Here is a 57671-nt window from a genome sequence, read left to right on the forward strand (position 1 = left end):
GTCGTGAGCGCCAGCCGGTGCGCCCCCGCCTCGGCGAGCCGTCCGGTGAAGCCGGGGAGGAGGTCCTCGATCGCCCGCGCGCCGCCGGACCACAGTCCGTGCGGATGCTGGGCCTGGGGAAGGTTCTTGCGGCGCTCGGGCCCTTCGGGCAGCGCGTCGCGCTCGACGATCGTGACGACGTCCGCGGACTCGGTGAGCGCGCGGGCCGCGAGCATGCCGGCGAGGCTGCCGCCGAGGACGACGGCGGACCTCACGGGCCGTGCGCCGGACGGCCGTTCGCTCAGGGGACCGGCACTCGGGGGACTCGAACTCATGTGGCTGGCACGCTCTCTGCAGCGGCGGCCGCGCGCTCGCGGACCGCCCGGATGTCTTCGGTGTGGCGGAGGGCCCGGGACACGTCCTCGATCCCCTCCAGCAGTCTTTCCATGTCGGTGCTGTCGAGCGGGAAGCCGGCCTCGCTCTCCCGGGACCGCCGCCTGGACTCGATGGCGTCCTGGATCACCACGACACGGGCCAGCGTTCGCGCCCGGCCGATGTCCCGGCCGAGGGCGAGGGCCGCGCCGTACGCCCGCCGTCCCAGGTCCTCGTCGACGTACCTGCCGAGGCGCAGCAGAGCGTCCCTGATGAACGTCTCGCGGCGCGTCAGCCGCAGTTCGGGGGTGGACCGCAGCTTGAAGGGCACGCTTTCGCCGGTGCCGGCGCGCATCAGCTCGTACAGGGGCCGCAGCCGCCGGTGGCTGCGCCGGGTGCGCCTGCGGCGGTGCAGGTACTGGCCCGCGTACGGGAAGACGAAGCCCGCCGCGATCAGGACGGCGGACACGCAGACGACCGGCGGCGCCAGCTGGGTGCTGAGCCAGTCCAGGTCGTGGCCGGTCCAGCGGGCGACGACCGCCGTGAGTTTCGTGGCGGCGAAGAGCAGGTTCGTGGCGTAGCCGGCGCCCAGGAGTTTGAGGCCGCCGCGCAGCCACACGTCGAGGTTCCCGGTGCGGATCCAGCTCCAGATGAGTCTGGAGGTGATCAGGCAGGCGACGGTGTGCGCGAGCAGGTAGAGGACGATCTCCTCGCGCATGAAGAGCGTGGTGGCATAGTACGTGTCGAGGTCCCGGGGCCTCTCGGTCTCGACGTCGGCGAGCGCGAAGAGCACCCACAGCGCGACGATGACGGCCGAGTAGCCGGTGATCACCCAGCGCATGGCGCGGCGGGTGGCGGGCGAGCGGTCGGAGACGCCGTTGCGCCAGGCGATGATCAGCAGCAGGCAGGCCCCGGAGAACGCGGTGATGAGGCTGTAGACCAGCGGCGCCGAGATGTTCCGTACGCCGGTGACGCGGTTGGTCCAGGCGATGGTCGGCGGCGCCGCGAAGACGAAGATGGCGCAGGCCAGGGCGAGGAGGCCGCCGACGGCCCGGAGGAAGGGGTCTCTCCAGAGTTTGACGATGCTGGGCAGCTTGACCGCCAGGGCGGCGGCGAGGACCGCCACCGGCAGCCAGAAGGCGATGTAGTGCCCGGCGAGGAAATGGAAGGGGGTCATCGCCGGTCAGTCCCGGGGGCCGCGATAGCCCAGCGACGCCTGGATGGCCCGCCCGACCGGGTCGGCGGGACCCTGCCGGCCGGCGCCGGGACCGGTGACCCAGGAGCGGAAGACGCTCGCCAGGTGCAGTCCGAAGTCCTCCGCCTCGGCCTCGTGGGTCGCGTGGGATCCGTTGCGGGCGGCGACGGTGAGGGCTATCTCCTGCCAGGCGGTGCCGTTCGACAGGGCGCTCGCGGCGGCCGTGGCGTCGACGTGCCGGTTGTGGTGCCCCTGCCGCATGTGCCACAACTCGTGCCCCAGTATGACCAGTTGCTGCACGGTCTCGGCACGTTCCTCGATGATGACGAGGTCGAAGTCGTGGAACTCCATCCACAGCCCGGTGACCTCGAACTCGTCGGGGAAGCGTTCGAAGCGGAGCTGCACGGGACGGCCGTCGCGGCGTGCGCTCACCTCCTCGCACAGGGCGCGGGCCAACTCCCGTACGTCGAGCGGGGTGTCGATCCTCTTGCGCAGCGCGCGGCCGAGGTCCACCGCGTGACGGCGCATCTCGGAGTCCGCTCCGGCCGGCCGCAGTGCCACCGCGAGCGCGCGCATCCTGCGGGCGAGACTCATCGCCGCTCGCTGTTCTCGGCACGGTCCGGGCTCTGCCGGCCGGTCCGCGCGCGGGGACGCGTGAGGGTCTCGGCAGGAGGCGGGGACTCACTCACCAAGGGGCTCCCGGCAGTTGACTCGTCAAGTTCTCACGCTGGCGCCGAGACTACGTGGCCGGGTCGGGTGGCGCTACGATTTTCGTACGATACTTCCTGGCCAGGGGTGTTCGGTCGCTAGCCCCTGTTCAGGGTCCGGCTCACGCCCGCGAGCACGGCCGTGGTGAGCACCCAGCCGGCGGCGATCAGCGCGTACGCCAGCCACTGCGGACCGCTGTCCGCCCAGTACCAGTTCATCCGCTGACCCAGGCCGCCGATGGGAATCAGCAGGTCGAGCGTGTAGACGAGCGGCTGGAACGGGGCTCCCTCGTTCCCCTCGACCTGGATCGGGTCGTGAGCCGTGAAGACCAGCGTGCCGAGCAGGATCAGCGACAGGAGCCAGACGCCGGCCAGCCACGGCCGGTATCCGTATCCGACGGTGGCGTCCAGGACGTGTCCCCAGGCGCGTCCGGCCGGGGACAGCGTGCGGCGCCGGTGCCGCTGCTTCGCCAGGAGCACCCGGCGGGCGTCGTCGTCGTGACCGACCCTGCGGTAGCAGTCGGCGAGTTGCTCGTAGGGCTGGGGGCTGTAGCCGGGGCTCCGGCCGATCCAGTCCACCCGGCGGGTCACGCCTTCCCTGCGGCCCACCGCCTCGCGCCGTCGCCCCGCCCCGGTCATCTCGATGGAGCCGTAGACGAAGCCGTCCAGTTCCACCGCGTCGGGCCAGCTGTGTTCGTTCTCGTGGAGGAAGGAGACCTGGGCGCCCCGCAGGTCGACGGCGCCGGTGGGTGGTTCGGCGAGTCCGAGGTCGAGGTCGGTGGCCTGCGTCTGGAGGCAGACCAGGGCCGGTCCGGCGCCGTCGCGCGCGCCCTTCAGCCGCGCTCCCCCGAAGCTCAGGCTGTCGGAGATCCGGGCACCCCGCAGCCGTACGGTGCCCTCCGCGGTGAACCCCTCCGACAGGTCCAGCGTCGACGCCGTCACGCTGTCAGCGGCCAGCGCCACCCCGTCGGGACTGCTGATCCGCGCCCCCTTCATGAACAGACCGCCGGGCAACTGCGCGCCCGGCAGCCGCACTCCGCCCCGCGTGGTGAGGTTCTTGCAGAAGACACCGCCCTCCATGACCAGGCCGCCCGCGAACACGGCCCACTCCCCGGCGGTGGATATCCGCGCCCCGTTCAGGTTCAACTCCCCCGCCACATGGGCGTTGATGAGCGACAGACGCCCGCCTTCCAGCACCGAGCGCTTCAGGTCGAGACCCCCCTGGATCCGGGCGAGGCCGGCCTCCATGCCGGGCAGCAGGCTGTCCTTGATCCGGATCGTTCGCGTGGACGCCCCGTGCAGGCTCAACGCCTCCTCGAACCGGCAGTGTTCGAGCCAGAGGACATGGTTGATCTCCGCGCCGTCGAGGTCGAGGCGGCCGGTGATCCGCGCGCCGGTGAGACGCAGGGACGCGACGGCGCCGGACGGCTCGGCGTTGCCGCCCAGCAGCAGCGCGGCCAGCACGGCGGCCCGGACCGTGCGGTCCGGGCCCCACTGGTCACCGCGCGCCGGATCGTCGGCCTCGGGCTCACCGGCACGCAGATCCACCCGCCGCCCTTCGGGAAAGGCGTCCCATACCCGGCGCTCCGGCGGCGTCAACTCGATGTCAGGCAGCACACCGGCACAGTAACGACCGACTCCACGGGGCGGTGGGCCCGTACGGCGACTCGTGCGGACGGTTTCCGCCGCCCTGGTGTAGGAACAGTTCAGACGGTGCCCGCAGACAGTCCCCGCGGCTTCCCCGCGAAGTCGCCTACGGCTAGGAGTACGCGTGTCCTTCCTCTTTCCGGCCCTGATGGGCGGCTCGGTCGCGGAGCGGCCCGCGCTGCGGTTCGGCGACCGGTCCCTGACGTACGCGGAGCTCGCCGACGTGGCAGGGGGCCTGGCGGAGCGGCTCGGCGGAGCCGGGAGGGTCGCCGTGTGGGCGACCCCGAGCCTGGAGACCGCCGTCGCCGTGGTGGCCGCGCTGCTCGCCGGCGTACCGGCCGTGCCGCTCAACCCGAAGTCGGGGGAGAGCGAGCTGGGGCACATCCTGGCCGACAGCCGGCCGTCGGTGGTGCTCGCCGAGGCGGGGGCGAAACTCCCGTACTCCATGCGGGAGTTGGAGCGGATCGATGTGCATGTGCGCTCGGGGGGCGGCGCCGGGGAGCGCCCGGGAGAAGGTGTCGGCGGACGCCCGGGAGATGACGGTGCGGACGTCCCGGAGGACGCCGCCGCCCTCGTCGTCTACACCTCCGGCACCACCGGCCCGCCCAAGGGCGCCGTCATCCCGCGCCGGGCGATCGCCGCGACCCTCGACGCGCTGGCCGACGCCTGGCGGTGGACCGGCGACGACGTCCTGGTGCACGGGCTGCCGCTGTTCCATGTGCACGGGCTGATCCTGGGCGTGCTGGGACCCCTGCGGCGCGGCGGGTCGCTGCGGCATCTGGGCCGGTTCAGCGCGGAGGGCGTGACCCGGGAGCTGAAGGACGGCGCCACGATGCTGTTCGGGGTGCCGACGATGTACCACCGGCTCGCCGAGACCCTGGACGAGGACAGGGAACTGGCCGAGGCGCTCGGCCGGGCGCGGCTCCTGGTGTCCGGGTCCGCCGCACTGCCCGTGCACGACCACCGGCGGATCACGGCCGCGACCGGGCGGCCGGTCATCGAGCGGTACGGCATGACGGAGACCCTCATGCTGTGCTCATCCCGGTGGACACCCCCGGACCCCCGGCCGGGTGTCCGCGTGGACGGTGAGCCCCGGCCCGGGACGGTGGGCGTGCCGCTGCCCGGCGTCGGCCTGCGGCTCGTCGAGGAGGACGGATCGACGATCGCCGGGTACGACACCGACGGCGCCCCCACCGGCGCGCACGACGGAGTCAGTGTGGGCGAGATCCAGGTCCGCGGGCCGAACCTCTTCACCGAGTACCTGAACCGGCCCGACGCCACCGCCGGCGCCTTCACCGAGGACGGCTGGTTCCGCACCGGCGACATGGCGATCCTCGACGCCGACGGCTGCGTACGCATCGTCGGGCGCAGGGCCACCGACCTGATCAAGAGCGGCGGTTACAAGATCGGCGCGGGTGAGATCGAGAACGCGCTCCTTGAGCACCCCGCCGTGAGGGAGGCGGCGGTCACCGGTGAACCCGACGACGATCTCGGCGAGCGGGTCGTGGCCTGGGTGGTACCCGAAAGCGCGCCCGGGCCGGCCCTCGGCGACGAGCTCTCCGACCACGTGGCCCGCCGCCTCGCCCCGCACAAGCGCCCGCGTGCGGTGCGCTTCCTGGACGCCCTGCCCCGCAACGACATGGGCAAGATCCTCAAGCGGGCGCTGACGACGAATGACTGAGCGCCGCGCCGCCCGCGAGGCCGTCGCCCTCGTCACGGACGGCGAGTTCGACGAACTGAGCGTCCCGGTGAGGGACTTCAAGCCCGACGGCCCACTGTCCTGGCAGGGGTACGACGACTCCCGCGCCCGCGCCGCCGCCCGCACCGGCGAGGAGGAGTCCGTCGTCTGTGGCCGCGCCTCCATCGGCGGCACCCCCGCCGTACTGATCGCCTTCGAGTTCGGCTTCCTCGGCGGTTCGCTCGGCGAGCGCACCGGCGACCGGCTGGAGGCGGCGTACAGCTACGCGCGCGAGCACCGGCTCCCTCTCGTCTCGCTCGTCGCGACCGGCGGCAGCCGGATGCAGGAGGGCATGCTCGCCCTCACCCAACTCCAGCGCGTGGCACGGCAGTCGGCGCTCACCCGGGAAGCCGGTCTGGCGCAGATCGCCGTACTGCGGGACCCGACGACGGGCGGCGGCTGGGCCACGCTGGGCGCGGGCGCCGACGTGACCCTGGCGCTGCCCGGCGCCCAGGTGGGCTTCGCGGGCTCCCGGGTCCGCCCGCCGGGGGCAGACCCGGCCGCGTACACGGCCGAGGCCCAGGTGTCGGCGGGGGCGGTGGACGCCGTCGTACCGCCGGAGGCGCTGCGGGAGACGCTCGCGCTGTGGCTGAAGCTGCTCACCGGCCCCTCGACGCGGGCCGCGCCCCCTCCACCCGCCCTCGGCACGCCCGACCTCCCCGCCACCGGCCGGAACGCCCACGTGGAACTGCCCACCAGCCCTCCGACACCGGCCGCGCCCCCTCCACCCGCCCTCGGCACGCCCGACCTCCCCGCCACCGGCCGGGACGCCGTCCAGAACGCCCGCTCGCCTCACCGCCCGCATGCCCTGGCCTACTTGGACGTCTACTTCACCCGGAGGGTGGAGATCAGCGGCGACCGCTGCGGCGGCACGGACCCCGGCATGCTGTGCGGGTTCGGCTCGCACGACGGGCGGACCGTCGCGTACGCCGCCCAGTGCGGGACGGCCACCCGCCCCGCCGGTTACCGCACCGCCGCGCGCCTGATCCGCCTCGCGGGACGGCTCGGCATCCCGGTGCTGACGCTGGTGGACACCCCGGGCGCCGCGAACGACGCCGAGGCGGAGCGGCAGGGCGCGGGCTCGGCGATCGCGGACCTGTTCGCCGCCGTGGCCACCGCCCGTACGCCGGTCACCACGCTGGTGATCGGCGAGGGCGGCTCGGGCGGCGCCCTGGCCCTCGCCGCGCCCGGCAACACCTGGGTCACGCCGGACAGTTACTTCTCCGTCATCGCACCGGAGCTCGCGGCCGCGATCCTCAAACGCCCGGCCGGTGAGGTGCGGGCCACGGCGGACCAACTCCGCATCCGGCCGCAGGACCTGCTGGACCTCGGGGTCGTCCGGGGCATCGTGGGCATCGTGGGCGAATAGGGCTGCGTCGGCTCCCCCTGCCGAGAGGAGCCGACGCAGCCGGCCGGAAGGGCCCGTCGGTCCGAAGAACCCGTCGGACCGCGGAGCCGGCTACCGCACGCCCACCGCCCGGATGATCTCCTGACTGACCGAGCCGCCCCGGTCGTCCTTGGCGGACGCCCGCAGCGACACGAACTCAGCACCGCGCGGCACGGTCAGCACGCCCTTCCAGGAGGAGCCGCGTCCGGACAGCGGGACCACACGCCAGGTCTTCCCGTCGTCGTAGGACACTTCGAGCCGTCCGCCCCCGATGGTTCCGGTGTCCGGCGCGCCCTTCACGTACTCGGCGTGGATGCCCACCGGCACCCGGCCGCCGCCGCGTATCCCGCCCGCGAGGTCGGTGTCGACGTCGTAGCCGAGGTTGATGAGCGGCAGGAAGGTCCAGCGGTCCCCGGGCGTGGCCGCCGACCTGAAGGTCCACTCGGTGTGTCCCTCGGTGGAAAGCCGCCAGCGGTCCGCGTCCAGCGTCGTGTCGGTGACGACCTTGTAGGTGTGCTCGTCGGCGGGCGCGTCCCAGACGTAGGCGGCCGAACCGATGTTCCGGTCGACCAGCGAACCGTCCTGGTACACCTCCGTGAACTGGGTCATCCCCTTGTCCCCGCTCCACACGTCGCCGAAGCCGGTGTGGTCGGGCCCCGAGTCGCCCCAGCCGGGAGTGTTCAACTGGATCTGGTTGCCCTGGCGTTGTTGTCCCCAGCCGAGTCCGGTGCCGAGCCAGGGATGCCAGACGGGCTTGAACCAGTCGAGGTCGGGACGGGTGCCCCCGCGGTACGAGATCACCCCGCTGCGCTCCTCCAGCGCGCTCTCCCCGAGGTCCACGGACTCGTGCCAGAGCTGCCCGGCACCGGTGGAGACGTAGTCGGTCCGCTCGGCCGGGTAGTCGATCCGCTCCTTGAAGCCGACCCCGATGGGGAAGGTGTCGGTGATCGAGTAACGGAACTCGCCGCCCGAGTCCGCCTCGGCGCCCTTCGCCGCGTGGAACCTGGTTCCGATGGCGGCGAGTTGGCGGGAGCCCGGCTCGTACGTCAGATCCCCGCGCGGGATCGCGCCCGCGTGTCCCTCCGAAAGGTCGTACACATAGGGCGTGTTGAGCGTGCCCGTCATGTCGACGCTCCGGGCCGCCCGCAGTCTGACCGCGTCCGCCGTGTTGACCGTGGCGACCTGCAACGGCCGGTCGGCGTAGTCACCGGTCCCGAACCAGGCGTTGAGGCGTCCCGCCGTGCCGTCGGTGACGAACAGCGCCTCGGCGCCCGCGTCCTGGGCGGCCTGGGCGAGCGCGGCGGGGTCGGCGCCGTCGGCGAGCCGCGCGAGGACGGCCTTGCCCCGGACCCTCGTGAAGGGACCGTCCCCTACGTCGACCAGCGGCAGTCTGCTACGCCCCTCGGCCAGTGTCGTGCCCGGCTGGAGGACCGCCTCTCGGACGCCCTTGACCTCCAGGAGCGGCTTCCCGAGCCGCCACACGGTCCGGTACTCGAAGCTGCCCCGCGTGACCTTCGGGGTGGGGGCGGCGAAGATGCTGTCGTACTTCACCGGCACCTGGACCGCGCCGAAGAGGTCGGCGCCGCCCGCGTTGCGGTCGTACTCCATCAGCAACTGCCGGGTCTCGGTGCGCCGCTCGACCTTCGCGCTGATCTCCGTCAGCTTCCGTCCGTCGAGGGTGATCTCGCGGTCCCGGTCGAGGGTGACCTCGGGTGCCGTGAGGAAGCCGAGCCCGAGCGAGTCGGCGCCGTGGCTGCCGCGGACGCCGAGGAAGGTGTCGACGCTGTACGTCCCCGGCCGCAGCCGGAGTTCGAGCGTGCCGGAGTCGCCGACCGCCGCCGGGGACGGGTAGGCGTCCTGGGTGAGCTGCTGGACCACGAGGTCGGCGGCGGTTCCGGCCCCGTCACGGTCCAGGACGTGCACGGTGAGCGTGTACCGCTCCTCCTCCTTGACCAGCCCGAACACGGTGTGCGCGACGGGGGTGCCGGCCACCGAGGCGACGATCTGCCCGGAGGTGTTGCCGACGGCCGCCTTCGCCCCGTCGCCCGTCACCGTGGTGGCCGCGGTCCCGTGCGCGGGCACGGTGAGCGTGGAGTCGGCGAGGGTCGCCACACCGTCCGGTGCGCCCTGCACGGCGAGGCTCAACTCGACCGCCGAGTCGGATGAGTTGGTGTACGTCACCGTCTTCGTGACGGGCTCGTTCGCCTCGTGGGGCCAGCCGTAGAAGCCGAGGTCCGCGCTGCCGGTGGCGGTGACCGCCGCGCCGATCGCGTCCGGCACGCTCACACGTCCGGAGCCCAGGACATAGGCGGACGCGTCGAGTTGCTCCGACGTGGACATCAGCGCGTCCTTGAGCCGCGCGCCGGTCCAGTCGGGGTGCTTCTCGGCGAGCAGGGCCGCCACTCCCGCGACATGCGGTGTCGCCATCGACGTACCGCTCATGCTCGTGTAGTAGCCGTCTCCGGAGACGAGTTGGGAGCGCGCGGCGAGGATGTCGACGCCCGGCGCGGACAGGTCGGGCTTCAGCGCGTTGTCGCCGAGTCGCGGGCCGGCGCTGGTGAAGTAGGCCGCCTCGTCGGCCGAGTCCACCGCGCCGATGGCCAGGGAGGAGTCGGCGGCGGCGGGTGAGCCGATGGAGGAGGGGGCGCCGGTGTTGCCCGCGGCGACGACGAAGAGCGCGCCGGTCTCCGCGGACAGGGTGTCGACCGCCTCGGCCATGGGGTCGGTGCCGTCGCTGGCCTCGGACGAGCCGAGGCTCATGGAGATCACCCGGGCGCCCACGTCACGCGCGGCCCACTCCATGCCGGCGATGATCTGCGACTCGCTGCCCGATCCCTGGTCGCTGAGCACCTTGCCGACGGCGAGCGTGGCCCCGGGCGCGACGCCCTTCTCCAGCCCCTCCGAGGCCGCACCGCTGCCGCCCACCGTCGAAGTGACGTGCGTGCCATGCCCGTTGCGGTCGGCGACCTCCTCGCCCTCGATGAAGCTCTTCGTCGCCGAGACGCGTCCGGCGAGGTCGGGATGTCCGGCGTCGACGCCCGTGTCGAGGACGGCGACCGTGACCCCCTTCCCGGTGAGTCCGGCCTCCCATGCCCGCGCCGTACCGATCTGCGCGTTGCTCTCCGCCATGTCGGCCGTGACCCGGCCGTCGAGCCACACCTTCTCGATGCCGTCCTGGGCGGTCAGCGCCTGCCAGAACGTCCGGCCCTTGTCGGCGTCGAGGGCGGCGCCCCCGATGCTCGGCAGCACACGCGTCCGCTCCGCGCCGCGCGGGGTGAGGGACCGCGCCTTCTTCTCGTACGTCACGATCAGCGGCAGTTCGGCCGTCTTCTGGTCGGTCAGCCCCTGCCGTATCAGCTCGCTCACGTCGAACAGCCGCCGGTCGAGGGTGCCCGCCCGCAGATACGGCAGGGCCTCGTCCGGTACGACGGTGACGGTGCCGTTCGCCACCTGTGTGCGCACCGCGCCGGTGGCACCCCTGGGGCGCTCGACGGTGACCGTCTTCTTCCCGCCGCCGAGGTCGGTGACGGTCACCTCGTCGCCGGTGACGAGCGTGACGGTGCGGGCGGCACTCACCGCCCGTGCCGTACTCCCCGCCCGTGCCGTGCCCACCGCCCCGGGCTCGGTGTCCGCCGCGGCCGCCGACTGCCCGGCGGGCAGCAGGGCGATCACGAGCCCGGCCGACAACAGGGCCGCCCCGCGTCTCGCTGGTCCTCTGGTCATCATCGCCCTTTCCTCCTCAACGGCATGCCGTGGTGCTGCGAAGAGTGTCGGGTGGCCCGTGTTTCCCCGGAGTTGACGGAACCTGGCGGGAAGGTGCCCTGGCGGCTTCCCGCCAGAACAGACGGGTACGAGCCGCGGAAACCGGGACAGCCCCGCGCACCGTCCGTAACAAGGAGAGCGCGGGCAGGGCACGCACGAACTTGTCCCTGTCGAGTTCCGGCGGTGGCGCCTTCGCCGCGTCCGTCGAGCCGGCCCGGCATGTCGACGACCCGGTCGCCTTCGTACGCGGCGAGCCCGCCGACGTGCGGGAACGCCTCCTCGACCACTTCGTCCAGGAGTGCCGCCGTATCACCCGACGCCATCCGCTCCGCCGAGCGGCCGCGGCCGAGCACGCGGTCCACGAGGGGCTGCGCAGATGGCCGGTGCCGGGCCTGTCGGTGACGTGCGCCGTGCGGCTCGCGCCGGAGGCGAGGCCGTCCTCCGCGGCCCGGGCGCGGCGACCGACCCCGAAACGGCGGGATCGGCGCGGCCCCTGACCGCCCCGCCGCCAAGACCACCCGTCCAGCGGCACCCCACCCGGCCCCCCACAGAAGGCGACACCCCGTCAGCGACCGCACGATGCGAGAGAGGACCGCCGTCCGGCGGAACCCCTCGGTCTGCGCTCTCGGGAGGATCTGCCATGACCGACAGTCTGGAGCAGTTGCGCCGCTGCCACTTCGCCGTCGATCTGGGCGCGGCGAGGACCCGTGTGTACGTGAAGGGCGCGGGGCTGGTCGTCGACCAGCCGAGCGTCGCCGCGATCAACACGAAGACGGGCGCGCTGATCGCGGTCGGCGAGTTCGCGGAGAAGATGACGGGGCGTACCCCCGACTACATCCGGGTCGTCCGGCCGGTGTCCGGCGGCACGGTCGTCGACATCGAGATGGCGCAGCGGATGCTGCGGCAGCTGCTCGGTGACAAGGTCCGCCGCACGCTGCGCCGCAAGCCCCGGCTGCGGGCGGCCGCCTGCACACCGCACGACGCGGACCCGCTGGCCCAGCGTGCCGCGATCGAGACGCTCGTCGGTCTCGGAGCGCGACGGGTCGAACTGGTCGACACGCTGATCGCCGCCGCCGTCGGCTGCGGACTGCCCGTGGAGCGTCCCGAGGCCACCATGATCATGGTGTGCGGGGCCGCCGCGACCCAGCTCGCCGTGCTGTCACTGGGCTCGATCGTCACCGCCGAGCGCATCCCGGTGGGCGGCGAGGCCGTCGACCACGCGATCGTGCAGCACCTGCGCCACCAGCACGAGCTGATGCTGCCGAGCCAGGCCGTACGACCCCTGCAGCTCGCGCTCTCCGGCAACGGGCTCACCCCGCACGGCCCGGCGTCGACGGAGATCCACGGGCGGGACGTGGCGACCGGCCTCGCGCGTTCCGTGCAGGTCGACACCGCCGCCGTACGCAATGCGATCCAGACCCCGCTGACCGCCGTGCTCGACGGCATCGGCAAGGTGCTGCGGGCGTGCCCGCCGGATCTGGTCGCCGACCTCGCCGACCGCGGGATCATGATGGTCGGCGGCAGCGCTCTGCTCCCCGGGCTCGACCAGATGCTGCGGCACGCGACGGGCATGCCCGTCCACATCGCCGAGCGGCCGGACGTCTGCGCCGTCCAGGGGCTCGGCTACATGCTGGAGGGCAGGATCGAGCCGCTGGTCCTGGACCCGCTGGCGGACTGACGGCCCGGCGTCACGAAGGCCCCGTATGAACGGTCCCGTGCCCGGTCTCCCGCCGCTCCTCGAAGCCGTCCTCAACGTCGGTACCGACCTCGAACTGCGCGTCACGCTCCAGCACATCGTGGACAGTGCCGCCGAGCTGACGGGCGCCGGGTACGCGGCGCTGAGCCTGACCGACCCGGGGTACGACGGACTCGTGGGGATCCGTACGGCGGGCGCGTCCCCGGACGCCCCGTCCCAGGACGCCCCGTCCCCGAACCCGGGCCCGTCCCCGTCCCCGGACCTGTCCCCGGCCCCGTCGCCGGGCGGCACCGGGCGGTCGGGCTCCTCCCTCGGCGTCCCCATCCGTGTCGACGACGAGGTGTTCGGCACGCTCCATCTCGCCGGCAAGCGGGCGGGCGGCCGATTCACCCGGCAGGACGGGCAGCTGCTCCACCTGCTGGCCACCCAGGCGGGCATCGCGATCGGCAACGCCCGGCTCTACGAGACGGCCCGGCAGCGCGAGCGCTGGATCGAGGGCGCGGCGGCCGTCACGACCGCGCTGCTCACCGGCGAGAGTGCCGCCGACGCCCTGATGACGGTCGCCGAACGGGCCCGGGTCCTCGCCGACGCGGCGGCCGGCGTCATCCTCCAGGCCACCCCGGAGGGCGGCATGGAGATCGTGACCGCCTCCACCCTCGACGACCCCGGGGACATCGTCGGCACGGTCATCGAGCCGGGCAGCCCCGTCCTCGTACAACTCCTCGGCGGCGAACCGGTGTACATCGAGGACTCGGCCACCGACCCCCGGATGACCACGCACGTACGAGCCCGCTTCGGACCGAGCATGATGCTCCCCCTCCAGGCCGACGGCCGCCTCATCGGCACGCTCGCCCTCCCCCGCCGGCGCGGCGGCCGGCCCTACACCTCGGTGGAGCGCCTGCTCGCCACCCAGTTCGCCTCCCAGGCCGCGCTGGCACTCGTCCTCGCGGACGCCCAGCACCGCCGCGAACGGCTCGCCGTCTACGAGGACCGCGACCGCATCGCCCGCGATCTGCACGACCTCGTCGTGCAACGGCTGTTCGCCACCGGAATGATGCTGGAGTCGACGCAACGCCGCGCGGCCGGTGCCGGTACGGGGACCGGCCGCGACGGCACAGGGACCGGCCGCGACGACACGGGCGATGACACCGACGACGTACACGCCACCCTCGGCCGCGCGGTCGACGAGCTTCAGTCCACCATCCAGGAAGTCCGCACCGCGATCTTCGCCCTCCAGCAACCGCCCGCGGACGCCCCCACCACCTTCCGCGGCAAGGTCCTGCGCGAGACGGCCGCCGCGGCGGCCACCCTCGGCTTCCAGCCGTCCGTCCACTTCACCGGCCCCGTGGAGAACCGCGTCACGGAGCCCGTCGCCGGCCATCTGCTCACCGCCCTGCGCCGCAAACTGACCGCCGCGTCACGCCGTCCCGGGGTGTCCCGCGTCCAGATCACCGTGGACGCGACGGCCACCCTCCCCAACGGCCGCCCCGGCCTCGTCCTGACCGTGCACGACGACGGGGTGAGAGACGACGGGGAGGGCAGCGGTACGACAGTCACGTGGCGGTCACCGCTTTGAGCGACCGGCACCCGCCGAACTCACGTCTCCCGGATCGGGCCGCCGTGCAAGCCCTTCGACCCGGATTCAGTCTGTCGGGCTCCCTCCGATTGCAGAAACCCCCGCCAGGCACTATGCAGGAACACAGAGAAGTCCAACGTCCAGTCAATTTCGACCCGGACTCCAGACCCCAACTGCTACTCTCCGCCTCAGCACCTACTCCTCTTAACGAAAGTCCCAAAAAAAATGAACCTTTCGGTGATGCCGGCGTCGCACCGCTCCGCCGCGCCCCAGCCCATGCGGCGGTCGCACACGCCCCTGTCGGCCATCGACCCGCTCGGGACTGCCGCCGTAAGGTCCGCCGGACGCGTGACGGACATCCCCGGACGCCGTCCGGTCCGCCCGATCACCTTCGACTCGGCGCTGTAGGGCACACACACTTCGACAAGGGCGCGCCAGGCGGCTACCACCCCCCACCAGGTGCGCCCTTGTCGTGCGCCGGAGCCATCAACAGCACGGAGACGTAAGGGAGTTCACGGTACGCGCCACCCCTCGGCGCCACTATCGTTCCCCGGGTGAAGCTGCAACAGCTCGTCCTCAAGATCCATAGCAGATGCGACCTCGCCTGCGACCACTGCTATGTCTACGAGCATGCCGATCAGAGCTGGCAAGGGCGCCCGACCGTCATTTCCGAGGAAACGCTCGGGAAAGTCGCCCAGCGATTCGCGGCATATGCCGAATCGCATAAACTGCCTTCTGTTTCCGTGATCCTTCACGGTGGTGAACCCCTTTTGGTGGGTCCCGCCCGTATGAGAAACATCTGTGCGGAACTCACACGCACTATCGCTCCGGTCACCAAGCTCAATCTTCATATCCACACCAATGGGGTCCAGCTCAACACCCGCCATCTCGAAGTGTTCAAGGAATTCGGCGTCAGGGTGAGCGTCTCGCTCGACGGCGACCGGGTGGCCAACGACCGGCACCGGCGCGACCGCAGGCGGCGCAGCAGCTACGACCGGGTGGTACGCGCGGTCAACCTGTTGCGGACCCCCGAGTACCGGCATCTCTACAGCGGTCTGCTGTGCACCGTGGACGTGGCCAATGATCCGGTCGCGGTGCACGACGCCCTGGTGTCCCTGCGTCCGCCTCGCATCGACTACCTGCTTCCGCACTCCACCTGGGACAGCCCGCCGCCCAGACCCGCCGCCGCACCGGCCGCGTACGCCGACTGGCTGCTCAGGATCTTCGACCGCTGGGACCGGCAGGGCCGTACGGTGTCGGTGCGGACCTTCGAGTCGGTCCTCAGTACTCTGCGGGGCGGCCCGAGCCTGACGGAGGCGATGGGACTCGCCCCCAGCGATCTCGCGGTCGTGGAGACCGATGGCAGTTTCGAGCAGGCGGACTCGCTGAAGACGGCCTATGACGGGGCCCCCGCGACCGGTTATCACGCCTCCCGGCACAGCTTCGAGGAGTTCGCTCAGCATCCCGGCGTACGCGCGCGCCAACTCGGCCTCGCGGGTGTCAGCGAGACCTGCCGCGGTTGCCCGGTGATCGAGTCGTGCGGCGGCGGGCTCTACGCACACCGGTACAGCAGTGGCCGCGGCTTCGACAACCCATCCGCCTTCTGTGCGGACCTGCGCGCCTTCGTCGACGGCGTCGCCGAGCGGATCACCGAGCACGCGCTCAGCCCTGCCGTCCACAGCGGCGAGGAACTCCGCTTCGCCCAGGGCGAGTCGATCCGGTTCTGGCTCTCGCGCGTCGCGGCCATGCACGCGGGAGAGCCCGACTGGGACGAGGTGTGGCGGGCCTTCCTGAACCTGGACGGCATGGCCGCTGTGACGCCGTACGTCGACCAGATCCTCGCCCATCCCTACCTCTACACCACGCTGAAGAGCTGTCTGCACGACCGGGTCACCGCCCCGGCGCCGCTCGGCTCGGCGATCACCGCGGTCGCCGTCCGCGCGAGGGCCGACGTCAAGCTCGCCTGGGACCAGACGGAGCCGGGGCTGCACCTGCCGACCCTGGGAACCCTGACGCTCCCGGCACCCGGCCGGGTCGAGGTCACGGTGAACTCGGGCCGCCTGCACGTGCGTGCCGAGGACGGCACGGAGTACTCGCCCGAGGACACCCCGGCGGCCTGGCGGCCCCTTCGTTTCGTGGACCTCGGTGACGGCACTCCCCTGCTCATCGACGACGCCGACCCGCTCCGCGACTGCTTCCCCGTCCCCGTCGCCGCTCCCCTGGACCCCGACGACCTGACCCGGTTCACCGAACGGCTGCGGACGGCAGCGGAGTTGACGAGAGAACGGATGCCCGGCCGGCACGAAGACGGCAACACCCTCCTCACCACCACGGTCACCCCGCTCGTGGCGGGTTCAGGGGTGCGGCTCGGCGCCCACGGGCTGGGCGCGCTGGGAGTGGCCGTCGATTTCGAGCCGGTGGAGTTCCTACGGGAACTGCCGCGCGCCGGTCGCCTGGCCCGGCTCACCGCGCTGCGGGAGACGGTCGATCTGAACGTGCCGGGCAACCGGGCCGGGCGGCTGCTCGACGAGGCGAGCCGTGCGCTCGGCGACGCCGCGTTCCACAGCGGCGAGGCGACGGAGCGGGCCGCCGCGCTGGAGAGTGCGGGCCGTGCCCTGGATCAGCTGACGGCCCTCCCCGAGCGGCAACTCACGGAAACAGGCGCGGTGTTGGCGGCAGAGATGCGGACCGAGTGGGCCGAATGGAGCGAGCAGGAGGGGGTCTCACGGCGGGCATCTTCCTGATCTGCTCCTGAAAGACAGGGACTTCGGGACGATCGGGGCCCGACCGCCGAATGATCTCGTGACGGAACGGGAAAATGGCGGAGAAAGCGGTGCTGCTCTTCGGGATACGGGAACGCCGTCTGCCGGGCGATGGTCCAGATGTCTGGATATCGCCAGGGTTTGACGTGAAAGAGGCGACCCGTAGGCGCCGACGGTCGGGAAGATTGTGGGCTCCGGTCGGCCGACGTCCCGTAGGGGCCGCCCGTCCACAGGCAGGGGGGCGCGTGGACACACCTCATCGGGACCTGGAACGGGAACGGGTTTCGGACAACAGGCCTTATTTCTTTCTGAGTTACGCCCACACACCGCCCTGGGGGCCGGGCGGCGGCGACCCCGACCACTGGGTGCAGGTGCTCTTCACGGATCTCTGCGACCACATCATGGCGCTCACCGACCTTCCGGCCGGCGCGCCCGCGGGATTCATGGACCGGGAGATGCGCTCGGGAGACGGGTGGCCGGAGAAACTCAGCGAAAATCTCGCCAACTGCCGGGTCTTCGTACCACTGTTCTCACCGCGCTACTTCACGAGCGAGAGTTGCGGCCGGGAATGGTTCGCGTTCAACGAACGTATTCTGCGGGCACGGGCCACCGGTTCCGGCGCGCTGGCCTCCATCGTGCCCGCACTGTGGACACATATCGATTACGCCCAACTCCCCGATTCCGTACGGCATATCCACGTGGATCACGCCCAGTTCGGGGACCGGTACGCGGCCAACGGGATCTACGGGCTGATCAAACTCAACCGGCTGCGCGACGAGTACGAGGAGACCGTGCTGGGGCTGGCCCAGCGGATCGTGCAGATCGCCCACGAGTCGCCGTTGCCGGCCAGCAGGCCCCGCCCCTACGAGCGGACACCCAGCGCGTTCAAGCCACGCGGCGAGGGGCCGCGGCACATCCACCTGACCGTGGCGGCGCCCACCCGGCACAGCATCCCCGACCACCGCGACAACCGCCCCTACGGCGAGGACGCCCAGGACTGGAACCCCTACCACTCGGAGTCGACCCGGCCGCTGCCCGCGCTCGCCGAGGAACTGATCCGGTCGCTCGACTACCGGATCACCGTGTCGTCCTTCGACGACGAGGACCCCGGCGAGGACCTGGTGACGGACGACTCCGACAAGGCGGCGCCGAGTCACCCCGGGATTCTGCTCGTCGACCGCTGGGCGCTCAACGACGAGGAACGGCGGCGCAGACTCAAGGCGTTCGACACCAACGCCCGCCCGTGGGTCAGCGCGATCGTCCCCTGGAACCGGGCCGACATCCAGTGCCACGGCGAGGAGGGCCGGCAACTGGCGGAGGAGCTGGAGCGGACACTGCCGGTGATTCTGGAGCGGGGCCGGCGTACCGACTCGCGGGTCGCCGTCAACGGCGTACCGACGCTCAAGTCCTTCACCGACGTGCTGCCGGCCGTCGTCGCGCACGCGACCCGGCAGTACCTCAAGCACGCCGAGGCCCACCCGCCCCCGGGCCCGTCGCTCCGCAGGCCCCGTCTGACGGGCCCCACCCACTCGCCGCAGTTCGACAGCGGATCCGATCACGGAGGAGAAGCATGACGGCCGTGCAGGACGGACGCATCATCACCTTCTACTCGTACAAGGGGGGCACGGGCCGCACCATGGCCCTGGCCAACACGGCGTGGATCCTCGCCGCCAACGGCAAACGCGTCCTGACCGTCGACTGGGACCTGGAGGCACCTGGGCTGCACCGCTTCTTCCACCCCTTCCTCCCCAACGCGCTCGCGGCCACCACCGGTGTCATCGACATCATCAGCGAGTACGCGTGGGCGGCGACCACCCGGACCCAGCGCTCCGGCCCCTGGCACCTGGACTACGCGCACGTGGAACAGCACGCCATCTCGCTCACCCCCGAGCGGCTCGGACTGCGCTTCCAGGACGGCGGTTCGCTCGACTTCCTCTCCGCCGGGCGCCAGGACCGCTCGTACTCCGCGACGGTGTCCTCCTTCGAGTGGGACAACTTCTACGAGCGGCTGGGCGGCGGACTGTTCTTCGACGCGCTGCGCGACGACATGAAGGCGTCGTACGACTACGTCCTGATCGACTCGCGCACCGGACTGTCCGACAGCGCCGACATCTGCACGATCCAGATGCCGGACGTGCTCGTGGACTGCTTCACGCTCAGCGACCAGTCGCTGGACGGCGCGGCGGCCGTGGCCCGCAGCGTCGAGGCCGGGTACGGCAAGCGGAAGATCCGGGTGCTGCCGGTGCCGATGCGCATCGACGAGGGCGAGAAGGAGAAGGTCGACGCCGGACGGGCCCTCGCCCGGATGAAGTTCGACGGGCTGCCCAAGGGACTCCGCGGCGAGGACCTCGGCTCCGAGGACCTGACCACGTACTGGGGCAACGTGGAGATCCCCTACCGGCCGTACTACGCGTACGAGGAGACACTCGCCACCGTCGGCGACGAGAGCGGCATCGCCAACTCGCTGCTGTCCGCCTTCGAACGGCTCACCGCGGTCATCTCGGACGGCGAGGTCACCTCGCTGCCCGCGGTACCGGAGCCGGTACGGCTGCGCTGCCGCGACGCGTTCCTGCGGCGCCGGCCGATGACGACAGCCGCCGATGTCGTCATCGCGTACGCGGCGGAGAACCGCACCTGGGCCGACTGGGCCGACGCGGTCCTGCGGCACTGTGGCTGCCACGTCACGCTGCACGAGATCTCCACCGGGCCCGTCGAGCGCCCGGACCCGACGACACGCACCGTCGTGCTGCTGTCGAAGGCCTTCCAGAAGTCCCGGTACGCGGACCTCGTCTGGCGCGCCCTGATCGACACCGACCCGGACGGCGCGCACGGGACCATGGCCTCGCTGCGCGTGGACGATGTCCCCACTCCCAAGTCGTACCGGGAACACAACCTGGTCGACCTGCACCGGCTCGACGACGCCCAGTGCGTCACCGAGCTCCTCGACGCCGTGGACGTACCGGTGCAGACCGTGAGCATCGGCCCTTCGGGACCGCGGTTCCCCGGGAACACCCCGGCGATCTGGAACGCCCCTCAGCGCAACAACACCTTCACCGGCCGCAATCTCATCCTGGACCGGGTCCGCGCCCAGTTCGGCGGTGGCGCGTCCACGGTTCTGCCGCAGCCACAGGCGCTGTTCGGGCTCGGCGGGGTCGGCAAGTCACAGGTCGCCATCGAATACGTACACCGCTTCATGGCCGACTACGACCTGGTGTGGTGGATCTCGGCCGAGCACGAGGACGAGATCGTCGCCTCGCTCGCCGATCTGGCCGCCCGCATCGGCGCGCCCGGCGGTGAGGACATCACCCTGGCCGGCCAGGAAGCCGTACAGATGCTCGCCCGCGGCCTGCCGACCAAGCGCTGGATACTCGTCTTCGACAACGCCGACGACCCTGCGAAGCTCCCTCGCTACTTCCCGCCCGGCGGTGGCGGCCACATCCTGATCACCTCCCGCAACCAGGCCTGGGCACAGGAGGGAACGTCCGTGCCCATCGACGTCTTCCTGCGCGAGGAGAGCGTCGAGCACCTCACCCGGCGGGCCTCCGGGCTCAGCGAGGAGGAGGCCGACCAGGTGGCGAACGCCGTGGGTGACCTGCCCCTCGCGGTCGAGCAGACAGCGGCGTGGCTGGCCGAGACAGCCACCCCCATCGACGACTACCTGCGCCAGCTGGCCGAGCAGACCACCGAGGTGCTGGACCTCAACCAGCCGCCGGACTACCCCACGACGGTGGCCGCGACCTGGAACATCTCCATCACCCGGCTGAAGGAACGCTCCCCGGCGTCGGTCCGCCTGCTCCAGCTGTGCGCCTTCCTCGCCCCCGAACAGATCTCCTCGCAACTGCTTTACAGCAAGGAGATGATCGACGACCTCAGGCTGTACGACCCCGCCCTCCAGGAGAGCCTGCTGCTCGGCCGGGTCATCCGGGAGATCGGCCGGTTCGCGCTCGCCAAGGTGGACCAGGTCAGCAACAGCATCCAGGTGCACCGCCTGGTGCAGGCCGTGATCCGCGCCCAGCTGACCGAGGAGGAGCAGCAACAGGCCAGGCACGTGGTGCACACGGTGCTGGCGGGTGCCCGGCCCGACGGTGACGAGCCCATAGACGACCCCGAGACCTGGCCGCGCTTCGCCGTCATCTGGCCGCACCTCACCGCGTCGGACGCCCGCAGCTGCAAGCAGGCCGAGGCCCGCCGCCTGCTCATCGACCGTGTCCGCTATCTCTGGAAGCGCGGTGACTTCCCCAACGCCCAGCGGCGGGCCGAGGACCTGCTCGCGCACTGGAAGCCGCTGCTCGGCGAGGACGACGTGCAGTACCTGTATCTGCGCTGCCAGCTCGCCAGCGTGCTGCGCTCCCAGGGGCTCTACGTGGAGTCGCGCGACATCGACCAGGAACTCCTCGACCGCCAGCGCCGGGTGCTCGGCCCCTCGCATCCGCACACCTACGTCACCATGTCCAGCCTGGCCAGTGACCTCGCGGCGCTGGGCGCCTACCGGTCCGCGGTCGAGCTGGCCCGCGAGGCGCACCAGGGCTTCAGCCAGATCTTCCACGAGTCGCACCGGCGCACCCTCAGCGCGGCCAACAACCTCGCGCTGGCACTGCGCATGGTGGGCCGTTACGGCGATGCCCGCACCCTCGACCAGGAGACGCTCGACCGGCGCACGGAGGTGCTGGGACCCGACCACCCCTACACGCTGGCCTCGGCCGAACGTCTCGGCCGCGACCTGCGGGAGGTCGGCCGCTACTCCGAGTCCGTGGCGCTGCTGTCGCGCGCCTACGACGCGCACAAGCGGATCCTGGGCAAGAGCTTCCCCGGCACGCTCAGGTGCGCGAAGTCGCTGGCCGTCTCGCTGCGCAGGGCGGGGCAGCTGGAGGACGCCCGGCGGCTGACGACCGCCACCCGGACCGAGTACCGGGCCCAGTACCCGGCGCCGACCCCGGACTCCCTCGCCTGCGACCTGAACATGGCGGCCGACCTGTTCGCCGCCGACGAGCGCGAAGCGGCCCGCGAGGTCGCTCGGGAGGCGCTGGCGGAGTATGTGAAAGTGCCGGGCAAGGATCACCCCTACACACAGGCCGCACTCAACAATCTGGCGATCTTCCACTGGGGCTGCGGCGACGTCGCGGAAGCGGAGACGCTGTTCGGCCAGGTGGTGCCGCGGATGGCGGAGGTGCTCGGCGAGCACCATCCGCACACCCTGTTCTGCGGCGTCAACTACGCCAACGTGCTGGCCGACCAGGGACGCTTCGAGGAGGCCTGGGAGCTGGAGAAGAAGGCGATGGACACCCTCACCGACGTACTCGGCGCGCACCATCCCGAAACTCTGGCCATCGTCACCAACTCCGCCCTGACACTCTCCGCGCTGGGCCGCAAGGACGAGGCCCGGCGCATGAGCGAGGAGGCGCTGGGCGAGTTGCGCACACTGCTCGGCGAGGAGAACGGGATGACGCGGATCGCGGCCGCCGGGCGGCGTATCTACCGTGACCTGGAGCCGCTGGCGGTGTGACGGCCGGTTTCCCGGTCCCTCTGAGGTGACCGGTCCCCGCCGGGGGACCGGCCCTGTCAGTCGGAGGATTCCGACAGCAGCCAGCCGAACACCTTCGGCAGGGCCCGCAGCGCGGCGAAGTGGGCGCCGGTCGGTTCGAGGACGGCCGTCGCGCGGGGGATCCGCGCGGCCAGCCAGGACATGTGGGACGCCGGTGAGAAGACGTCCTTCGCGCCGTGCCACAACATCACCGGCACCTGGATGTCCGCCGGGTCGAACCCCCAGTCCCCGGTCAGCGCGAGCGCGTCGTCGATCCACCCGTACGGCGAATGCCGCAGCGCCTCGCGGTAGTTGCGCACCAGCATCGACCGGATGGCGTTGTCCGAGACGATCTGCCGGTCGTCGTCGGTGAGTTCGCGGCGCAGCTCCTCCAGGAGCCGCGCGGGGTCGTTCCGGATCGCGACCGACCGCGGAATCAGCCGGGCCACGAAGCGCTCGGGGTCGGTGAAGGCGGTCTTGAACTCGTTGACGTTCGAGGGCGCCATGCCCGCGAACCAGTCGAGCCCCTCCGCGTTCCGCGGCGCGAGCCCGACCAGCGCGGCGGCCCGCGTCACCCGGTCCGGCATCAACGCGGCACAGGCCAGGGCGTGCGGGGCGCCCCCGGAGCGGCCGGCCACCGCGAACCGGTCGAGGCCGAGCGCGTCGGCGACGGCGGCCACGTCCTGCGCGACATCGACGACACGGCGCCCCGGCTTGCGGTCCGAACCGCCGTACCCGGGGCGGTCGTAGCTGATGAGGCGGGTACCGCACTGGTAGAGGAACATGGGCCGCGGCCGGGGCCCGACCCTGCTGCCGGGCATGCCGTGCAGCAGGAACACCGGGCGCCCGTGCGGATCGCCCGAGATCTCGACGCGCAGAAGCCTGCCGTCAGGCGTCCGCACATGGTCGTGCACAGCGCTCCCCCCTCCCTCGGTCCGGACGGACCGGGACAAACGCTGCCCGGACCCTGCCCATGCGTACCCGTCACGAAACGAAACCACAGTTCAACAGAGCGTCATTTTCCGGCCACTTGAAACCGCCCGGAAACCTCCGCGACCTGGGCCGCCCGGGTCGCGCGAGCGCCCCCCGCGCTGTTCTACTCTGTCGCGCATGAACGCACCAGGGGATCTCGTCGACGGACGGTTCGAGCTGGTCGAGCGGCTCGGTACCGGAGGGATGGGGACGGTGTGGCGCGCCCTGGACACCGTGCTGCACCGCTACGTCGCCCTCAAGGCCGTACGGCCGGACGCGGCGGCGTCCGAGGCGGTGCGCGAGCGGGTGCTGCGGGAGGCCAGGGCGCTGGCCCGGCTCAGTCATCCGAACGTGGTGACGGTCCATCACATCGTGGACGTGGATCCCCATCCGTGGATCGTGATGGAGCTTGTGCCCGGCATCACGCTCCAGGACAGACTCGACCAGGGTCCCCTGACGCCCGTGGAGGCGGCCCGGCTCGGCCGGCAGTTGCTCTCCGCGCTCCACGCCGCGCACACCGCCGGCATCCGGCACCGCGACATCAAACCCCCCAACATCCTGCTGCGCCCGGACGGCACCGCGGTCCTCACCGACTTCGGCATCGCGGCCCTGCACGGCACGACCTCGCTGACGATGACCGGCGAACTGGTCGGCTCCCCCGAGTACATGGCCCCGGAGCGGATCCGCGGCCACAGCGACGAACCGGCCTCCGACTTCTGGTCCCTCGGCCTCGTCCTGTACGTCTGCGTGGAGGGCGTCAGTCCGCTGCGCCGCGCCACGACACTCGCCACCCTGGCCGCGGTGCTCGACGATCCGGTGCCGCCCCCGCACCGTTCGGGTCCGCTCGCCCCCGTTCTGGAGTCCCTGCTCGTACGGGATCCGGCGGCCCGGCCGGACGCGGCACGGCTCGACTCGATGCTCGCCGAGGTCGAGTCGGGCAGGGCGGCGCGGTGGGGGTCGCGGACGTCGACGGCCGTGGTTCCTCTGCCGCCCGCGAGTCACGCGCCCACCCGGCTGGACGGGCCGGGGCCGCCGCCGGACTCCGGGGGCCGGTCCCGGAACCGTACGAAGGCGAAGGCCGCCGTCGCCGTGGCCGCCGTGCTGGCGCTCGCGGCTGGGAGCGCGCTGTTCCTGAGCCTGCGTGGCGGGTCCGACGACACCAAGGAGGCGGGCGGGGGCGGGAGTTCGGGCTCTCCGGCGAGTGAGGTGCCGGCGGTCAGTTCCGCGCCGCGGCCGTCGCCGAGCGCCACGGGCAGCCCGTCGGCGAGCCCGACCGGATCGGCGACCTCGGACAAACCCGCGGCGGGCCGCTGGATCGCGCAGCTCTTCTCCGAACCCGTCAGCTCAGGAACCGCCGCCCGGGACAGACGCCTCGCCGCCGTCAGGGAGTCCGTGCCCGACGCGGTCTTCCTGCGCAGCGACGGGTACGCCTCACTGGGCCCCGGCTACTGGGTGATCTACGCGCCGGGTCCCTTCACCGACGGCGGCGCCGCCCTGTCGTACTGCGCCGAGCGCGGCAGAACCACGGCGAACACCTGCATCGGCCGCTACCTGAGCACGAGTTCGGACGACTTCGGCCTCCAGTGCCGCCCGCCGGCCACCGCTCCGACGGGCCGCTGCACCCGCTCCTGACGGGCGTAACCCCCGGGCGCTCTTTCCGGCGCCCCGCCTCACACGCTCTCCAGGCCGGCATTCACCGTCGGCCGGGTGACCGGGGGACGGCATTCCCGCCGCGCCGGCAGGAGACCGGCCGTGCAGCGCTTCCAGCAGCTTCGTGCTCGGCGAGAACGCGCAGGCCGCGGGGTTTGAGGAAGTCGGCGCCCCGGGTGCTCACCCCCGGTCTCGCGTCGACCACGACCACCCGCCGGCCCGCCCGGCCCAGGAGCAGGGCCGGCAGTGCTCCGCCGACACCGGCCCCGACATCACGCAGTCGATGTCGGACGCCGGGGGTTTCCCCCGCGGGACGTCGACCATCAGGAGCCCGCAAGATATCGCCCGGGGGCGATGATCCGGTCCGGGTCCCAGAGCCGCTTGAGCCCGCTCAGCGGACCGTCCTCGAAGTCGGCCGAACGGTCGGTGATCTCCCACGGCTGCTGATCGATGTTGGACCGGTAGGGCGGAAAGCCGGCACGCAGGAACGAGTCCCGTGCGGTGGCGCGCAGCACGTGCGCGCGCTCGATCGAGTCAGGCTCCCGTACGAACGGGATCTGCGTGACCATGTTGGTGGAGTGCTGGGAGATCACGTTGAACTCGAGCATCCCGGCTGTCCCGTGCCGTTCGGACTCGATCGCCATCAGCTCGACCGCGGTGACCAGGCTCACCGGGTGGAGCGGAACGACGGGAAGGAACGTCAGCCAGCCCACGGGCGCCGCGTCCACCTGCGCACACGTGTCGACCCGCAGGCCGGCCCGCAGCGCGTCGCAGGTCGGGGTGCCCCGGGCGAACCGGGTACGCGCGTACAGCGGGTCGTCCTCCGGGGTCGTGGCGGTGTCCAGCGACCGGATCGCTATCGGCTCGGCGAACTGCCGGAAGATGTCGCGGATACCGCGTTCGGCGTCCTCCACGGCGGCCCGTGAGCCGAGCAGCGGCACCTGGATCGTGATCGTGCTCGGGTCGGCGGTCTCCGGGACGGCCGCGGAGCACCCGTCCGGGATCACGAAGAGGTCCTTGAGCCGCAGCATGCCGTTGGTGGGAATGCGCGCCCTGCTGATCCGGACCATGGCGTCGGCGGCGGCGCCGAGCGCGTCGCGGGCGAACGTCGCGTGGATGAGCGTGATCGCCTCGGGCCGCGGGATCAGGCTGATGGCCATGGCCGTGACGACGCCGAGGTTCGACTGTACGAAGGTCCGGGTCAGGTCGGGTCCGGCGACCGTGCCGGACCGCCTGCCGTGCCGGTCGAGACCGCCGGTGGTCAGGATCTCGCCGGTGCCGAGTACGACCTCCAGGCCCAGCAGATCCTCCGCTCGGGCCCGGATCGTGCCGTCGCCGCGTTCGAGCGTGTTGCCGACTACGCCGACGTCCGCGCATCCCGCGGTGACGTTCAGCATCCAGGGCGTGCCCTCAAGCAGCTCACTGAGCTGACGCTGCGTCACGCCCGGCTCGACCACCGCGTAGCCGTCGTCCAGGTCGAGCGTACGGATGGCGTCCATCCGGCTCAGGTCGAGCACGGTGCAGTCGCCGACCACCGGCGACCGCGACCCCATGCCCCAGTTGCGGCCGGTGCTCAGCGGGTACAGCGGGGTTCCTTCGGCCCGCGCGGTGAGCACATGCTGCCTGACCTCCTCGGCGGTGCTCGGGAACCGGGTCGCACGGACCTTCCTTGGGCGGTGTTCACCCAGGTCCGGCTGTGGACACAGGGCCGCGCCGTCCCCGTCGGCACACGTGCCGAGCGCTCTGGAGGTCTCCTCCGTGATTGCCATCTCTGCTGCTCCAGGTGACTTCTGAAGAAAAGGCGTCGGGCTGCGACGGCGTTCCCTCCTGCCGTCCAACCCCGACAACGGAACGCGGAGTGGACCGGATCACCTGGAACAGGGCGAGAATGTGTAACGCTCTCGCGTCAGCAGGACTGGTGGACATACCCCTTCGTGCCCTTGGGCACGACGAGTTCGTCGCGGCGGATGACGCTCAGCGTGCTGCTCCAGTCGGGGCACACCTGCGACAGGCCCTTCGTCGTGTACTCGACGATGAACACGTTGTTGTCGAACGCGTCGGCGAACTGACCGCACTCGTTCCACTCTCCGCAGCCCTCCACCACGGCGAAGTCCAGCCCCACGGAGACCCGGTCGGCAACCAGGTCAAGGGTGTTCTTCTGGGCGATGGCCAGGCCCTTCTGGTGGGCGTGTGTCGACAGCAGCTTCATGAGCGCCTTGGCCTGGCCGGCCTGGAGGTACTCCGGGAAGCGGGTGAAGCTGTCGTAGTTGTCGGGCTCGACGGCCTTGTAGCCCTTCGCCGCGCACGTGTCGATCCAGGAGTTCACCTGGGCCGCGACGCGCTGCCGCTTGGCGTCCGTACGGATGTCCAGGACCGCCTCGTTCCAGTCCGTGTCGTAGACGACCTTCCCGGCGTCGTCACGCAGCAGCAGGTCGGAGTCCCATTCGTCCGCCGCGCCCTCCTGGACCAGGAAGGCGTTGACATTGCAGATGTTGTAGACACCCGGCGCGGGCGAGTCCTGCCAGTCCCGGCTGACCACCCGCACACCGGCCGGCGGGGGGTAGGCGCCGCCGATCTGGTAGTCCCACCGCACGTGCTTCGGCGGCAGCGTCACCGCGGCGGCGTTCGCGGACGAGGGGGAGGAACCGGCGGATGAACCGGTCGACGGCGCTGTGGACTCGGGCGCGTTGGACGACTGGGAAGGGCCGTCCTGGTCCGACATGGTCTTCACCGCGGTGATGCTCAGCCCGGTGACGACAACGGCCGCGGCGAGGCCGACGAGCACCCGCCGCCCCCGACGTCTGGTCCCGATCCGGGTGAGGTCCGCCGCCCCCGCTCCGCCGGAGGTGACCGGATCCCGCGGAATCGGGCCCGTACGGGAATCCCGCCGGCCGGCTTCGGCCTCCGCGGCGTCGGCCGCTGCCCGGGGCACCATTTCCCCGGCGGACTCCGACCCGTGGACCTCTTTCCCATGGACCTCTTCTCCGGCGACCGCTGCCGGGTCGGCCTCTTCCGGGCCGGTCTCTTCCGAAGCGGCCTCTTCCGAAGCGGCGGAATCCCACAACGTCCGGAACATGTGGTGCAGTTCGGCGAGCTCGGGCCGGGCGCCCGGATCCTTGTCCAGACAGCGTTCGGCGATGCTCCGCAGCGGTTCCCGGACCTCGTTGAGGGCCGGCGCCTCGTACATCACCTGATAGCCCGTCAAGTACGGGCTGCTGCCGTCGAAGGGCCGGTTGCCGGTGGCCGCGTACACCAGCAGCGAGCCCAGCGAGAACACGTCCGAGGCCACGGTGACATCCCGCGGCGAGGCGAACTGCTCCGGCGACATGAACGGCGGCGTGCCGATCAACCTCCCGGTCACGGTGAGGGCTTGGTTGTCGACGGCGTGCGAGATGCCGAAGTCGATGACGCGGGGGCCGTCCTCGGCCATCAGGACGTTGCTCGGCTTCAGGTCACGGTGCACCACACCCACCCGGTGGATGTCGCGCAGCGCCTCGACCAGACCGAGCGCGAGCGCGTACAACTCGCCGCCGTGCAGCGGCCCGTCGTTGGACACGACGTCCGCCAGCGTGCGACCGGGCACGTAGAGCGTCGCCATCCACGGCTGTTCGGCGTCCGGATCGGCGTCCACCACCGGGGCCGTGAACGCTCCGCTCACCCGGCGGACCGCCGCGATCTCCTGCCGGAACCGGGCCCGGAACTCGTCGTCCTGCGCGTACTGCGCGTGCACGACCTTGACCGCGACCCGCCGCCCCGAGATCGAGCGCCCCAGATAGACGACGCCCATGCCGCCGCTACCGAGCCGGTCGATCAGCGTGTAGTCGCCGATCGACTCCAAATCGCCGGGCCTCAGCGACATCGCTGATCACCTTTCCCATGTGCCCCGTATCGAAAAGCTGTTCAGGGACATCAGACTAGTACTGAGGTCTGTCGGCGTGTTGTGCGACGTCCCCGCGGATGGTCCAGGCGGTCAGCTCTCCCAACGGCCCGTCGTCAGCCGTGCCGTGACCGTCTTCGGCCGCTGGAACTCGTGCAGCGCGAGCGCGCTCAGATCCGTCCCGTGGCCCGATGCGCCCCGGCCGCCGTGCGGAAGTTCGGCGGTCTGTACGAGGTGGCAGTTGAGCCACGTCTCACCCGCGTCGAGGCGGGCGGCCAGCGAGAGGCCGGTGGACAGGTCAGCCGTCCAGACACTGGCGGCGAGGGCCTGGGGGACGCCGTTGGCCAGGGCCAGCGCGGCGTCCAGGTCGTCGGCGGCCTGGACGGTGAGCAGCGGGCCGAAGACCTCCTCCACGACCGCCGGATCATCGTCGGGCAGATCGGCGAGGACGCGGGCGGGACGCCAGAATCCGGACTCCTCACCCGAGTCGGGGGCGATGTCCCCGGCGATGCTCCGCTTGGCGGCGGAGGCGGCGAGGATCCGGTCGTAACGGGCGGCCTGGTCGGGGTTGTTGAGGGGCCCGAAGTCGCGGCCCGCGACACGGGCGGACAGTGCCTCGGAGAGCCGCTGGACGGCGGTCTCGTAGTTCTCGCGGAGGGTGATCACGCGGGCGGGGGCGGCGCAGCTCTGACCGGCGTTGTAGGTGCAGGCGCGGGCCAGCTCCCTCCAGGTGTCCTCGGGCGCGTCGGGGAGGACGAGCGCCGGTGCGTTTCCGCCGAGTTCGAGGCTGACCCGGCGGCCCCCGGCACGGGCCGCGACATCGGCGCCGGCACGGCCGCTGCCGGTGAAGGCCACCATGTCGACGTGGTCCTCGACGAGGAGCCGGCCGGTCCGCCGGTCGCCGGGCAGGCACTGGAGGACGTCGGGCCCGAGGGCTTCGGCGGCGTGTTCGGCGAGGAGCCCCAGGCTGTCTGGGGTGGTCTCGGCGGGCTTGGCGACCACCGTGTTGCCCGCGGCCAGCGCGGGCGCGCACCGCCAAGCGGACATCAGCAGCGGGTAGTTCCACGGAACGATCACCCCTACCACCCCGACGGGCTCCCAGCGCACCCAGCTCTCGTGCCCGTCGACGAGCCGTCCGGCGGCTGGTGCCGACTGGGCCCGTACGGCCGAGGCGTAGAACCGCAGCAGGTCCGCGAGTTGCTCGACCTCGCCCGCCGTCTCCGCGTCCGGCTTGCCGGTCCCGGCGCGCTCGCGGGCCACGTACCCGGCGGAGTGCTCCTCGACCAGCGCGGCCAGCCGCTCCAGCCGACGGGACCTGTCCTTCGGGGTGAGCCCGCCCCAGCCGGGCAGCGCGGCCCGGGCGCCTGCCACGGCCGAACGCACCTCGTCCTCCCGGGCGATGGGGGCGGTGCCGCGTTCACGGCCGGTGCGGGGGTCGACGAGAACGGTGTTCATGCTGATGGAAATCTCCTCGTGCCGATAGCGTTGGTGCTGCTCATGCTGGTAGGTGGGTCTGGGCGTCACAGTCCGTAGGACCGCAGCCACAGCTCCAGGGTGAGCACGAGCCACAACTTGCCGCCCTGTCTGGGCAGCAGCGTGCCATCGCCTCTCATCCAGGTGCGTACGGTGTCGGGCCGGAACAGCCCCCGCTGCCGCGCCGCCCGCCCGAGCAGCAGGTCCCCGCCCAGGTCCCGCAGCGGCCCGCTCAGCCACTGCTGCACCGGGACCCGCATCCCGCTCTTGGGCCGGTCCACGACGGTGGCGGGCAGCAGATCCCGTACGGCCTCCTTCAGTACCCACTTCTCCGCCGTACCACGGAGCTTGAGGGCGGGCGGGGTGGCGAAGGCGCGGTCCACGACCCGCCGGTCGAAGAGCGGGGCGCGGCCCTGAAGCCCCTGGGAGGCGGTCAGCCGCTCGACCTTGGTGAGGATGTGGTGGGCGCCCTTGGTCCGCAGATTGCAGTGCAGGAGCTGGTTGAGCAGGTACGTCATCCGGTCGGGGCCGGTGAGGTAGGGCTCGACGAACCGCTGGAGCGGCGGCGCGTCCTCCAGGGCGCGCAGGGCGTCCGGCGTGAGCAGATCGGGTATGTCGGTCCAGCACTTGCGATACGAGCGCAGATAGGCGGTGGCACGGTCCTCGACCCTGGAGGACCCGCCGGACCCGAAGGACCCGTAGGACCCCACGGACCCGGAGGTCCCGGAAGCGCCCGCCGCCCCGTGATGCATCTCGTGCACCAGCAGCGGCAGGTTCTTGGGCCCTCCGAAGACCGGGTCGCCACCCTCGCCGTTCAGCACGACCCGCAGCCCGTCGCCCGCCACCGCCTCGGCGAGCATCAGGTTGGGCACCGTCAACGGGTCGCCGACGGGACTGTCGAGGAGCGCGGCCGCCTCGGCGAGCCTGGCCGCCACGGCGTCGCCGGAGACGGTCAGGACGCGGTGCCGGGTGTGGCAGTGGGCGGCGACGAGGCCCGAGTAGCCGAGTTCGTTGGGGAGTTCGTCGCCGAAGCTGATGGAGTAGGTGTGCACGGGGTGGGCGTGCAGCTTGGCGGCCAGGGCGGTGACCAGGGAGCTGTCGATACCGCCGGACAGCAGCACCCCGACGCCCTCCGCCTCGGGGAGCCGGCACGCGGTGGCCTCCTCCAACAGGGCGCGCAGGGCGAGCACATGGTCCGACGGATCGTCGTACGCGAGGTCCGCGGCGTCGTTGAGATGTTCGCGCGGCTCCCAGTACACGTGCTCGGTGACGGTTCCGTCCGCGGCGAGCCGCAGCACCCGCCCGGGCAGTACCTCACGTACGCCGCGCAGCAGCGTCTCCTCGCCCGGCAGATAGGCGAAGGTCAGGAAGGAGCGTACGGCGGCGAGGTTCAGACCGGTGCCGAGAGCGGGCCAGCGGCGCAGCGCCCGCAGCGAGGTGGAGGCTGCCCAGGAGTCGTCGGCACGGGCGTAGAAGAGAGTACGGGCGCCCACGTGGTCGCGGATCAGCACGAGTTCGGTGCCGTCCAGGACGGCGAGCGCGAACATGCCCTCCGCCAGGGCGATTCCGCGTGCGCCGAGCCGGGCCCAGCAGCGCAACAGCAGTTCGCCGTCGGGGCAGCCCGGCGGCGCGGGTGCGCTGTCGGCGGCCAGCGCGGTGTGCAGCTCGGCCCGGTTGTGCAGGGTGACCTCGCCGACAGCGGTCAGCCCGTGCGCGGTGAACGGCCCCTCCGCGTGGCCGGGTTCGTCCTCGACCAGGGCAAGGCCGGTTGTGAGGCCGGGTGTTCTGCCGGGGGCGGCGCCCATCGAGGCGAGATGGTCCTCGGCCCGCGCGGGGGCGGGCGCCAGGCAGGCGCAGAAGCGCGCCATCAACGGCTCCTTCCATGTGCCGACGTGCCGGTGTGGGACGGGTCCGGGCGTCCGGGCACCCCGGCATACGGGTACACCGGTATTACGGGCGTCCGGATGGACGGGGGTACGGGGTCCACGTCAGCCGAAGTCGTCATCACTCCACCCGCCGCCGTCATCGCTGCCCCAGGACCCGTCCCACACATCGTCCCCACCGCCCCCGTCGCCTCCGTCGCCCCCACCGCCGTCTCCCCCGCTGCCGCCGGACGACGAGTTCTGCGCCTGCTGGCGCAACTCCTCTTCCTCCTCCGGCGTCAGGCTCAGCGGAGGCAGCTGCGTGGCGGAGATCGCCAGGCCCGCCAGACCGAGACCGACGAGGATCGCGCCCAACTGGCCGCCGAACGAGGTCCGGTTGATCATCACGGTCTCGCCGCGGCCCCACAGGGTCCGGCCGTAGCCGATGTCCCGCCCGTAGGTCACCGTGCCGTCGGCGAGCACGCGCTTGATGATCCGGTCCCCGAGCAGTTCGTCGGTGCCGGAGGCGCCCCGGTTGTCGTGCCAGTGGACGACATGGCCGGTGCGGTGGTCCCGGCGGCGCCATTCCTGCCGCCCGTCGTCGTAGCCGCGGTGAACGCTGCCGTCGGCGAGCAGTTCGTCGGTGTAGCCGATCTCGCGTGGCCGGATCATCGTCTCTGGTCCTCGGGTCTGCGGCGGTTCAGGCGGGTGGTCATACGGCAGGCCAGGTGCGGAAGGTCATACGGCCGGCCAGGTGCGGTTCGTCATACGGCCGGCCAGGTCATGAAGCCCGTGCCGCGCATGTCGCGCAGCTCGGTCCAGACGGAGTTCCGGGGTGGCCGCGGTCCTCGGGTGAGCCGCAGTACGGTGCGCAGCAGCCGGGCCGGCCGCACGGCGGCGACCTCCGTGAACCGGCCCTCCGCCAGCCAGGCGACCTCGTGCGGCCGCAGCCCCGCGGGCAGCGGTCCCAGAGCCGGCACCGGTGCCGGCCGGCGGCCGGACAGCAGGTGCAGCGCCGCCGCCTGCCGCGGTACGAGGCCGAGCGAGGCGACCCGGACGCCGGGCACCGGCCCGACCTCCGCCCGTACCCGCGCGGGCAGGGTGAGTCCGGCCGGGCTCGCGTCGTGCAGTACGTACACGGTGGCTCCCTCGGCCCGCTCCAGGGCCGCCACGAGCCGGGGGCGGAGCGGCAGGTCGTCCTCGGCGGCCAGCACGGGGCAGGCCGCCTCCAGGTGCAGATGGTTGGCGAGCAGCATCCGTGCGATCCCCCGGTCCTGGCAGATCAGCAGCCGGGGCAGGCCGTAGTCGTAGAGGTCGGGCTCCCGGGCCGGCGCCCCGCCGACGGGAGGGGCCGCGACCGGCTCCGGCAGCAGCCCGGGCGTGTCCTCCCCGCCCAGGGCGTCCAGCGCCCGGGTGAACCGGGGCAGCCGCAGCGGCGGGGGCGGCGTACGGGGAATCCGCCGCGCCAGCCCCTCCGGCGGCGCGGGACGCAGCACTCGGCACGTCTCGTAGTACAACTGCCGTTCCGTGAAACGGATCCCGCCCGGCGCACCCGCCCGCGCGGCGCCGAGGGCGATCGCCCGGCCCAGCAGCGGGCCGGGGGTCGGGCCCGGTGCCGTGTCCGGCCGCCGCCCCGTGCCGCGTCGCAGTGTCATCGAATGATCCAGCCCTCTCTCACGTCCACGCCCGGACACTCGGCCCACTCATCCGGTGCTCCCGCCCCGCGCCGCGGACGTGCCGGACGGTTCCGGCCACGAAAGGAAGCCGACCGAGGCCGCGGAGTGCCGTACGCGGTCCAGTTCCAGCGCGCGTTCGACCGCCTGCTCGACGACCGACTCCAGGAGCACGGGCGGCACCGCGGCGAGAGGGCTCCACCAGCCAGCGGCCAGCCACTCGGCCTCCGTCAGCGTCAGGCCGGCCTCCTCGCGCAGCCGGGTCACGAGGGCCGGCCCGGCGTCGGTGGGTGCCTTGTGGAGCCGTACCGTGTGCGGGTTGTGCATGGCCTCGCGGATCGGCGGCGCGACGTCCACGACCACTCGCTCCGGCCTGGCCGCGCGCAACCGCGGGGCCAGCAGCGCGCCCCGTACGCCGGCGTCGTGCAGCGCCACCACCGGTACGTCGTCGTCCGGAAGGTCCTCGGTGGTGGTGGCCAGGGCGACGGCGAGGCGGGCCGGCAGGCCGTTGGCGTCCAGGAAGGCGGTGACGGCCCGGTCGAGGCTGAGTAGTACGGCCCTGGGCCGTTCCCGGGGCGCGGACGCGGTGTACGGCCCGTCGTCCATGATCCCGGCCGGCAGACCGCCGTACGCCTGCGTCCACCGCCCGACCATCAGGTGGCGGAACACCGCGTACGAGGGCACGACGTCCGCACCCGGCGGCCGCTCGGACGTGTGTGTCGTACGTTCGCCGCCGAGGTCCCCGTACGTGTCGAACACCCATCGGAACATGGCGGGGCAGGCCGCGAGAACGAAGAACGCGAGAACGGCGAGGGCGAGGAACCAGACCAGTTCGTGGCCCACGGCGATGGCGAGGGCGACGAGTCCGGTGATCACCCCCGCGGCGAGGAGAAGCAGTCCGGCCAGCACCGGGACGATCACCAGCCACCGGAGCCACGACCGCTTCACCGTCGTACGGCTCAGGGTCGTCGCCTGTCGCACGGGGTTCCCGGTTCTGGCCAGGTACCACAGCTGGGTGAGCGTGACCCGCAGCCGTCCGCCGTCCGTCAGCCGGTGGACCACGCGCTGGATCCGCAGGTCGTTCATGCCCCGGCCGTGCTCTGCCGGGTCGAGGGCGAACCCGCGGCGGCAGTGGACGCACACCCTGCCCGTCCGCTCCTTGCGCCGCAGTGCGGCCCGGCAGTGGGGGCAGATCATCAGGTCCCCCTCGGCGGCGCCGACGGCATCGGCGGCACGGGCGGTGCCGGCCAGGTCAGGAAGCCGAGGGAGGCCGCGCGCCGGCGTTGCGGGTCGGCGGCGGTGGTGACGCGTTCGGCGACCCGGTCGACGACGGCCAGGAGCCGGGCTGGCGGCACCCCGACGAGCGGGTACGACCAGCCCTTGGCCAGCCACTTCAGTTCGGCGGGGGTGAACTCGCCGGAGGCGGCGAGCTCGGCCATGTCCGCCTCGCTCGGCCCGGTGTCCCGGAACGGCACCGCGCCCCGCGACTCCCGCAGGCGGCGCAGCGGCAGTCCGGCGTCGATCACGGTCCGCCCCGGCAGGGCGACGCGGAGCCGGCGTACGAGGAGCAGGCCCTGCGCGCTCGCGTCGTGCAGGACGATCACCGGGCCGTATCCGGTCAGCCGGCGCGGGTCGGTGAGAAGGGTGAGGCCGTGGCGCGCGGGCACACCGGCGGCGGCGAGGCAGACGGCGACGGACAGGTCGGGGCAGATCAGCGCGGCGGTGGCGGCGGCTGCCGGGACGGCTTGTCCGTACGGGGGCCGGTGGTCGCCGGCTCTGCCCGACACCCGGTGGTCGTCCGCTCTGTCCGGGAGCCGGTCGTCGTCGACCATGCCGGGTGGGAGGGAGCCGTAGACGCGCCGCCACTCCGCGAGCGGGCCGGACCGGAAGGCGCTGCGGGCGATCTTCGGCCGGCCGCGGCCGACGCCCGCCTGTTTCGCGATCAGCAAGCCGAGAGCGACCAGCAGCAACAGGCCGCCGCCTACGGCGACGAGCGGCAACCGGGTGATCAGCCCGACAAAGCAGAGCGCGGCCCCGAAGTACGCCGGGAGACACCCGCAGCCGAGCTGCACCCCGCTCTCACGCAGCGACTTCCGGGACAGCGCGTACCACAACTGGCCCGGTGTGCACGGCAGTTGCCCCTGGTCGGTCAGGGTGCCCATGACTCTGCGCACCCGCAGGTCGCTGAGCCGCAGGTCGTTGGTCTTGGGATCCAGCGCGTAGGTGCGCCTGCAGAATCCGCAGACGTTCCCGGGCCGTTCCTTGCGCAGGAGCGACTTCTCGCAGTGCGGACAGATCACCGTGGCCCCTCCAGCACACCCGCCACCCGCCGCAGCCGCGCCGCGAGCCGCTCCCGTACGGTCGTGGCACCCACGCCCCGTACGCGCTGAACGTCCTCGATGGCCCGCCACTCGGCGGCGAGAGCACGGTAGTCGGTGCCGAGGGGGGCGGGACGGGTGGCCGTGGTCAGCGGTGCGGCCGGCTCGTCACCGCCGGGGGAACCGGAGTTGGCCGAGGAACCGGCGTGCCCGGCGAAGTGGGGCACCCCCGCCGCCCGCCGCTCCGCCTCCCCCGCGGTGATCGCGTAGTCCTCGTGATCGATGCCGTAGCCGGTGTTCGCGGCCAGGATCGTCAGCGGCGCGGTGCCCCGGTTGGCGAAGGAGTGCGGCATCATCTCCGGAATCCGGATCAACATGCCCGGCGACAGCGGCACTTCGGTGACCTCGCCCCGCGCCGCGTCGTACAGGCCGCACGCCGCGTGCCCCAGGCTCAGCACGAAGTGTTCGCCGCCGTGGGCGTGCGGAGTGAACGCGCTGCGCGGGCCGACCACACCCAGCTTGACGGTCGCGTTGGAGGGCCGCTCCGGAGAGGTCGCCGCGTCGCCCACCAGATAGTGGGCGAACTGCCCGTCGTCGATGAACCGGAGAAACTCCCGCTCGGGACCGAGTTCCCGCGCGCCCTCCCGGTCCGCGAACACGATCCCGCCGTCCGGCCCGAGGAGGTAGAGGTCCACCCCGCTGGGCAGCCTCCCCGACAGCAGCCCGAGCGGTACCGCCTCAGATATGCCGGACATAGAGACTCCCCCTGTGCTCTCCGCGCGCATCCGCATCGTACGGCGCAGATCCGGAACAGCAGGAGCGTACAAGCCGAACTCCGGGGAGCCCAGAGGCGAACGGTGCCGCCGTTCCGCCCCCGGTCCCCCGGGCTCAGTCGGCGGTGACGTCGGAACTGCTCACGGCATCTCCGCTGGACGGCACCGACGACGCCGGGGCGCTGGCGCTGGGGCTGGGACCGGGGTCGGCACTGGAGCTGGTGTCCGGCGTCGCGCTCGCCTCGGGCGAGGCGGTGTCGTCCGGCTGCGACTCCGTGTCGCCGGACTCCCCGGATGTGGGTGTCCCGCTGTCGGTGGGGGCGGGGTCACCGGCGGTGCCGCCGCCCACCGAGGTTCCGCTGCCCGACTCGTTCTTGAGAACGGCCGCCACCGGCTTGCCGGCGAGCAGTTCCACCGCGGTCACCGTCACCATCCCGAGGGCGAACACCAGGCCCGTCGCCAGGGCGTACTTCTTCCAGGCGAAGGACTTCCACCGGGAACCACTCCGCGAGGTGGTGTCGGACTCGCTCTCGGAGAGCGCGGCGGGCGCGGAGGCCCCCGGTGCGCCGAACGCCACGCGGGCGTCCGCCCGCTGCTCCGCACGCTCCTCGCCCGGCGTCCGGGCACCTCCCACGGGCACCCGGTTGCGTATCTCCTCGCCGGTCCGCCGGAACGCGTGCTGGAAGACCGCGGCACCGGTGGTCGCGCTGGTACTGACCACGGCGGCGCCGATGATCGTCCCCGTCACTCCCAGCAGGGACGCCAGCCCCGCGCCCACCACGGTCGCGAGCGCGCTCGCCGCCACCTGCACAGCGGTGAGGTCGAGCACCTTGTGTTTGGACTCTTGTTCCTCTTGCCGTCCTTCTCGCTCTTCTTGTACGGACTTCTCCATCAACACCCCTTGCCGGTCCCGGAGCGGCGCCCCGGGATGGTCGAAATCAACTTGGTTGCGCACAAAGGCACTTGAGGCCCCTTCAGCGATACGCACGCCACACGGACGCACAACGGGACGACTGCCCCGCCGACGGTGTTTCATCTGCGATCAGCGACAGGGCCCGACACCACCTCACACCCTGTCCACATTCTGAGATAGGCAGCTTTCGGACCGCCCATACCACCGGGCAGCGACTACCCTGATGTACGGACGTCCCAGACCCCGGCGCCTATGTCGTTGATCGACACAGATGGCTGCGAGGGGCGGGCTGTTGGTCCGTCACCCGGCGCATCCCTGGAGGGAACTGGGTGGATCCCTGTCCTGCCGTACAGGCTCTTGGGCCGGCCTTCGCTCCGCCTCCGCCGACCGTACGCCCCTGCCGACAGCGCGCCAGGACGGGCCGGGAATCCGGCACCACGGCGTCGGCTGCCGGACGGCTCTCAGATCCGAGGCGTCATGCCACTCCCGCAGCTCACCGTGTATCGACGCGACCGGAGGAACCGGGCCCTGATCACCCTGGCCGGTGAGATCGACCTGGCATCGGCGCCGCTCGTGCGCTCGGCGCTTGAACGGTGCCTCGACGACGGCATCCGCACCATCGACGTCGACCTCACTCCCGTCGCCTTCTGCGACTGCAGCGGCCTCAACACCTTCCTCTACGCCGCACAGCGGACCGCGGAGGCCGGCGGGACCCTGCGACTGCACTGCCCGCCACGGATCCTTGCTCTGCTGCTCGATCTCACCGGCTCCGGGTCCCTGCTCCTCGGCCTGCCGTCCGGGCCCCCGCCGCCCGCTCCGGCTCCTTCTCACCGGCAGGGACAGCTGGTGCCTTCCTCCTCAGGTGATATGTGGTGACCGCCCGGCGAGGGCAGGGACTGCCGCTCGGCGTCACGCCGGCGGGACCTGCCCGCGAGGCCCGGACGCGGTGGCCCGGGTGAGGTACGACAACCGGTCGGCCCGTATCCAGCTGCTGGTCGCCGAGCAGGCGGCCCTGCGTGCTGCCCGGGTCGGCGTGATGGACGTGTGCACCGCCGCCGTGGCCGCGCTGCCGGTCGGCGGAGCCGGGCTGTCGGCGATGTCCAGGACGGCGGGGAGCCATCCACTGTGCAGCACCGACGCCATCAGCGAGCGGTTGGAAGAGCTCCAGCTCACCCTGGGCGAGGGCCCATGCGTGGACGCCTTCGCCCACGGCTCGGCCGTCCTGACGCCGAACCTGCTCACCGGTGAACTACAGGACCGCTGGCCCGTGTTCGCCGATGCGGCCCTCGAAGCCGGAGCGGCCGCCGTCTTCGCCCTCCCCCTGCAGATGGGAGCGATCAGCCCGGGAGTTCTGGACCTGTACGCCGACGTGCCGACCGTGCTGGACGCGGATCAGCTGGCCGACGCCATGGCCTTCGCCGATCTCGCGACACTGCTCCTGCTCGATACGCGGATCGACGAGACGGGCGCGTCGGACGGCGGCCCGGATCCGGACCACGGCTTCGAGGACCTGGGCGGATACCGGGCGGAGATCGACCAGGCCACCGGCATGCTCACCGTCCAACTCGGCATCGGCATCGAGGAGGCCTTCGTCCGGCTGCGCGCCTACGCCTACATGAGGGCACGCCGGCTCGCCGACGTGGCCGCCGACATAGTGGCCCATCGGCTCCGCTTCTCCCCGGAGACGGAGACGGAGACGGAGTCCGACCGGACCGACCAGACCGACGAGGAGCCCTGATGCGCCAATGCCGTCCGATCAACGTTCCGTACTTCCCGCATTCTCCCCGCGGGAATAGTCTCAATCGAGGGTACCCACGATGAATCAGCAGCTCCTTGCCAAAACCTTCGTCGAGCTGGCGGACAATCTGGTCGCCGACTTCGACCTGATCGACTTCCTGCGCCTGCTCACCGACCGCTGCGTGGGCGTGCTCGACGCGAGCGCGGCCGGCGTGCTGCTCGCCGACCGGGACGGCAAGCTCCGCGTCATGGCCGCCTCCGACGAACGGGTTCGCCTCCTCGAGCTCTTCCAGCTCCAGAACGACGAAGGCCCCTGCCTCGAATGCTTCCGCACCGGCACACAGGTGATCGTCCCCGACCTGACCCGGGAGGCCGACCGCTGGCCGCAGTTCGTCAGGGCGGCCCACCACAGCGGGTTCGGGGCGGTCCAGGCCCTGCCCATGCGTCTGCGCGACGAGGTCGTCGGCGCCCTGAACCTCTTCCACGCCGGCGCCGGTCCCTTCGACCCCGCGGGCACACTCATCGCCCAGGCCCTGGCAGACGTCGCCACCATCAGTCTGTTGCAGCAACGCTCCAGCCGTCGCAGCACGATCCTCAACGAACAGCTGCAGACCGCGCTGAACAGCCGCGTACTGATCGAGCAGGCCAAGGGCAAACTCGCCGAACGCCAGAACGTCGACATGGAACAGGCCTTCACCGCACTGCGCGGCTACGCCCGCGCCCACAACCGCCGTCTCTCCGACGTCGCCCGCGCCTTCATCGACGACTCCGAGCCACTCCCCGGCCTGCTGGCCTGATCACCCTCTGGAGCTCACCGCCTGCGGTGCCGCCCGCCGCTGGATGCGCTCCGGTGCCGCCCGCCGCTGGATCCGCTGCGCCGCACGAAGACGCCGGGCGCGGTCGTCGGTCACCCGCGGCGTTCGCGGTCCCGTCGGTCCTCGCGCCTCCAGCGTGCCCGGTGCTGACGGCTGTAGCGGCGGTCCCAGCGGTCCTGACGCTCCCGGCGGTCCCGGTAGGCGCGGTACTCCCCGACATCGGAGCCGCGGCCCCAGCCGACGCCTCGATCCCGGCCGTAGCGGAAGGCGCCGAAGACCAGTACGGCGGCGGCCACCCACCAGAGAGGGCTGACGAAGCCCAGGCCGAACAGCACCACGATGAGGATCAGAAGCGGGACGAACACGGCGGGCCTCCCCGAGGCAGAACAAGACGTGCGATGCCGGGGGCCGGGGCCTGTTCACCCAGCGTAGTCCTGCCGCGGGCAATACGGACAGCGCCGCTTGTAACGGTCCGACGCCGCGGGACGACTGCGAAACAAAGGGATCCCGGACATCCGTACGCTGGCCGGAACTTCCCCCCGTTCAGCCTCATCTGTCACAGGAGTCACGGGAGTTGGTATACGGCGGGAGGCTCGGCGCGTGACGCGCCGGTTTCAGGAAGCCGTCCGGTTCAGCGGGGTCCCGGTGGCCTGTCCGGTTCCGGTCGGGTCCGGCGAGTCCTGTCCCGCCGGGTGCCAGCATGCCTCCGGGCCGCCCGGCGGCCCGTCGGACCGACGCACCGGCCACAGGGGGACGTGCATGCTCGATTCAGCCTGCTCGAAGGGGACTTGGGAGAGTGTGCCCGGACGGCCGACGGAGTGTCTGAGACCCGGTGTACTGCGCTACCACGGTTTTCGCGCTCACTTCAGCAGTCCGCGGCGGCGGCTGGAACTGCCCAGCGGGACGGTGACACTCGTGGTCGGATTCGACGAGAAACTCTCGCTGGACGACGCACAGGGCCGTGACTCCGCGCAGTACAGCGCGGTTCTCGCCGGCGTGCACGCGTCCGCCGGTACCGGTGGCCACCAGGGCCGGCTGTCCGGCATGGAGATCGTGATGACGCCCTGGGCCGCGTACTCGTTGCTCGGTGCGGCGATGCACGAGCTGGCCGGCCGTCATCTGGCGGCCGAGGACGTGCTGGGGCGCCGGCTCGGCACGCTCGCGGACGCGCTGGCCTCGGCACCGGACTGGCCGCGGCGCTTCGCTCTGGTGGACGCGGCCCTCGTCGCGTGGGGAGCCGCCGGCCCGTCCGGTTCGCCCCTCGTCGCCCGGGCCTGGGCCGAGGTGGGCGCACGACGGGGCATCGTCACCACCGACGTACTGGCCGATTCGGTGGGCTGGGGCCGCAGGCAGCTGGAGAAACGCTTCCGTGAACAGATCGGCGTGTCCCCGAAGATCGCCGGACGGATCGTGCGCCTCAACCACACCCTGCGCGCACTGGCCGCCGGCCGCAGTCCGAGTGAGGTCGCGGCGGCCGTCGGCTTCTCCGACCAGTCGCATCTGAGCCGGGAGTTCAAGGCGATGACGTCCCTCAGGCCACGCCAGTTCGTTCAGGCGATCGCCGAGCACCGCGTCGTCGAGCGCGTCCCCGGGCACCTGACGAGCGTGCTGCTGGACCGCTGAGGGTCCGGCTCGGCAACCGGCCGCAGGCCCCGCCCAGGACTTAACTGACAGTGCGCATTCCTTCAAGACCGCGACGCCGCGCCGCTGTCAGTGTGCAGGGCGACGGGCGGACACCAACCAGTGCGCCCGCAGCCCGAAGGGGGAACCATCCAATGAAGAAGACCTGGTCCGCGCTGGCGGCCTCGGCCGTCGTCGCCACTTCCCTGGTCGTCCTGGCCCCGGCCGCGGAGGCCGCGCCCCAGGCGTGCGCCACCGCGGAGATCCGCACCGGCTACCGGGGCCCGGGGACCGTCGTGAACAAGTCGTCCTCGAGCACCTGCAACGACCTCAACCTCACTGCCTCGTACGAGAACAGCGCGGCGACCAGTGACCTGTACGCGGGCTTCTACCGCAACTCCTCCGGCACCTGGATCCGGGGCTCCCGCGGCTACATCCGCGCCTACGACGGCGGGCACAGCCCGTGGATCGTCCTGCTGTCCGACGTCAACAACGGTGTGCCGATGAGCGTCGGCAGCTACAACACGAGCAACGACATCGCCGACGTCGCGCACTGACCCAGCGGAACTCGGGGCCCGCGCCCGGCGCGGGCCCCGACTCCCGTCACAGAGAGGCTTCCCGGTGTCCCACCGCCTCCACCCGGCGCAGTTGGTGCCGGCCGTGCTCCTGATGGCCGCGGCGATCGGCGGATGCTCCGCGTCCGCGAGCCCCGCCGCCGACCAGCCCGCCCCGGCCGGCCGGGCCACGGCAGCGGCCCCGTTGTCCCACGCGCTCCCTCAGGACCCGGTCCCGATGGTGCTCCCGGCGACCGGTGCCGACACCCGGCTGACCGTCGGTCTGGGCACATTCGGCCAGACCGTCAGCGCGGCGGTGACCGCCCGTTGCGCCCACGACGCCGGCCGCCCGCGTCCGCAGGGCCCTCCTCCCATGTTCGTCCGGCTCGGTGCGCTGCCGGACCTTGATCTCCTGGAACGCGACGGCTTCAACGGCGGTCCCGCCCCCGACCTTCCGAGCGTCCTGCGGACCGCCGCGGACTCCGCGGAGCCCGGCGCCGCCTCCGCCGACGATTCCGACGCAGTCGTCCTCCGCTGCGCCGCGGCAGGCACCACCGCCGTCCGCGCCCTCGACGCCCTCTCCTCGCCCCTTCAGAGCGAGTGGTGGAACACGCTCGACACACTGCGCAGCCAACCGCGGGTACGGCACGCACTGGCCGAGGTGCCGAAATGCCTGGACCGCCGGCACAACCTGCGCGTGGACAACGAGGACGACTTCTTCGCCCTGGTCGACAGCCGACTCGCGGAGCACGCCGACGACACCACCGCCCTCGTACGGGAAGACCACGAGCTGGCCGGTGCCTACGCCGACTGCATGCGGCCGGTGGAAGCCGTCCGCGAGCCCCTGCGCCAGAAGCTGCGCGAACGGTTCGTCGCGGAGAACAGCCGCGAGATCGCGTCCCTCCGCTCACAACTGGGACCGGCCGTACGGGAGCTGGAGAAGCGCCACGGGGTCCACATCTCGTTCCCCACGCTCTGAGTGCCTCGAGGACCGGACGGACCTACTGCGCCACGCGGGCGATGGTCCCCCCGGAGACACCGTCGGCTTCACCGTTCACGAGCCGAAGCGGCACACGCACAACGCAGCCGAGCCGATGACACTGCCCACAGGGCCCCTCAGCGGCTCGACGGTGTGAGCTGCGTCGGCACGAGTACGGGCTCTCCGCGCGTCGAAAGCCGCGTCCTTCCGGCGTCTGTCGCCCGGCCGGTGCGCCGCCACAGTCGTCCCAGAGACCTGTAGAAGCGGTCGGGCAGGAACACGGCGTCCGCGACGATCATCGCGGACGAGAACAGTGGAAGTCCCATGAGTACGGCGATGCCCAGGTGCATGCCCAACAGCAGGGTCAGGACAGGGTATTTGAGCCGTCCGAACAGGACGAAGGGGAATGCGACCTGCACGAGAACCGTCAGATAGCAGGCGATGGCGATCAGCACGTCATGCTCGTCCGCCAGCAGGGAGATCTCAGGCCAGGGGCGGAACAGATCGAGGTTCAGGACGTAATGGAGGGCGGTCCCGTTACCCCATGAGCCGCCCTGCACCTTGTAGAGACCCGCGGACCCGTAGAGGAAGCAGACCTGGGCGGCGATGACGAACATGCCGCAGTTGTGCAGCACCGCGGTCACGGTCTGCCGGGAATGACGGAGGTCGGCCGTTCCCCGGCCCGTCGGCGTACGCGCCGTTTTACCGTCGGCGGCACGGAGACGGTTTCTGCGCGCATCCAGGGACCAGTGGCGGCCGCATGCCGTGCAGGCGAGGTACAGCGCCATGAGGAGGATGAGGTTGTCTCCTCCGTCGGTCATGAAGATCGCCCTGGCGTGGAACGACGCGACCACGACGGCGAACAGCACGGACACGACTCTGGTGCGCCAGCCCAGCAGGAACAGCACGGACGTGATGAGTGCCAGCGCGTAACAGGCCTCGAAGTACGCCCGGTTGTCGGACAGGGTCAGGATGCTGGCCCATCCCGTCTGACCGAACAGTTGCCTCGCCATCTCGGGCGTCCACGGTGAACCAGGACCCCAGATCTCGTCGCGGTGCGGGAACTCGCGTAGCAGGAAGACGAGATAGAGAAATCCGTATCCGATACGCAGGACCGCGGCGGCGTAGAGGGAGACCGGCCGCTCGGTCAGGATGCTGAGACCCGCAGCGATTCGCCCTGGCACGCGGTGCGGCACGCCTGCGTCCACTCCTTCGGGAGCGCGTCGGCGCGGTGTGTGCGGTTGCTCAGTTTCCATGGGCGTGCACCTTCCACCAGGGCAGATATCGCGTTTCCACAGGCTTCGGCGCCGCGGCGGACGGGTCGGTGCCGTTCGGCGTTTCGGGGGCGGCGATGGGCACCGTGATCACCCGTAGTTGGATGGACTCGAAGGTTCCGTGCCGACGGGTGGTGACGCGGTCCGACGCGATGTTGGTCAGGTACTGCTGGATCATGAGTGCCCGCTGTGAGCGTGGCAGGTCGTCACCGCCGTGGGTTTCGAGGTACGAACTCCAGGCCCGCCGCAGCATGTTCTGAGCGGTGTGACTCGGGAAGGCGTTGTGCCTGACCGACGAGTTGTCCACGGCGGTCAGATCGAACCAGCCGCTCACCTGGGTGCTGCCGTCCGGAGCGGTGTGCAGGGTCCTCGCCGAGATCTGCCGGTTGACCGACTCCGGATCCGGCGCGAAGAGCCGCCAGTTCTGCTCGAACAGTGGGAAGACCCATGCGTTGACCTGCCGGCTGTACTGCCGGGAGATGGGGTTCGTCGGTGCCACGTGCAGAAAGACCAGGAGTACATGTACCAGGGCCGTCGCCAGGAACAGGACCGTCACGGCGCTCACCCCGGCTTTCAGAAGAACGGGCGTTGGAGCCGAAGGCCCCTGGAACGCAGGGTCCTTACCGCCTCGGTCTCGCTGCCCAGCCGACTCGATGCCGATCCGGTCCGGTCCGTCGGCATCCACCGTTTCCACGCCGCCCTGCACGTCCACACCCGGTCTTTTCATCCTGGCTTCTCTCACCGCGTCTCCTGAGATGTCGCCAACAGCGCGCGACGGAATCGACAACGATCCGTCGCGCGCCGCTCGTCCTGCTCATTCAGATGGAGCTAGGCAGACTTCTTGTGGTCGTCCTTGTGGTCGTCCTTGTGGTCGCTGCCGTGGCCCTCGGGCTTGTCGGGCTTTCCTTGATCCCCGCCATGCTCGCCATGCTCGCCATGCTCGCCATGCTCATCGGGCTTGCCACCATGGTCGTGGTTGTCGGGCTTCTCGCCGTGGTCGTGGTGGCCGTTTCCACCCGTCGAACCACCATGGGTACCGCCGGTGTTAGCACCCGTGGTGCCTCCGGTGTTAGCACCCGTGGTGCCTCCGGTAGTAGCACCCGTGGTGCCGCCCGTAGTGACTCCCGCGATGAGGCCGCCCAGGGCGCCACCGGTGGTTCCACCCGAGGTCAGGACGCCGCCGAGAAGACCGCCCAGGGCTCCGCCGGTTCCGCCGCCCGTCGGCACGCCGCCGATGACACCGACCGTGGTGCTGCCCGTGGTGCCCGCTGTCGTGCCACCGGTCGTGGCGCCGGCGATCACACCGCCCGTGATCAGCCCGCCGGTGGTTCCCCCGGCGGCACACGTACCCCGGTTGATCGTGTTGTTGTCCAGCGTCACGGCGCCGGTGCGGGCCAGCGCCCGGCCGGCGATGGTCGTTCCCGTGGTGACGGTGATCGACTCCTGGGCCATGATGGTCCCCACGAACGTGGAGTTGGTGCCAAGGGTGGCCGAGCTGCCGATCTGCCAGTACACGTTGCACGGCGAGGCGCCGTTGATGAGAGACACATTGCTCCCGGACGCCGTCGTCAAGGTCGAACCGACCTGGAAGACCCATACGGCATTGGGGTCGCCGTGGGCGTCGAGAGTGAGCGTGCCGGTGATACCCGCGGAGATGGGCGCCCTGTAGACACCCGGATCCAGCGTTCTGCCACCGAGCTCCACGGGATCGGGAGCGGTGGGATACGTGACGTCGGGCGCCTGGCCGGCGGCGTTGTTGTATGCCGTGACCAGGTCGCTCTTGGCCTGGAGCGCCACAGCGTCCGCGGAGTGCAGGGCCCCGAGAACCGTGCCGGGCGGGAATCCGGTGATGGCCGTTCCCGGATGCACTCCGAGATCACCGGTGATCAACGACGGCCCGGTGTTGGTGACTTGTGACCCGGCCAGAACGGCGAAGCTGCTCGCCGTACCCAGAGGTACAGGTGTGGCAACGGCGTTGGCGCGTGTCGGCGTCAGCGCGAGCACGACGGCGGCGATCACCACGGCCGTAACCGCCGCGAGCCAAACCGACGTGGAGCGCCGTAGCGGCGCGTCAGGGATATTCAGCGTCATCGAGGGGCCAACTCCTGTGAGGGGAAAGTGCCTTGGCGGCGGTTCTCGGTCGCAGGGAATCGCCTTTTTGTGCCGTTGGCATATTACTCAAGAAATTGATCGGTGCGGGATTCACTCAAGCGAGCCCAAGGCGAAACCGACGAGCCAACTGCAAAGCGCATATGAATACCTAATGGGCCGGATGGCGTTGATCCCCGGCCCGGCAGACACGTGGGAATTTCACCGGAGGACAACTCTCCCCGCGAACCGGGCGGTCACCGCCGACGGAAGGGAGGGCGTACCGGAGGAAGATCACGCAGCCCACCTGCACAAGGGCGGCGGAGGTGGCGGTCACATGGCTGTCACCAGCAGCGAACCGCTTGATGATCTCGCGAGCGGCTCGAGCACGGCCGACCGCCGCAGGCCAACTCCACCCGCCTTGAACACGCCGCCACGCCAACGCGTTTGGCGTACGGAGGCCGCGGAAGAACAAGCGGCTCGATGCCGCACATGAACAAGCCCAAGCCGGACCGACCGCAGTAATATTGAACTTCGGGCTGATTCACTCTCACGGGCGTTCACCCCGACGGATCACTCCGGCGTGTTAATGGCGGAGTGATTGCCTCAATCGGCAAGGAGTGTGTACGGGTTATGGCACGCGAAGCCGATGAGCCTGCCGACCCGCGAAGGCAAGAATCGTCATCCGTTTGGTTCTGACTCGGCGACGACAACGCCTGCCGCATCTCCCTGCCAGTCGCGTCGCCCGGGCTGCCGGGCTCCGCCGCCCGGTGGTGGCGGGGGGCCGGGGCCCCCCCCCCCCCCCGGCGGGGGGGGGCGCCCCCGGGGGGGGGGGGGGGGGGCCCCCCCCCCCCCCCCACCACCGGGCGGGTGCCTTCCGGTCAGGCGTTCAGACGCGGTCGGCCGCGATCAGCACGTACTGGAAGGAACCGTCCCGGTAGGACTCGATGAACGCCTCTTCGATCCCGGTGACCAGCGAGGACGTGGCCCGCAGTTCCCAGTACGGCAGGGTGTCGGGAGTCAGGTCGATCACGGTCTGCGGTACGAGCCGATTGTCGGCCATGGCCCGCAGGTACTCGCGCCGGGAGTGGATGTTGCACTCGAAGTGGGCGTTGATCTGCGAGACCCACTTCGACGGCTGGCCGTAACGGGGGTTCCAGCAGCCGGTGATGGTCACGTACCGGCCACCCACCTCGAGGAAGCGGGAGTGCTCGGCGAACAGGTCGTGCAGGTCGACGTACATGGACGACTCGTTGTTCCACGAGGCAGCGACGCCGCCCTTCTCGAAGGGTGTGTCGAGCATGTTGCACACGCGCGAGCGGACGTGGTCCTGGATACGCAGCTCCCGTGCCCGCGAGTTGCCGAACTCGGCCTGCGTGGCGGAGAGCGTGACGCCCTCGACCTTGCAGCCGAAGCGCTGGTGGGCCATGACCATGGATCCGCCGCGACCGCACCCGGCGTCGACGAGGGTGTCGTCGGCCGTGACGGAGCCGAGGTGGTCCAGGAGGAACTCGGCCTGGGCGGACTCCAGCCGGTGCAGCTCGGCGATCAGCCTCTTCTCGTACTCCTTGTGCTCCGGGTCGCCGAGCGCGGTGCGGTCGACGGCGCCGATGCCGTAGTGATGGTGGTAGAGCCCGTCCACGTCACCGAGGCGCAGGTTCACCGGCCTCGCCTCGCTGTTCCAGTACCGGGCGATGTCTCCCTGATAGGGGGTCGCCGGGGCCGGGACCATCGTGGAGAGTGCGGGGGTGATATCCGTGGTCACAGAGGCGTCCGTTCTTTACCAGAAGTCGGGCAGGCTGTAGCGGTAGGTGTTGGTGCGGTGCCAGTCGTGGTTGCCGTCGACCCAGGCGGCCACGCCCTTGAGGAAGCGCAGCAGGGCGGGCAGGGGGCAGGCCGCGGCGAGGTCGGCCGCTGCCGCCTCGAAGGCGTGCATGAGGTCGTTGTGGACCTCGACCGCCTTGAGATACGCGTCGCGCTCGGAGAGCTGTTCGCGTTCCGCGATCACCACGGGCAGGTTCAGATGCCGGCCGGGACTGGCCAGTTCCTTGGTGTAGGAGTACAGGTCGTTGACGATGGTGGTCGCGTTCCCGGCCAGCGCGATGACCCGCTGTGTCTCCGGCCGTGCTTGCAGGTCCGCCGGGAGCTCGTAGCCTCCGACGGTGTCGGTGATGGTGGGGCAGGGGCGGAAGTTGTTGAACTGGCGCATCGCCAGGTACTCCCACACCTCCGGGACATGATCGGTCTCGGCCCAGGCCGCCTCGGCGAGATAACCCATGTGCAGCCGGGCCATGTCGTGCCGGAAGCGGTCGGCCTGGGAGGCCGTGGCCGCGCGGACGAAGTACTCCATCGCGCTGCGATAGGCGCGCCGCGGTGGATCCGAGCCGAGCGACGTCTCCCAATCCGGCGCGTACTCCGGGGTGGTGTGGAGAGGGTCGAGCGCGGTGTGCGCGAGAAGGAGACGCCCGCCGAGACCGACGGGTGAGCCGCCGTGGTCCTCGCAGTAGCAGTCGTCGACGGCGTTCTCGGCGACCATCAGCCGGGTGGCGATCATCAGATGATCCACGGTGGGGGCGTCAGGGTGGCAGCCGACCATGTACCGCCCGACGGAGAAGCCGTCGAACTGGCCTTCCCAGTCCTCGGGGTAGAGCTGGACCTCGTCCTCGGCCCAGCGTTTGATCCGGCGGCTCACTTCCTCGACGCGCACCGGGTCGGGCTCCGGGACGGGATGGTGGTACAGGCCGGGAACGGCCTTGCCCTCGGCAGGCGGTGCGGGAGCGGGGAGCGCCGGGTCGGGTGCGCGGGCCAGGGACAGCGAGGCCGTCCCCAGGCCGGTCGGCCCGCCCAGGCCCCGGCTCCGGACGGCGGATACGGGGGGTGCGGCCGGTGGACGCGGTGCACGGGTCGGGGACAGCGGGCCTGGGGACAGCGAGGCCGTCCCCAGGCCGGTCGGCCCGCCGAGGACCGGGTGGACGACGGGTTCGGGAGGTTCGGCAGGCAGGACCGGCGTGGTGGTGGACGGCCCCGGCCGCCGCTCGGGCACGGGTGGTCCGAGGGGCCCGGTATCGGGCATCTGCTACTCCTTGCTGCGGTGGGCCGGGCGGGGCGTCGGCCTGTTCGACGCGGGCATGCCGTCAGTCCCGCCGGCGGGCGATCTGCACGTTCTCCATCACTCCGAGCGCGTCGGGCACGAGGACCGCGGCGGAGTAGTACGTGCTGACGAGATAGGAGATGACGGCCTGCTCGTTGATGCCCATGAAACGCGCGGAGAGGCCCGGCTCGACCTCGTCCGGCAGGCCTGTCTGCCGTAGGCCGATGACTCCCTGGTTCTCCTCGCCCGTGCGCATCGCGATGATGGAGCTGGTCTGTTCCTTGCTGATCGGAATCTTGTTGCAGGGCAGGATCGGGACCCCGCGCCAGGCCGGGACCGACTGCCCGCCGAGGTCGACGTGGTCCGGGTAGAGGCCGCAGGCGTTGAAGCCGCGTCCGATCGCGGCGATCGTCCTCGGGTGGGCGAGGAAGAACTTGGTGCCGCGGCGGCGGCAGAGCAGGTCGTCCATGTCGTCCGGGGTCGGCGGGCCGGAGTGCGTCTGGATGCGCTGCTTGAAGTCGGCGTTGTGCAGCAGCCCGAACTCACGGTTGTTGATGAGCTCGTGCTCCTGCCGCTCACGCAACGCTTCGATGGTGAGCCGGAGTTGCTCCTCGGTCTGGTTCATCGGCCCGTTGTAGAGGTCGGCGACCCGGGTGTGGATCCTCAGGACGGTCTGGGCGGCGGAGAGTTCGTACTCGCGCGGCTTCAACTCGTAGTCGACGAAGGTGGCCGGCAGGTCCACCTCGCCGGTATGACCGGCCGACAGGGCGATCTCGGCCTCGCCGTGTTTGTTCTGCGGCTGCCGTGCGGCGGAGCCGAACTCCTCGATGTGGGCCTGGAGGCCGGGCGCGGCATCCCGTACGGCGGCGAAGTCGGAGCGGGAGAGCGTGAGGAGAGTGCCGGCGGTCTCGGCGGTGGCCGTGCAGTGGTGGCGGGCGTCGGAGTCCAGCAGGGCGTCCTCGCCGAAGTGGTCGCCGTCCGCGAGTACCGCGATGGCGATCGCCCCGCCGTACCGGCCCTCGCCGGACTGGCTGACGCGGCCGTGGGCGATCAGGTGGATCCGGTCCGCCGGGCTGCCGCGCTCGACGAGGACCTCACCGGCGGCGAAGTCGCGCTGCACACAGCGTTCGGCCAGGACGGTGAGGACGTCCACGTCGTCGAAGCCCCGCAGCAGGGCCAGTTCACCGAGTTCGCGGGGGATCACACGGACCGTGGGGCCCTCCTGGACGAACTCGATGCGCCCGTCGCCGACGGTGTGCCTGAGCCGCCGGTTCACCCGGTAGGCGCCGCCCTTGGCCTCGACCCAGGGGAGCATCCGCAGCAACCAGCGGGAGGTGATCTCCTGCATCTGCGGGGCGGACTTGGTGGTGGTGGCGAGGTTGCGGGCGGCGGCGGTACCGAGGGCCTGCTGCGGAACTGCTGGCGCGGCCTGGACTTCCGGGCTGCTGTCAACGGTCATCGGGGTGAGGTGCTCCTTGCCGGACACGGTGCGGATCGCGGCGATCCGTCTACCCGCAGGACGGTAGGACCGGCCGTCCGGCATCTCCATGGAAAGCCCGGCAGCTTCCGTCGAAGCAGTGAACATCTCCGGCTTCGGTTTATCGGTGAGCGAGCATGAAATTCCCCAGGTGGGCCGGGTTTCGCGGCAGGTAGTTCGTCGGGATCACGCCGGAGACGTTGCCCAGGAAGTGGATCCGGCATCCGGTCTCGGCCAGTACGAGGAGTTCGGGCAGGCGGGCATGATCGGCGACATGGGCATCCGGCGGGTCACCTCCCGCTGTGACCGCCGCCCCGAGGAGACCGCCGCGACCGGGCTTGCGCAGCCCGAGCGACGGCAAATACTTGGCTAGCCACATGTTTGCTGTTACGTTAGTTATGTGTCCAGCCACCTAAGTGGGTGGTGGCACGAGAGGAGTCGTCATGAAAGCCATCCTGTTCGACCGTTTCGGTGGCACGGAAGTGCTGCGCGAGGCGGACATCGAGGTCCCGCGGCCCGGCCCCGGGCAGATCCGCGTCCGTGTCAAGGCTGCCGGGCTGAACGCGCTGGACGGCAAGATCCGCTCCGGGGCGATGGAGGCCGTGTTCCCCACGCCGCTCCCCGCCGTCCCCGGTGGCGAGCTCGCCGGCGTGGTGGACGCCCTGGGTGAGGGCGTGCAGGACGTGCAGGTGGGCGATGAAGTGCTGGGCTGGTCGGATACCGGCTCGTACGCCCAGTACGCGCTGGCCACCACCGTGGCCCCCAAGCCCGCCGGCCTCGACTGGCAGCACGCGGTCGCGCTGCCGGTGGCGGGCGAGACGGCTGAGCGGGTCCTGAACCTGCTCGGCGTCGCCGCCGGGGAGACCGTGCTGATGCACGGCGCGGCCGGAGCGGTCGGAACCCTGGCGGTCCAGCTCGCCACGGCCCGCGGAGCGCGTGTCATCGGTACCGCCGGCCCCGCCAACCAGGAATACCTCGCCTCGCTCGGCGCCACCGCGACCGTCTACGGCGAGGGCCTGGTCGAGCGGGTCCGGGCGCTCGCCCCCGACGGCGTGGACGCGGTGTTCGACCTGGCCGGGAAGGGAGCCCTTGAGGACTCCATCGCCCTGCGGGGCGGCACCGAACGCATCGTCACCATCGCCGACTTCCGGGCACACCAGCTCGGTATCACCTTCGCCAACAGTCCCAAGGAACGCTCGGCCGCCCGCCTGGCCGCGCTGGCCCAGGACGCCGCGACCGGCAAGGTCGTCACCACCGTCACCGCCTACCCGCTCGACCAGGCCGCCACGGCCCAGCAGGTCAGCGACGCCGGGCATGTCCGGGGCAAGCTCGTCCTCACCCTCGGCTGATCACGCCCGCCACTCCTTCCGCCACGCCCTCCGGCCTCCCGAACACCAACTGTTCATCACCGCACCGAAGGACCATTCATGCTGAACGCCCTGTGGACACCGACCACCGTCGGTGACATCTCCCTCCCGCACCGCCTGGTCATGGCCCCCATGACCCGTGACCGCTCCACGCCTGAAGGCGTACCGACCGAGCTGAACGCCGAGTACTACGCCCAGCGGGCCTCGCACGCGCTCATCATCACCGAGGGAACCCAGCCCTCCACCGACGGCCAGGGCTACCTCCTCACCCCCGGCATCCACAATGACGAGCAGATCGCCGGGTGGCGCAAGGTCACCGACGCCGTGCACGCGGCCGACGGCCGGATCGTCATCCAGCTGATGCACACCGGACGCATCGCCCACCCCGACAACACCCCCCACGGGCGCCGGCCGGTCGCCCCTTCGGCGATCCGGCCGCAGGGCGCGATGTTCACCGCGTCCGGGCCCCAGGAGATGCCCACGCCCCGCGCTCTGTCGACGCAGGAGGTCGCGGCGACCGTCGACGACTTCCGCCGCGCCGCGGCGGCTGCCGTCGCGGCAGGCGCCGACGGCGTCGAGATCCACGGCGCGAACGGCTACCTGGTGCACCAGTTCCTGTCCGACAACACCAACCAGCGCACCGACCGCTACGGCGGTTCCCTCGACAACCGCATCCGCTTCGCCGTCGAGGTGGCCGCTGCCGTGGCCGACGAGATCGGCGCCGACCGCACCGGCCTGCGCATCTCCCCCGGCAACTCCTACAACGACATCGCCGAGTCCGACACCGCCGAGCTGTATCCGGCTCTCCTGCGAGCCCTCAGCCCGCTCGGTCTCGCCTACCTCCACGTTCTCCACGCCGGGGACGACGCGCTGCTGGGCACCCTGCGCACGCTGTGGCCGACCAAGCTGATCCTCAACCGGGCCGGCACCGACCTGCCCACCCGCGCCAAGGACATCGACCACGGCACAGCCGACCTCGTCTCCGTCGGTGCCCTCGCGCTGGCCAACCCGGACCTGGTCGAGCGGCTACGCTCTGACGCGCCGCTGAACACCCCCGACCCGGCGACCTTCTACGGCGGCGGAGTGGCCGGCTACACCGACTACCCCACCCACACCGTCTGAGGAACCGCATCATGGCCGCTCCCACACCCCGCACCCCCACGACGGCCAGCGAGGGGCCGATGAGCTACGCGATCTTCCAGCTCGCCCGCGCTCATCGCGCCCGCGCCGCCGCCATGCTCCGCGAGATGGACCTCCATCCCGGACAGGAACTGCTGCTGATGCACCTCCTCGACCGGGACGGCCAGACCCAGTCCGAGCTGCTCGAAAGCGTCGGCCTTGACCACTCCACCGTCTCCAAGTCCCTACGCCGCATGCAGGACGCGGGCCTGCTCATCCGCGAGCCGGCCGAACACGACCGGCGCGTCATGGTCGTCCACCTCACCGACAAGGGCCGTGCGATGCGCGAGCCTCTGGCAGCCATGTGGCGGGCCCTGGAGGAGACCTCCGCGCTGAACCTGTCGGCGCAGCAGGCAGAGTCCTTCGTCCGTATCGCCTATGCCATCGCCGACGCGATCAACAGCCGCGCTCTTCCGCAAGAAGAGTCGACCTAACTCCCCGGTGTGCACGCCATCAACTGTTCGCGAGTCAGGACGCTTCTGACGGCTCTCGGCGTGCTGGGTGGATCTCGTGGTTGGCCAGGCGGGACGCCCGTGCGGTGGGCTCTTCCGGCCCGGACCGGACATGCTGCGGGCACTCGGCGTCGACCGCCCACTCGTCGACGACGGCGAAATCGCTTGGGCCGTACGGGAGATCTACCCGGACGGGGGCGATGCCGCCCTGGAACCGGTCTGGCTGCGGGCACCTGCACGACACCCCCTCGGCTTCATTCATCCCGAACGTGGTACGGCTGCCCGCGTACGGCGGCGCCGCCACGGACCTGCCCACCGACGTCCTCGGCCACCAGCTGCGCGCCATCGCCGATGGACGCCTGAACATCCACGTCGCGCAGGTATACCGCGGCCCGGAATCCGTACGCGATGCGCAGGCGGACCTGGAGTCCGGCCCGTTCCCGGGCAAGCACGTCGTCGTACTCGTCCGACGACCGCGACCCTCAACTACCGGACAGAAAAGTGAAGGTGCCGAGATGGACGGAAAGACACTGCAGGAAACGGCACAGGAGCGCGCCCGGAGCCTGCCGGTGGTCACGCTGGAATACCCGTTCGGGCCCGCATGGGAGGTCTTCAAGGTCCACGGCAAGGTGTTCATGCTGATGACCGAGGTGCCCGGCCGGCCGGTCGTCATCCTCAAATCCGACCCGGAGGAGGCTGAGGCGCTGCGCGCGTCGCACGCCGACATCACTCCCGGCTACCACATGAACAAGAAGCACTGGATCACGCTCGCGCCCGGCGCCTCGATCGACCCGCAGCTCGTCGAGGACCTGGTCACCGACTCCTACCGGCTGGTGGTCGCCGGGCTCCCGAAAGCAGAGCAGCCCGTGAACCCGAAGACGTTCGGGGTGCCCGAGGCAGAGGCACAGTGACCGTGCCCCTCACGGGCGACCAGCTCCAGCAGGCCGCCCGGCGTACCCCCGGCGCCCTGCCCGGCGTCACCCACGGCGCCCTGCCTTCACCCCGAAACTCGACGCCTACAAGGTACTTCTCGCCCCAGGCTTCGCTGGACTCCAGGAACGTTCCAGGGCCGCGCCCCCGGCCTCGATGTCACTCATCACGTCAGTCATCAACTGCCGCTTCCAGCTCGGGAGTCACACCGCCGACCCCGTCGAGCGGTGTCGTCGGGCAACTGTGAGGCCGCGGCGACGATCTCGGGAAAGGCTGCCGTCAGGTTCCCACCGCTGCGGGAACGGATCAGGACCGGGGCGCCGGCCCAGCAGTGCCCGATAGCCGTGCCATTTCGGCTCACCCGCCCACCCAGGCAGCGGCGCAGGGTCGGACACAGGGGCGGCGAGCATCGGTTCCGGCATTGCCCACGTCACAGCCCATGCCTTCCACCCAGCCCGCCCGTCGGCAGACCGAGTGCGCGTACGCACCCGACTACCGGCCCGACCACGGCAGGTCAGCGCACTACAACACCTCGCCGGGGGTTGTAGTGCTGAGCTCCTGGCGCACGTCCAGGCAGCGCGGCCGGACACCGGGCTGCCCGGATCCCGTGTCGTACGGTCTGATGTCGCGGCCGCCCACAGTCCGCAACCGATCTCACCGAACCCGGCGGTGCCGCCGGTACGGCCGAAAGATCTGAACCGATACCGGGAATCAGGCCGCGACGAGCTTCTGCTCACGGTCCGGCGTCTTGGCCTTGGGCTTCTTGTTCGGCAGTGAGAGCCGGAAGACCTTGTGCCACGCGGAGAACACCTGCTTGGGCAGCGGTCCGGTGACGTACTCCAGCTCGTACTTCTCGAACAGCGCGCGCACCTTCACCGCGACCTCGGCGTACCGGTTGCTCGGCAGGTCCGGGAACAGGTGGTGCTCGATCTGGTGCGACAGGTTGCCGGTCATGAAGTGCATGGCCCTGCTGCCGCTGATGTTCGCCGAGCCCATCATCTGGCGCAGGTACCACTGGCCGCGCGTCTCGCCCTTGATCGACCGGCGTTCGAAGACCTGCACGCCCTCGGGGAAGTGCCCGCACATGATCACCGAGTGGGTCCAGATGTTGCGGACCAGGTTCGCGGTGAACGTGGCGGCGAGCGTGGTGAGGAACGACGGGCCCGACAGCAGCGGGTGGATCACGTAGTCCTTGAGCACCTGCTTGCGGATCTTGCGGCCCACGGCCTTGGCCCGCGCGCGGAACTCCGGGTTCTTGCGGCGGCGCTTGTTCAGGTTCTTGGCGAGCTCCAGGTCGTACGCCGCGATGCCGTACTCGAAGAAGCAGGCGTTGATGAAGTTCCACAGCGGCTGGCCGAGGTGGAACGGGTGCCACCTCTGGTCCTCGTCGACGCGCATGATGCCGTAGCCGAGGTCGTTGTCCTTGCCGATCACGTTGGTGTACGTGTGGTGCAGCTCGTTGTGCGAGTGCTTCCACTGCTCGGACGGCGAGGCGTGATCCCACTCCCAGGTGGTGGAGTGGATCTTCGGGTCTCGCATCCAGTCCCACTGGCCGTGCAGGACGTTGTGGCCGATCTCCATGTTGTCCATGATCTTCGCCACGGACAGACCGGCGGTGCCGAGCAGCCACGCGGGCGGGAAGATCGAGAACAGCAGCACGCCCCTGCTGACCAGCTCGAGCCTGCGCTGCGCCGAGATGACCTTACGGATGTAGGCGGCGTCTTTCTCGCCGCGGCCGGCGATCACCTCGTCGCGGATCGCGTCCAGTTCGCGGCCGAGCTCCTCGATCTGCTCCGCGGTCAGGTGGGCGGTGGGGTCGGTGGCGGTCAAGGTGCTCCTACCGTTCGATGTCGCAGGGGCCCGCCGCGGCGGACACGCAGGTCTGGATGAGGACGCCCGGCTCGGCCTCGGTGATCTCGCCGGTGCGAAGGTCGCGGACGGCGCCCGCTTTGAGCGGCGTGACGCAGCCGAAGCAGATGCCCATGCGGCACCCGGAGGGCATGAGCACGCCGGCCTCCTCGCCGATGTCCAGCAACGGCGTGGCGCCGTCCGCGTCGACGGTCCTGCCGGTGACACTGAACGTGACCTCGCCGCCGTCGCCGGTGACGACGATGCTGGGGCGGAAGCGTTCGGTGTGCAGGCGCTCTTGTACGCCGTGCTCGGTCCAGTGCTCCTCGGCGGCGTCGAGCAGGCCCGCGGGCCCGCAAGCCCAGGTCTCGCGCTCGGCCCAGTCGGGCACGAGTTCGTCGAGACGT

Annotated in this window: 47 protein-coding genes and 1 pseudogene (1 of these 48 running past the window's edge); 21 read left to right on the plus strand and 27 right to left on the minus strand. The window is 71.2% G+C overall.

Going from position 1 to position 57671, the window contains the following annotated elements; all coding sequences use genetic code 11:
• The 4 genes and pseudogenes from ACIBLC_RS05025 to ACIBLC_RS05040 all read right to left on the minus strand — a co-directional run.
• Positions 1-215: pseudogene (locus ACIBLC_RS05025) on the minus strand (pyridine nucleotide-disulfide oxidoreductase); the annotation flags it as partial.
• Between the two features lie 95 nt (positions 216-310).
• Positions 311-1528 carry an MAB_1171c family putative transporter gene (locus ACIBLC_RS05030; protein ID WP_399209291.1) on the minus strand — a complete coding sequence of 406 codons (1218 nt, stop codon included), beginning with the start codon at positions 1526-1528 and terminating at the stop codon, positions 311-313.
• A gap of 6 nt (positions 1529-1534) precedes the next feature.
• Positions 1535-2140, minus strand: a complete 606-nt coding sequence (locus tag ACIBLC_RS05035; protein ID WP_399209292.1) for a toxin-antitoxin system, toxin component — start codon at positions 2138-2140, stop codon at positions 1535-1537.
• Between the two features lie 212 nt (positions 2141-2352).
• On the minus strand, positions 2353-3870 hold the full coding sequence (locus ACIBLC_RS05040) for an oxidoreductase (protein WP_399209293.1): 1518 nt from the start codon (positions 3868-3870) through the stop codon (positions 2353-2355).
• A gap of 154 nt (positions 3871-4024) precedes the next feature.
• On the opposite strand from ACIBLC_RS05040, the gene ACIBLC_RS05045 reads away from it, so the two are divergent.
• Both ACIBLC_RS05045 and ACIBLC_RS05050 read left to right on the plus strand, forming a co-directional pair.
• A complete protein-coding gene (locus ACIBLC_RS05045; RefSeq protein ID WP_399209294.1) occupies positions 4025-5581 on the plus strand; it encodes an acyl-CoA synthetase in 1557 nt (518 codons plus the stop codon).
• Positions 5574-7007, plus strand: a complete 1434-nt coding sequence (locus tag ACIBLC_RS05050; RefSeq protein ID WP_399209295.1) for a carboxyl transferase domain-containing protein — start codon at positions 5574-5576, stop codon at positions 7005-7007. The genes ACIBLC_RS05045 and ACIBLC_RS05050 overlap by 8 nt, the downstream gene beginning before the upstream one ends.
• Before the next feature lie 90 nt (positions 7008-7097).
• Here the strand turns inward: ACIBLC_RS05050 and ACIBLC_RS05055 are convergent, their stop codons facing one another.
• The gene (locus tag ACIBLC_RS05055; RefSeq protein WP_399209297.1) at positions 7098-10748 is read right to left on the minus strand and encodes a S8 family serine peptidase; all 3651 of its coding nucleotides are present in this window, start codon (positions 10746-10748) and stop codon (positions 7098-7100) included.
• Between the two features lie 200 nt (positions 10749-10948).
• Between ACIBLC_RS05055 and ACIBLC_RS05060 the strand changes: the two genes are divergently transcribed.
• The 7 genes from ACIBLC_RS05060 (at position 10949) to fxsT (ending at position 22324) form a co-directional block, all read left to right on the plus strand.
• The gene (locus ACIBLC_RS05060; RefSeq protein ID WP_399209298.1) at positions 10949-11284 is read left to right on the plus strand and encodes a hypothetical protein; all 336 of its coding nucleotides are present in this window, start codon (positions 10949-10951) and stop codon (positions 11282-11284) included.
• A gap of 143 nt (positions 11285-11427) precedes the next feature.
• Positions 11428-12465 carry a rod shape-determining protein gene (locus ACIBLC_RS05065; RefSeq protein WP_399209299.1) on the plus strand — a complete coding sequence of 346 codons (1038 nt, stop codon included), beginning with the start codon at positions 11428-11430 and terminating at the stop codon, positions 12463-12465.
• 25 nt (positions 12466-12490) lie between these two features.
• Entirely contained in the window at positions 12491-14059 is a 1569-nt protein-coding gene (locus tag ACIBLC_RS05070) for a GAF domain-containing sensor histidine kinase (RefSeq protein ID WP_399209301.1), read from the plus strand.
• A 240-nt stretch (positions 14060-14299) separates the two neighbouring features.
• Positions 14300-14467, plus strand: a complete 168-nt coding sequence (locus ACIBLC_RS05075) for a hypothetical protein (protein ID WP_399209303.1) — start codon at positions 14300-14302, stop codon at positions 14465-14467.
• A gap of 146 nt (positions 14468-14613) precedes the next feature.
• Complete coding sequence (fxsBH, locus tag ACIBLC_RS05080; protein ID WP_399209304.1) at positions 14614-16803, plus strand: radical SAM/SPASM protein FxsBH, inactivated beta-hydroxylase extension form; 2190 nt, start codon at positions 14614-14616, stop codon at positions 16801-16803.
• A gap of 263 nt (positions 16804-17066) precedes the next feature.
• Complete coding sequence (locus ACIBLC_RS05085) at positions 17067-18395, plus strand: TIR-like protein FxsC (protein ID WP_399209305.1); 1329 nt, start codon at positions 17067-17069, stop codon at positions 18393-18395.
• Entirely contained in the window at positions 18392-22324 is a 3933-nt protein-coding gene (fxsT, locus tag ACIBLC_RS05090) for an FxSxx-COOH system tetratricopeptide repeat protein (protein ID WP_399209307.1), read from the plus strand. The genes ACIBLC_RS05085 and fxsT overlap by 4 nt, the downstream gene beginning before the upstream one ends.
• A gap of 56 nt (positions 22325-22380) precedes the next feature.
• On the opposite strand, the gene ACIBLC_RS05095 is transcribed toward fxsT, so the two are convergent.
• On the minus strand, positions 22381-23256 hold the full coding sequence (locus ACIBLC_RS05095; RefSeq protein ID WP_399209308.1) for an alpha/beta fold hydrolase: 876 nt from the start codon (positions 23254-23256) through the stop codon (positions 22381-22383).
• Between the two features lie 196 nt (positions 23257-23452).
• Between ACIBLC_RS05095 and ACIBLC_RS05100 the strand changes: the two genes are divergently transcribed.
• Positions 23453-24946 (plus strand): serine/threonine-protein kinase, encoded by a 1494-nt coding sequence (locus ACIBLC_RS05100; protein ID WP_399209309.1) that lies wholly within the window; start codon positions 23453-23455, stop codon positions 24944-24946.
• A 61-nt stretch (positions 24947-25007) separates the two neighbouring features.
• On the opposite strand, the gene ACIBLC_RS05105 is transcribed toward ACIBLC_RS05100, so the two are convergent.
• The 11 genes from ACIBLC_RS05105 to ACIBLC_RS05155 all read right to left on the minus strand — a co-directional run bounded on the left by ACIBLC_RS05105 (position 25008) and on the right by ACIBLC_RS05155 (position 37832).
• Positions 25008-25301 carry an NAD(P)-binding protein gene (locus ACIBLC_RS05105; RefSeq protein ID WP_399209310.1) on the minus strand — a complete coding sequence of 98 codons (294 nt, stop codon included), beginning with the start codon at positions 25299-25301 and terminating at the stop codon, positions 25008-25010.
• Positions 25288-26733: an FAD-binding oxidoreductase gene (locus tag ACIBLC_RS05110; protein WP_399209311.1), complete on the minus strand. Its 1446-nt coding sequence runs from the start codon at positions 26731-26733 to the stop codon at positions 25288-25290. The genes ACIBLC_RS05105 and ACIBLC_RS05110 overlap by 14 nt, the downstream gene beginning before the upstream one ends.
• Before the next feature lie 137 nt (positions 26734-26870).
• Positions 26871-28823, minus strand: a complete 1953-nt coding sequence (locus ACIBLC_RS05115; protein ID WP_399209312.1) for an endo alpha-1,4 polygalactosaminidase — start codon at positions 28821-28823, stop codon at positions 26871-26873.
• A gap of 111 nt (positions 28824-28934) precedes the next feature.
• The gene (locus ACIBLC_RS05120; RefSeq protein WP_399209313.1) at positions 28935-30296 is read right to left on the minus strand and encodes an aldehyde dehydrogenase family protein; all 1362 of its coding nucleotides are present in this window, start codon (positions 30294-30296) and stop codon (positions 28935-28937) included.
• A 65-nt stretch (positions 30297-30361) separates the two neighbouring features.
• Positions 30362-32182, minus strand: a complete 1821-nt coding sequence (locus ACIBLC_RS05125) for an asparagine synthetase B family protein (protein ID WP_399209314.1) — start codon at positions 32180-32182, stop codon at positions 30362-30364.
• Between the two features lie 120 nt (positions 32183-32302).
• Entirely contained in the window at positions 32303-32848 is a 546-nt protein-coding gene (locus ACIBLC_RS05130) for a hypothetical protein (RefSeq protein ID WP_399209316.1), read from the minus strand.
• 92 nt (positions 32849-32940) lie between these two features.
• A complete protein-coding gene (locus ACIBLC_RS05135) occupies positions 32941-33831 on the minus strand; it encodes a hypothetical protein (RefSeq protein ID WP_399209317.1) in 891 nt (296 codons plus the stop codon).
• Between the two features lie 48 nt (positions 33832-33879).
• A complete protein-coding gene (locus ACIBLC_RS05140; protein ID WP_399209318.1) occupies positions 33880-35046 on the minus strand; it encodes a hypothetical protein in 1167 nt (388 codons plus the stop codon).
• Positions 35046-36149, minus strand: a complete 1104-nt coding sequence (locus tag ACIBLC_RS05145; protein WP_399209319.1) for a hypothetical protein — start codon at positions 36147-36149, stop codon at positions 35046-35048. The genes ACIBLC_RS05140 and ACIBLC_RS05145 overlap by 1 nt, the downstream gene beginning before the upstream one ends.
• Positions 36146-36922, minus strand: coding sequence for a cupin domain-containing protein (locus ACIBLC_RS05150; protein WP_399209321.1), 777 nt, complete (start codon positions 36920-36922; stop codon positions 36146-36148). Before ACIBLC_RS05150 ends, ACIBLC_RS05145 begins: the two co-directional genes overlap by 4 nt.
• A 133-nt stretch (positions 36923-37055) precedes the next feature.
• A complete protein-coding gene (locus ACIBLC_RS05155; protein ID WP_399209322.1) occupies positions 37056-37832 on the minus strand; it encodes a hypothetical protein in 777 nt (258 codons plus the stop codon).
• Positions 37833-38330: 498 nt separating this feature from the next.
• Here ACIBLC_RS05155 and ACIBLC_RS05160 point away from each other — a divergent pair, with 498 nt between their 5' ends.
• The 3 genes from ACIBLC_RS05160 (at position 38331) to ACIBLC_RS05170 (ending at position 40387) form a co-directional block, all read left to right on the plus strand.
• Entirely contained in the window at positions 38331-38729 is a 399-nt protein-coding gene (locus ACIBLC_RS05160) for an STAS domain-containing protein (RefSeq protein ID WP_399209324.1), read from the plus strand.
• 79 nt (positions 38730-38808) lie between these two features.
• Positions 38809-39591, plus strand: a complete 783-nt coding sequence (locus tag ACIBLC_RS05165) for an ANTAR domain-containing protein (protein WP_399209325.1) — start codon at positions 38809-38811, stop codon at positions 39589-39591.
• Between the two features lie 79 nt (positions 39592-39670).
• Positions 39671-40387, plus strand: coding sequence for a GAF and ANTAR domain-containing protein (locus tag ACIBLC_RS05170; protein WP_399209326.1), 717 nt, complete (start codon positions 39671-39673; stop codon positions 40385-40387).
• 110 nt (positions 40388-40497) lie between these two features.
• Here the strand turns inward: ACIBLC_RS05170 and ACIBLC_RS05175 are convergent, their stop codons facing one another.
• Positions 40498-40770 (minus strand): hypothetical protein, encoded by a 273-nt coding sequence (locus tag ACIBLC_RS05175; RefSeq protein WP_399209328.1) that lies wholly within the window; start codon positions 40768-40770, stop codon positions 40498-40500.
• 550 nt (positions 40771-41320) lie between these two features.
• On the opposite strand from ACIBLC_RS05175, the gene ACIBLC_RS05180 reads away from it, so the two are divergent.
• From ACIBLC_RS05180 to ACIBLC_RS05190, 3 genes are all read left to right on the plus strand, one after another.
• Positions 41321-42028 (plus strand): helix-turn-helix domain-containing protein, encoded by a 708-nt coding sequence (locus ACIBLC_RS05180; protein ID WP_399209329.1) that lies wholly within the window; start codon positions 41321-41323, stop codon positions 42026-42028.
• Between the two features lie 152 nt (positions 42029-42180).
• Complete coding sequence (locus ACIBLC_RS05185; protein WP_399209330.1) at positions 42181-42582, plus strand: hypothetical protein; 402 nt, start codon at positions 42181-42183, stop codon at positions 42580-42582.
• Between the two features lie 64 nt (positions 42583-42646).
• On the plus strand, positions 42647-43558 hold the full coding sequence (locus tag ACIBLC_RS05190; protein ID WP_399209331.1) for a hypothetical protein: 912 nt from the start codon (positions 42647-42649) through the stop codon (positions 43556-43558).
• 137 nt (positions 43559-43695) lie between these two features.
• Here the strand turns inward: ACIBLC_RS05190 and ACIBLC_RS05195 are convergent, their stop codons facing one another.
• The 6 genes from ACIBLC_RS05195 to ACIBLC_RS05220 form a co-directional block, all read right to left on the minus strand.
• Positions 43696-44814 carry an HTTM domain-containing protein gene (locus ACIBLC_RS05195; RefSeq protein WP_399209333.1) on the minus strand — a complete coding sequence of 373 codons (1119 nt, stop codon included), beginning with the start codon at positions 44812-44814 and terminating at the stop codon, positions 43696-43698.
• Positions 44804-45388 carry a DUF5819 family protein gene (locus ACIBLC_RS05200; RefSeq protein WP_399209334.1) on the minus strand — a complete coding sequence of 195 codons (585 nt, stop codon included), beginning with the start codon at positions 45386-45388 and terminating at the stop codon, positions 44804-44806. The genes ACIBLC_RS05195 and ACIBLC_RS05200 overlap by 11 nt, the downstream gene beginning before the upstream one ends.
• Positions 45389-45660: 272 nt before the next feature.
• Positions 45661-46923 carry an ice-binding family protein gene (locus tag ACIBLC_RS05205; RefSeq protein WP_399209335.1) on the minus strand — a complete coding sequence of 421 codons (1263 nt, stop codon included), beginning with the start codon at positions 46921-46923 and terminating at the stop codon, positions 45661-45663.
• Positions 46924-47809: 886 nt separating this feature from the next.
• On the minus strand, positions 47810-48652 hold the full coding sequence (locus tag ACIBLC_RS05210) for a geranyl diphosphate 2-C-methyltransferase (protein WP_399209879.1): 843 nt from the start codon (positions 48650-48652) through the stop codon (positions 47810-47812).
• Positions 48653-48700: 48 nt separating this feature from the next.
• Positions 48701-49993 (minus strand): family 2 encapsulin nanocompartment cargo protein terpene cyclase, encoded by a 1293-nt coding sequence (locus ACIBLC_RS05215; RefSeq protein ID WP_399209336.1) that lies wholly within the window; start codon positions 49991-49993, stop codon positions 48701-48703.
• 61 nt (positions 49994-50054) lie between these two features.
• Positions 50055-51470, minus strand: coding sequence for a family 2B encapsulin nanocompartment shell protein (locus ACIBLC_RS05220; RefSeq protein WP_399209337.1), 1416 nt, complete (start codon positions 51468-51470; stop codon positions 50055-50057).
• A gap of 118 nt (positions 51471-51588) precedes the next feature.
• Here ACIBLC_RS05220 and ACIBLC_RS05225 point away from each other — a divergent pair, with 118 nt between their 5' ends.
• The 4 genes from ACIBLC_RS05225 to ACIBLC_RS05240 all read left to right on the plus strand — a co-directional run bounded on the left by ACIBLC_RS05225 (position 51589) and on the right by ACIBLC_RS05240 (position 54468).
• Complete coding sequence (locus ACIBLC_RS05225; RefSeq protein WP_399209338.1) at positions 51589-51861, plus strand: hypothetical protein; 273 nt, start codon at positions 51589-51591, stop codon at positions 51859-51861.
• Between the two features lie 70 nt (positions 51862-51931).
• Positions 51932-52837: an NADP-dependent oxidoreductase gene (locus tag ACIBLC_RS05230; RefSeq protein WP_399209339.1), complete on the plus strand. Its 906-nt coding sequence runs from the start codon at positions 51932-51934 to the stop codon at positions 52835-52837.
• 78 nt (positions 52838-52915) lie between these two features.
• Entirely contained in the window at positions 52916-53977 is a 1062-nt protein-coding gene (locus tag ACIBLC_RS05235) for an alkene reductase (protein ID WP_399209340.1), read from the plus strand.
• Positions 53978-53988: 11 nt separating this feature from the next.
• A complete protein-coding gene (locus ACIBLC_RS05240) occupies positions 53989-54468 on the plus strand; it encodes a MarR family winged helix-turn-helix transcriptional regulator (protein ID WP_399209341.1) in 480 nt (159 codons plus the stop codon).
• Between the two features lie 272 nt (positions 54469-54740).
• Here the strand turns inward: ACIBLC_RS05240 and ACIBLC_RS05245 are convergent, their stop codons facing one another.
• Entirely contained in the window at positions 54741-54938 is a 198-nt protein-coding gene (locus ACIBLC_RS05245) for a hypothetical protein (RefSeq protein ID WP_399209342.1), read from the minus strand.
• Positions 54939-55001: 63 nt separating this feature from the next.
• On the opposite strand from ACIBLC_RS05245, the gene ACIBLC_RS05250 reads away from it, so the two are divergent.
• Positions 55002-55397, plus strand: coding sequence for an MmcQ/YjbR family DNA-binding protein (locus ACIBLC_RS05250; RefSeq protein ID WP_399209343.1), 396 nt, complete (start codon positions 55002-55004; stop codon positions 55395-55397).
• Positions 55398-56127: 730 nt separating this feature from the next.
• On the opposite strand, the gene ACIBLC_RS05255 is transcribed toward ACIBLC_RS05250, so the two are convergent.
• Both ACIBLC_RS05255 and ACIBLC_RS05260 read right to left on the minus strand, forming a co-directional pair.
• Positions 56128-57246, minus strand: a complete 1119-nt coding sequence (locus ACIBLC_RS05255; RefSeq protein ID WP_399209344.1) for a fatty acid desaturase family protein — start codon at positions 57244-57246, stop codon at positions 56128-56130.
• Positions 57247-57253: 7 nt separating this feature from the next.
• On the minus strand, positions 57254-57671 hold the end of the coding sequence (locus ACIBLC_RS05260; RefSeq protein WP_399209345.1) for a ferredoxin reductase. It continues 638 nt past the right edge of the window; 418 of the gene's 1056 nt are visible here — the last part of the coding sequence; its start codon lies off the right edge, out of view; its stop codon occupies positions 57254-57256.

Source organism: Streptomyces sp. NPDC050535 (assembly GCF_044457665.1).
GTDB lineage: Bacteria > Actinomycetota > Actinomycetes > Streptomycetales > Streptomycetaceae > Streptomyces.

Coding starts and splice junctions, on each gene's coding strand:
- ACIBLC_RS05035 (WP_399209292.1), bottom strand. CDS start 2,140: ATGAGTCTCGCCCGCAGGATGCGCGCGCTCGCGGTGGCACTGCGGCCG.
- ACIBLC_RS05205 (WP_399209335.1), bottom strand. CDS start 46,923: ATGACGCTGAATATCCCTGACGCGCCGCTACGGCGCTCCACGTCGGTT.
- ACIBLC_RS05120 (WP_399209313.1), bottom strand. CDS start 30,296: ATGAACACCGTTCTCGTCGACCCCCGCACCGGCCGTGAACGCGGCACC.
- ACIBLC_RS05150 (WP_399209321.1), bottom strand. CDS start 36,922: ATGTCCGGCATATCTGAGGCGGTACCGCTCGGGCTGCTGTCGGGGAGG.
- ACIBLC_RS05250 (WP_399209343.1), top strand. CDS start 55,002: ATGGACGGAAAGACACTGCAGGAAACGGCACAGGAGCGCGCCCGGAGC.
- ACIBLC_RS05195 (WP_399209333.1), bottom strand. CDS start 44,814: ATGGAAACTGAGCAACCGCACACACCGCGCCGACGCGCTCCCGAAGGA.
- ACIBLC_RS05125 (WP_399209314.1), bottom strand. CDS start 32,182: ATGGCGCGCTTCTGCGCCTGCCTGGCGCCCGCCCCCGCGCGGGCCGAG.
- ACIBLC_RS05210 (WP_399209879.1), bottom strand. CDS start 48,652: ATGGTCCCGGCCCCGGCGACCCCCTATCAGGGAGACATCGCCCGGTAC.
- ACIBLC_RS05110 (WP_399209311.1), bottom strand. CDS start 26,733: ATGGCAATCACGGAGGAGACCTCCAGAGCGCTCGGCACGTGTGCCGAC.
- ACIBLC_RS05170 (WP_399209326.1), top strand. CDS start 39,671: ATGAATCAGCAGCTCCTTGCCAAAACCTTCGTCGAGCTGGCGGACAAT.
- ACIBLC_RS05185 (WP_399209330.1), top strand. CDS start 42,181: ATGAAGAAGACCTGGTCCGCGCTGGCGGCCTCGGCCGTCGTCGCCACT.
- ACIBLC_RS05065 (WP_399209299.1), top strand. CDS start 11,428: ATGACCGACAGTCTGGAGCAGTTGCGCCGCTGCCACTTCGCCGTCGAT.
- ACIBLC_RS05055 (WP_399209297.1), bottom strand. CDS start 10,748: ATGACCAGAGGACCAGCGAGACGCGGGGCGGCCCTGTTGTCGGCCGGG.
- ACIBLC_RS05215 (WP_399209336.1), bottom strand. CDS start 49,993: ATGCCCGATACCGGGCCCCTCGGACCACCCGTGCCCGAGCGGCGGCCG.
- ACIBLC_RS05030 (WP_399209291.1), bottom strand. CDS start 1,528: ATGACCCCCTTCCATTTCCTCGCCGGGCACTACATCGCCTTCTGGCTG.
- fxsT (WP_399209307.1), top strand. CDS start 18,392: ATGACGGCCGTGCAGGACGGACGCATCATCACCTTCTACTCGTACAAG.
- ACIBLC_RS05220 (WP_399209337.1), bottom strand. CDS start 51,470: ATGACCGTTGACAGCAGCCCGGAAGTCCAGGCCGCGCCAGCAGTTCCG.
- ACIBLC_RS05070 (WP_399209301.1), top strand. CDS start 12,491: ATGAACGGTCCCGTGCCCGGTCTCCCGCCGCTCCTCGAAGCCGTCCTC.
- ACIBLC_RS05100 (WP_399209309.1), top strand. CDS start 23,453: ATGAACGCACCAGGGGATCTCGTCGACGGACGGTTCGAGCTGGTCGAG.
- ACIBLC_RS05235 (WP_399209340.1), top strand. CDS start 52,916: ATGCTGAACGCCCTGTGGACACCGACCACCGTCGGTGACATCTCCCTC.
- ACIBLC_RS05160 (WP_399209324.1), top strand. CDS start 38,331: ATGCCACTCCCGCAGCTCACCGTGTATCGACGCGACCGGAGGAACCGG.
- ACIBLC_RS05155 (WP_399209322.1), bottom strand. CDS start 37,832: ATGGAGAAGTCCGTACAAGAAGAGCGAGAAGGACGGCAAGAGGAACAA.
- ACIBLC_RS05140 (WP_399209318.1), bottom strand. CDS start 35,046: ATGATCTGCCCCCACTGCCGGGCCGCACTGCGGCGCAAGGAGCGGACG.
- ACIBLC_RS05130 (WP_399209316.1), bottom strand. CDS start 32,848: ATGATCCGGCCACGCGAGATCGGCTACACCGACGAACTGCTCGCCGAC.
- ACIBLC_RS05050 (WP_399209295.1), top strand. CDS start 5,574: ATGACTGAGCGCCGCGCCGCCCGCGAGGCCGTCGCCCTCGTCACGGAC.
- ACIBLC_RS05075 (WP_399209303.1), top strand. CDS start 14,300: ATGCCGGCGTCGCACCGCTCCGCCGCGCCCCAGCCCATGCGGCGGTCG.
- ACIBLC_RS05115 (WP_399209312.1), bottom strand. CDS start 28,823: ATGTCGCTGAGGCCCGGCGATTTGGAGTCGATCGGCGACTACACGCTG.
- ACIBLC_RS05135 (WP_399209317.1), bottom strand. CDS start 33,831: ATGACACTGCGACGCGGCACGGGGCGGCGGCCGGACACGGCACCGGGC.
- ACIBLC_RS05230 (WP_399209339.1), top strand. CDS start 51,932: ATGAAAGCCATCCTGTTCGACCGTTTCGGTGGCACGGAAGTGCTGCGC.
- ACIBLC_RS05240 (WP_399209341.1), top strand. CDS start 53,989: ATGGCCGCTCCCACACCCCGCACCCCCACGACGGCCAGCGAGGGGCCG.